Source organism: Lysinibacillus sp. UBA5994, from assembly GCF_002429725.1.
In the GTDB taxonomy this organism is placed as follows: domain Bacteria; phylum Bacillota; class Bacilli; order Bacillales_A; family Planococcaceae; genus Lysinibacillus; species Lysinibacillus capsici.
In genome coordinates, this window is the sequence record NZ_DJAU01000020.1 from 1 (window position 1) to 42,794 (window position 42,794).

Sequence of the window (42,794 nt, forward strand, 5' to 3'; positions counted from 1 at the left end):
GGGGTTTTCAAAAGATACAAATAAAACGGATTTGGAAAATAATTTTTCCAAATCCGTTTTGTATTAGCGCATATCCAATACCCTTTATTCCTGCTCATTCTCTCCAATTTTTTCTTCCGTAATCGCTGGTAAAATTGGCTGTTTTACATTGCTATCAGTTACTTTTTCAGCTTGATATTTTGCTTTTAATTCAAAATACTTATCTAAAGAACGTCTAGCAATGACATTATTTTGATAGTAGTGTGGCGCTAAATTTGTATTAACCCATGGGATCACAACTGCATAGGCAATTTCAGGATTTTCATATGGGGCAAAGCCAACATGCGTTAAATTAATCGTATTTGTGCCGTAGTGCTCACGTAACGGACCATAATACACTACCTCTGCTGTCCCTGTTTTCCCTGCAGCTGTATATGGAGTATCGGCAAATTGTGCTCGTGCTGTACCATGTGAACCAGTATATACACGACGTAGCCCTTGCTTTACATAATCGATCTCTTCTTTAGGATTATCAATTTGATTCAAAATAGTTGGACCTACTTCTGTTACTAACTGCCCTAATTGCTTCCCATCCTGTGATGGGTCTCGAACCTCTTTCACAACATGTGGCTGAATACGATAGCCACCATTGGCAACTGTTGAAATATATTGTGCAAGTTGAAGTGGTGTATACGTATCATACTGACCAATCGCCAAGTCAAGTGTTTTACCACCCATTGTTGGACCTGATGGACCACGCACTCCGCTAAATTCATTTGGTAAATCAATGCCTGTTTTCACACCTAAACCAAATTGCGCATAATTATTACGCATTTTTGAGAACGTATCGTCCTTTAAGCGTAATGGCATACCATAACTATAAGGGGTTCCATTAAGCAGCATCGCAATTTTAAACATATAGGAGTTGGAAGAACGTTCTAATGCTAACAAGTCATTCATCGGGATATATCCAGCCCTGTTAAAAATAGACGTTTTCGGGTCCGTGCCAGCTAATATAATCGGCTCGTCTCCCATTGAAGTACCCATCGAAATAACATCCTGATTGTAGCCAGTGAGGACTGTTGCTGCTTTAACAGATGAACCTGCCTCATAGGCTGTTGTAAACGATCCATATGCATAGTCAATGACTTCATTTTGCCCTGTCTCGGGATTTTTTTCTATTTTCTTACCTACCATCGATAAAATGTCGCCTGTATTTGGATCCATCATAATAAGGAAGGCACGGTCTAATAAATAGGAGCCTGGAAGTGCCTTTAAGTTAAGCAGTTCTTCTTCTACAATCTTATCCGTTTCAGCCTGCAGCTCACTATCCAATGAAAGGATTAAGTCTTTACCTGGCTCCCCTTCATAGGTTGTGACTGTATCGACTACTTGACCTTTTTTATTGGTAATATTTTTGACGACTGTTTTTTGACCTTGTAATAATTCTTCATATTGTGCTTCAATGTAACTTTCTCCCACACGGTCATTACGTGAGTAGTCACGTGCTAAATAGTAATTGAGCTTCTCTTTTGGTATCCCTTTTGTTGGGACCGTTGTACGCCCAAGAATAGATAAAGATGATAATTTGACACGTTTCCAGTCTGTTGTTGTATTAACACCTGGTAGTTCAGTTAAACGCTCAGATACACGAGCAAATTCATCAGCTGATACATTTTCACTTTTAATAATTTGAGGAGATAGATTATAGCCAGATACCATCTCACGATAAATCGCTAATACCTCTAAATCTGCCTCTGTTAATTGTAAAAGTTCTTCGTTTGTGATACGTTCCCGTACCAGTTTATCAATCTCTGCATTAATCTGACTTGTTGTAATATTTTCTTGTGCATTAATTTTTGTTTTTTCTGCCTCTGTGACTTTTTCATAGGCAGCATCGTGATTTTGTAATATCCAAAAATCCTGTTTATCACGCAATGTGACACGCTTTGTTGGCTGTTCAATTAACTGTGCCAGCTTTTTCGCGATATCAAGCATCTCCTCTGTTGTGGTCGTTTGCATTTTCGTATACGTAATGGCATTTTCCGGGTGATTATCCACTAAAATACGACCGTAACGATCATACATGCGTCCCCTTGGTACACTTGTGTTGACAGGAACTTCTTCTGTACGCTCTAAAATACGTACATAATCTTCCCCTTTGACGATTTGCATATAGCCAAGTCTAAAAATTAACATTGAAAATACGATAAATATTGCAAAGAAAAGGATATTCATACGAAATGTTAAGTTAGAATGATGTTTTGCTTTAACACTCGCCGCGCGATTTTTTCCAGGTGCTTTGCGCATATGTATTCCCCTCCTCATCTTCTGATCATTTCAATACACGATACCTAGTATACCATTCGAAGGTATGACAGAAAAGCACGCACTTTCGATTTCTTATGTAAAACATCATTTATTTGACGGTACTTTATGGAGAAAGGTTGCCCTATTTCACGCTCTCCTTATATTTCGTCTTCATTATCCTGATATTTTCAGATTCTATCCCTTAATTTGCTGTTTTATCCAACAAAAAAAGGCTATGCCTCCGTGATTGCTCACTTTAGGCACAGCCAATTATTCGTTATTATTTTGCAGCTTGGAATTTAGCTTCTACTACATCCCAGTTTACTACGTTCCAGAAAGCACCGATGTAATCTGGACGACGGTTTTGGTAGTTTAGGTAGTATGCATGTTCCCATACATCTAAGCCTAAAACTGGAGTTTTCCCTTCCATTACTGGAGAGTCTTGGTTTGGAGTAGACGTAACAGCAACTGAGTCACCATCAACGATTAACCAAGCCCAACCTGAACCAAAGCGAGTTGTAGCAGCTTTAGCAAATTCTTCTTTGAAAGCGTCGAAAGAACCGAATTTAGCATCGATTGCTTTTGCTACTTCACCAACTGGTGTATTTGAACCGCCTGGAGCGATTACTTCCCAGAATAATGTATGGTTAGCATGTCCGCCACCGTTGTTGCGTACAGCAGTTTGTTTGTCAGCTGGAAGAGCATCTAGGTTTGCGATTAAGTCGTTAATGTCTTTTTCTGCAAATTCAGTACCTTCTACTGCTGCGTTTAAGTTTGTTACATAAGTATTGTGGTGTTTAGAATGGTGAATTTCCATTGTTTTTGCATCGATATGTGGTTCTAATGCGTCATAAGCGTAAGTTAATTGTGGTAATTCGTAAGCCATTGTTAAGTTCCTCCCTAAAATAAGAAATAATTAGTACATCCTTAGATTATCAAAATTGGTCAAACCATTCAACGAAAAATACTTCAATTTGAAGATTTCAGCCTTTTGACCGAAATACCGATATGTTTACTATCTTACCCTTTTCTCTCACACACTAAACCTTAAAAGAAAGGCATTAAATGGCGATAAAAAATACAATAATCATAACAATTTGAATAACAGCCTTGACAACAGTAGATGTCAAAAAGCCAATTAAAGAACCTACACCACTTTTCACTGCCTCACTAAATGTACGTTTCTCAACGATTAGTTCCGCAATCACAGCCCCTAAAAATGGTCCAATTAAAATCCCTGCCACAGGGATCACAAATGGACCAATTAATAACCCAATGGTGCTCCCCCACATACCAGCATTGGAACCACCAAACTTTTTGATACCAAACGCATTTGCCACAGTATCTGCCCCAAATAACAACACGACAAATAGTATTTCAATGACCCAAAACCACCAGCTTAGCTCTGCGAATGAGAAAAATAAGCCATAGAGCAAAAACCCACCGACTAAAAATAGTACTCCGGGAATAATTGGATATACTAAACCAATAAATGAAATAATAAAGCAGGCAATCACTAAGATCCAGCCAACAACTTCCATAAAGATTCTCTCCTTTTAACGTGCATTGCCTTTCATACGAAATAACAAAGTGAAAAGTTTCATTAATGACGAATGCCTAAAATAGAATCTGCAATATTTACTGCATGGTCTCCTATACGCTCTAGGTTGCTAACGATATCCATATAAACAATTCCTGCAGCCCCACTACACTCATTTGTGTTTAATCGGGCAATATGCTTTTGACGTAGTTTATCTTCCATATCATCAATCAGGCTTTCTAGCTCTGTTACTTCTTGAGCTAAACTTAAGCTAGCGGTATCTAATGCTTCTATACTTTTGCGCACTGCCTCTATGGCTAAACTAAACATACCTATTAAGTCCTGTCGCGCTGATTTACTTAAGCTTACCTCGTGGTGATCCTTGTACTGTAAAAGCTCTAATATATTTTCAAAATGATCCCCAATTCGTTCAAAATCCCTTACATTTGTCAATAAAGTATGATGTCTTACAGAGTCTGCACGGGAAAGAGGCTGCTTAGACACCATTACTAAATAATCAGTAATTTCATTGTCTAGATGATTAAGCCCGACTTCTAGCTGTAGCACCGTCGGAATATGCTCTGTCTCTCCAGATTTCATATATAAAAACGTTTCTTCTAACCCACGCAATGCATGTTCACCCATGCGTAATACCTCTTCTTTAGCTTGACCTAGCGCAATAGCAGGAGAGGAATCAATGAATGAAGGATCTAAATGCTTAGTTGTTACATTGATATGGCCATCATGTCCCGGCAATAGCTTTGTAACTAAGGCTGCGAGTCCAGCAATAAATGGTAGTTGGATCATCATATTAAAGACATTGAATGAGCCATGAGCAATGGCAATCTGCATGCGAGGCTCTAAATGAAATACGCCACTGATCCACTGTACATATTGCATAAACGGTGTGAACAATAACATGAAAATAATCGTCCCAATCACATTAAATAATACATGAGCCGCTGCTGCACGCTTAGCGTAAATAGAAGCACCAAGAGAAGCTAAAACAGCTGTAATGGTCGTGCCAATATTTTCCCCAAACAATATCGGTAAGGCACTATTTAAACCAATTAATTGTTCTGCATATAAACCTTGCAATACCCCCACCGTTGCGGTAGAGCTTTGCACAAGTAATGTGAAAATGGTTCCTAAAAATATGCCTAATATCGGTTGATTGCTTAAATGAAGCGTTAACGATGCAAAATCTGCAAGCTGATGTAATGCCTGCATACTAGCACTCATCAACTCTAGCCCTAAAAATAAACCGCCAAAGCCAAATAGAATCTGACCAATATGTTGATACGTTGCTTTCTTTAAGAAAAATAAACAGGCTGCTCCAATTGCCAATAAAGGGTAAAAATAGAGTCCAATATTAATACCAATAATAAATGCAGTAATAGTTGTACCAATATTTGCCCCCATAATGACACCGATTGCTTGACGCAGTGTTAAAAAACCAGCACTCACTAATCCTACAGTGATGACTGTTGTGGCAGAACTTGATTGTATGCAAATTGTTACAAATATACCAACCAGGACACCCATAATAGGGTTTGTGGTAAAGCGATTTAACCATTCACGTAACCGATCATCCGCTGATTTTTGAAGCCCATCCCCCATGAATTTAATGGAAAATAAAAAGACCCCTAGCCCGCCTAAAAACTGAAAGAGAATGCTTTGCCAATCTATTGTCAATTGTTTTCGCTCCAATTCCTACATCTCTACTACCCTCGTTCTAATCATTAAATGATTCCAAACAAAAAGTAAAGAAATCCTTTAACTTCTTTACATAATGTTAACATTTTAACATCAAGACCCTCCTCATTTATACTTCTTTCATATCTTGTCCTCATTGAACATGTTAAAATATCGATTGGAGGAGATATAGCATGAAACACTCACAGCTTTTTATTGATAGTCTTATACATCCTAAAAAACTAGCAGCCTATCGTTTATTACCTATTGGAAAGGTTATTCAATATACTTTTCTACTGATTACCATTGTGTCCGTATTCTCTTTAGGTCGTTTTGCAGCAGGTATGTCCGTTGATACATTCGATATGGATAGTTTAACTGGTTTAACAGATTACATAGAGGGCATTAAATGGCTCTTATATCCATTCACCTTCCTAATGCTTTTCGTCGTGACAACAATGCTTATTTTTGCACAAATTGCCCTTTATGCTTTAGCAGGTTTATTTATCTTGAAAGCGATGAAGCGTCGGGGTGAGTATCGCCATATCTGGAGAACAACTACCTTTGCGATCACTTGGGCTACGTTACTTTCGATGTTAGCAGACTATCTGCCCGTTAGCAGTACTGTTATCACTGTACTATCTTTATTTTTAACCATCTCTCTATTAATTGTGGCCTTTACAAAATATCCAAAACAACCAAATATAAAATAATGTGCATGAATCCCCTCTCTTCTCAATATAGTGTAGAAAAGGAGGGGATTTTTTGCGAGCATTCATCTTAACAACTATCATCATCGTAATTGCCTTTGTCGTCAAAGTAGATTTAACAGAAGGGTCCATCCCACTTGCGGCTTTATCCACAAAGAGCTCAGAAAATGGACTTTGTGAACAACAGCGTGAGCCAAATTATATTACTGTACAAACGATTGAAGGAGATACCATTCATAGTTTATTTGCTCTACACCCTGCTAAAGTTCCCATGACCTTTCCAGAACGCTTACAACTTTTTTACAACTTAAACCCACACTTACAATTACAAGCACTAGTTCCAGGTGAAAATATCAAGCTTCCTCTCTCATTTGAGCTTGAAAACAAATGCGGAAAATGAAAAGTTAGCGTTTCTTCCTTGTCCTTATTTTCTTACACTGCTAAAATAAATGACAGTGACGGCTGAAAATAGTGGCCCGAAAAGGAGAGAAAGTTAATGAGTGAAATTTGTCACCGTTCAAATACACGTCCTGTGCGTGTCGGTAACTTAACAATTGGTGGTAGTAATGAATTATTCATTCAAAGTATGTGTACAACCAAAACACATGATGTAGAAGCAACAGTTGCAGAAATTCTTCGTCTTGAGGAAGCAGGCTGTCAAGTTGTTCGTGTTGCAGTACCAGATGAACGTGCAGCGGACGCGATTGCCGAAATCAAAAAACGTATTCATATTCCATTAGTAGCTGATATTCATTTTGATTATAGATTAGCATTAAAAGCCATTGAAAATGGTATTGATAAAGTACGTATTAATCCAGGTAATATTGGTCGTAAAGAAAAAGTGGAAGCTGTTGTTAATGCAGCCAAAGCAAAAGGTATACCAATTCGTATTGGTGTAAATGCCGGTTCATTAGAGCGTCATATTTTAGAAAAATACGGTTATCCTACGGCTGATGGTATGGTAGAATCTGCTCTACACCATATTAAAATTTTGGAAGACTTGGACTTCCACGATATTATCGTATCAATGAAGGCATCTGACGTTAACCTTGCCATTGAAGCCTATGAAAAGGCGTCTAAAGCCTTTAATTATCCGCTACATTTAGGGATTACAGAATCAGGGACATTATTTGCCGGTACTGTAAAATCAGCAGCAGGTCTTGGAGCCATCCTATCAAAAGGTATAGGAAACACATTACGTATCTCCCTTTCCGCTGACCCTGTAGAAGAGGTTAAAGTAGCACGGGAACTATTAAAATCCTTTGGCCTCGCTTCTAATATGGCAACTTTGATTTCTTGCCCAACATGCGGACGCATTGAAATTGATTTAATTTCTATTGCAAATGAAGTAGAAGAATATATTTCAAAATTAAATGTACCGTTAAAAGTAGCTGTTCTAGGCTGTGCGGTAAACGGTCCTGGAGAAGCGCGTGAGGCAGATATCGGTATTGCTGGTGCCCGTGGTGAAGGCTTGTTATTCATGAAGGGGAAAACAGTCCGTAAAGTGCCAGAAGAAACAATGGTGGAAGAACTGAAGAAAGAAATTGATAAATTAGCAGCAGAAATGGAAGAAAAACGTGCAGCGGAAGAAGCTCAAAAAGCGAATGCCTAAGGAGGTGCTAGCATGAAAAAGCCCCGCTTTGGTATTGATATTGATGGGACTGTGACATGTCCAAGTACACTCATTCCACATATTAATAAACAGTACAATGTAAATATTACGCTAGATGATGTTTGTGAATATGATTTTTTATCTGCCTTCCCACACCCTATTGACCGAAGTGCCTTTAATACTTGGTTTAAGGAAAATGAACCTTATATGTACGAAGTCTCTGAAGTGGCAAAAGATGCAAAAAATATTCTAAGCGCTTGGAAAAATAATTTTGAGCTGTATTATATTTCTGCACGTGGTGAAAATGTAGCAGACATCACTGTCAATTGGTTTAAATCGCAAGCTATACCTTACGACCATATCGAGCTTCTCGGCAGCCATGATAAACTAGCCGCTGCAAAAAAACATCGTGTAGAAGCTTTCTTTGAGGATAAGCATGATAATGCGGTGATGCTGGCAGAGGAATTAAAAATACCTGTTGTGTTATTTGATACACCTTATAATCGTCTTGCCGTTCCTAATAATGTTGTAAGGGTTTATAACTGGCAGGAAGCGAATCAATTTATTACACAATTTTTCAAATAAGTATTAAGAGCTGTAGGCAAGGTTGGATGAAAATTTCACCTTGCCTACAGCTCTTTTAATTTAATATTGAAATTTAGCTAGTGCTGCCTGTAAAGAGTCCGTCATAGCTGTTAATTGTTTGGCTTTGCTATTGATGTCATGAACCGCTAAATTCTGCTGTTCCATCGTTGCCAATAACTCCTCTGTTCCTGCTGAGGATTGCTGGCTAACAGCTGTCATATTTTCCACTGCACGTACAACCTCCTGCGTCTCCCTTTGAATGACACTGGAGGCAGCTGTCACATTATCGATTTGCGCTACTGTATCGACAATATGGCGTAAAATCGCATCAAGTGCCTGCTTATTGGCATCAATATATTGCGTATTGTTTTCCACAGCTAAGACAACACTTTGCATAGCATCACTAGCCTTTGCTGCTTCCCTCACAACCATATCAATAATGGAGGCGATTTGGCTTGTTGATTTGGCTGATTCTTCTGCAAGCTTTCGTACTTCCTCTGCCACAATCGAAAAGCCCTTGCCATGCTCACCTGCACGAGCAGCTTCTATCGCCGCATTTAATGCTAATAAATTTGTTTGACCTGCAATAGCATTAATGACTTGTAAAATACGATTAATTTCTGTTGATTGGTCGCTGAGCTGTTGGACGATCATAGCTGTCAGTGACACTTTTTCAGACATCACTTCCATCCCTTGAATAGACTGCTCTGCATGAATTAAACCTTGTTTAGAAGACGCTGTTGTAAGCTGAGAATCCTGAAGCATTTCTTCAATTGCCATTTGAATTGCTTGCAATTTCTGCTCAACCTCTTGTGTAACGCCTAAAGTAGTAGAGGCCTGTTCGGCTTGTACGGTAGCACCTGTCGCCAACTCACTTGTTGTTGTTAGCACCTGTTCGATACTGATGCTCATATCATTGGTAGAAGCACGTAAATCTCCGCTGTATACATTCACCTGATTGGAAATATGTGTAGCCGCTTGTAACAGCTCACGCATATTGTCTGTCATATGATTCATTGCATGTGCAAGCTCGCCAATTTCATCCTTCGAATGAACCTGTAACGGCTCCACTGCTAAATTTCCACCAGCAATGGTTTTGACCTGTTCCACTGTCTGAACCACTGGTTTGACGATCCGTTGAGCTATCCAAGTAATGGCACCAACTAATACAATAATACCAATAATAGCTAGTAGTATTGATAACCACATTGCCTCACTTGCGGCTGCCATTACCTCATCAGATGGAATAATTACCTGCAATGCCCACGGTGTCGACGTTTGACCAATTTGGATAGGTGAGACAGCAATAAAAGAAGCTTCCTGTAAATAGGATGAATAATCCTCTACTAGATAGGGTTTGCCCTGTTCAACAGCAGACAGAATTTTATCCGTATTTTTATATTTTTCCATTTCAGTCACTGGTCTATTGACATAATCAGGAGATGGGTGGGAAACAAATGTCCCCTTATGAGACACAATGGCACTATACCCTGTATCATAGAGTACAATTTCATTATTAATGGCAACCAATGTCTCTAAGCTTATATCAATTCCAACAAGACCAACGACTTTTCCATCTATTTGAATAGGTATAGCTGTGGAAGTCATCAATACATCCTGACCGTCAACTGGGTAAGTTAACGGCTCTAAAATAACCTCTTGTTTCAACGTTTTAGGTAATACATAATAATCACTAGTTTCATAGTCTTCTAGAGGAGCAAGCGTCACATCGTTGTTGCTGCGTGCCCAATATGGAAGGAAACGACCTGATGCATCATGCCCTTTCAAATTGGCAAAATGAGCATCTTGTCCATCAAAGGCATTTGGCTCCCAAATCGTCCAAACCCCTAGAAAGGTGTCATTGTGTTCGAGTAATTGTTTGAGCATCTCGTTTGCTAAATCACGATCTCCCTTATGATTGGCTACCATTGCTTGGAGATTAGAGGCTACTGTCCTTGCTGTATCCATCGCATAATCAAGTTCCATTTGCATTTTATATGCACTTTCGGACGCCCGCGATTGAGCAAGCTGTCGTGCATCCTCCACTGCTAATGAATTAGTTTTTACAATATTGACACTTAAAATAATGATGAACACAATCATCATTGTAGATAACGTTGTCAGTAATATTTTATGTAGTAATTTCATATGTACCAGCTCCTGCCTATAGCAACTAAATAAATAATAGCATTTATGCGTCAATAAATAACTAAATATTCAGAAAAAATATTTTTGGTGGTAATTAACTTACAAATAGCCGTATGTCATCCCGTTGTACAGAAGATGACATGCAGTCTTAGTTCTCTACTAAAAATAGAATTTTGCTAGTGTTTGTTGTAAGGAGTTCGTCATACCTGATAAGCTTTATGCCATATTTTTTGAACCGCGGGATTTTGCTGCTCCATCGTTGCTAATAGCTCCCTTGTTTCTGCTGAGGATTGCTGGCTGACAGCCGTCATATTTTTCCACTGCCCGCACTACCTCTACCATTTCCTTTTAAATTAAAAGAGAGGCAGTTGTCACTTCCTCAATTTGCGCCAAGTAACAACGATATGTTGTAAGAAGACATCAAGTGCTTGTTTATTAAATTTTGAATCTGGTACGCGATATTAGATGTTTCTGCTTGTGCCATTTTTTGAGCTGTTTCTATCGTTAAATTTTTTGTTTGATAAATATTCACAGCTGTTAGAATTACGAATACCTACTGTTCCAATGACAGTTGTGAGAATTTTCCCCAATAAATTCATATGCATCATCCCCTTTAGATAGAAAGTAATAGATACGTAACCAATTAAGCTAATTATAGCATCATTAGACATGATTAAAGTATCTCATTTAAGAGTAAATATGTATTTTTTATAGATAAAAACTCCTGTTTCCAGGAGTTTTTCAAAGTACAGCTCATTATATGTCAAGTATGCCTCGTAGCCAACGCTCCACAAAGTTTTCAAACGTAATCCCATAAGTATCATAAACAGCATGATAAACAAAATATGTTCCTAATCGATCAAGCATTTCATCATTAATTTTCATCACAAACCGCTCCCATTCTTTTGTTTTTTTACTAAATATTCAGACTTATATAATTCTCAAATGCCGAACAATCAAGTGGAGGTCGCATCGTTGCAAAACCGTCACAAACTACCGCCTTCATGCCCTTTCTTCATATTTTTCTTTTCGTTAAGATAGTTATAACAACTTACTAGACTGGAGGGACTACTTGTGAAATGGATGACAAAAGTTGCTTGTATCACATGCATCTGCGCACTACTTTCTGGATGTGGTGGTCGATTTTCAGAAATTAAAGATGCTGCCTCAGGCATCAATTCAGCTGCTAATTCCGCAGCTAGTGCAGTTAGCCGAGATGTCCATGCAATACGTGCTCTAGACATTAACTATAAAGATACATCGTTTACGGTTAATGACCTATTTAAAACTATTTTACGTGACATACGCTGGGATTATGACCTTGAAAAAAATGAGCTACATGTGAGAGGTACTTGGCAGCCTCCACTATTTTCTGATCAGGTGTGGAGTGACGATATGAAAGAAAAGCTTACTGAATCAGGCTTTGTGACTGTTACCTGTCAAATAATTGATGACAAAATTGATAGCCAACAAACGAGCATAACACTTACATATAATGATGAAATTCTCTTACAAAAAAATGGTGAGGAAGCACTCCATCACCTATACGATACTTATTTACTTCCGTAAACCTAGGAACGTCTCTACCATTTAATCATGGTAGAAACGTTCTTTTTTTGTAAAAAATCTTATAATTTCGAAATATCAAAGGCTATCATTTGAATAAACTAAAACCATCACGTTATAATCAAAGTATCACGTGATGGTTTGGAGGTGTTTGCATTGGGACAGAAAAATTAAAGATTGGCGAGCTTGCAGAAAAAACAGGCATTACTAAACGAACAATTGATTACTATACAAATATTGGTTTGCTAGATGCAGAACGTTCTGCAGCAAATTATCGCTACTATGACCAAGCCATGATTAAACGGCTTCAATTTATTGAACAGCGCAAACAACAGGGGCTTTCACTTGTACAAATCCAACATGAGTTAAACATCACACCCTATGAAGAAATCGATGTACAGGTGCTTCGTTTAAAAATGCAAGATTTAGAGCATGATGTTACATCTCTGCTCGCACAAATGAACAAGCAAGATGATAAAAAAATTGAAACGATTAAGAAAAATGTTTCACCCGAAAGTATTGCATTAATGCAATCTTTATTATTACTCATTCATAATTAGGAGGTGACGTTCTGTTTTTACAGAACGACTATTTGGAGACCATAATAAACCTATCGATTTTTACCATTCTATTAGCTTTAACAGGCTTTTTCGTGGCAACAGAATTTGCCATTGTAAAAGTACGTTCCTCAAGACTCGATCAGCTGGTTGCAGAAGGCAATAAAAAAGCAGTTGCTGCTAAACATGTTGTTCAACACTTAGATGAATACTTATCGGCGTGTCAATTAGGGATTACTGTAACCGCTCTTGGTATCGGGATGGTTGGTGAAAAAACTTTTGAATTTATGCTTCACCCGCTATTTGAAATAATCGGTATTTCTGATAAATATATGACGATCTTTACAATTGGAACAGCCTTTGCCATTGCTACATTTTTACATGTAGTGGTCGGCGAATTAGCCCCAAAAACAGCTGCCATTCAAAAAGCTGAATCCATTACACTTCTTTTTGCAAAACCCATTATGTTTTTCTATAAGATCATGTATCCATTTATTTGGTTCTTGAACGGTTCTGCACGCGTGTTAGTTGGCTTATTCGGAATGAAACCTGCTAGCGAACATGAGCTATCTCATACAGAGGAAGAATTGCGATTATTACTGTCTGAAAGCTTTAAGAGTGGTGAAATCAATAAATCTGAGCTCAAATATGTCAATAACGTCTTTGAATTTGATGAACGTATTGCTCGTGAAATCATGGTTCCCCGAACAGAAATTATTGGAATTGAACAAAATGAATCTTTTACAAACATTATTCATTACATCGCTTCTGAAAAATATACGCGTTACCCGATCTATGATGGGGACCGAGATAATATATTAGGTTTCATCAATGCGAAAGAACTATTAACACAGGGTCTACTTGAACAACTTACAGACGACTCCTTAGTTCTAGAAGATTTCATAAATCCTGTCATTCGCGTAATTGAAACAATGCCCATTCAAGAATTACTTGTACGTATGCAAAAGGAACGAATCCATATGGCTATCCTAATGGATGAATATGGTGGTACATCTGGTCTTGTAACGGTTGAAGATATTTTAGAAGAAATTGTTGGTGAAATTCGAGATGAGTTTGATGATGATGAAATTGCGGATATTCGAAAAATTACAGATCATCACTATTTATTAAATGCAAAAATGCTTGTGGAAGATGTAGAAAATCTATTAAACATTACCCTGGATGCTGAAGAAGTGGAAACATTAGGTGGTTGGTTCTTAACTGTGAATAACGGCATTAAAGCATCAAAAAATATTGAGCTAGGCTCCTATATTTTTAGCATCTATGAGCAACAAGGTCATCAAATTCATTATATAGAGGTTCGTCCTCTTCGAAAAAGTCCACCTCTTAAAACAGAGGTTCAATCGTAACAGTAGGAAACAGTATTCCTTATTCCATTATTAGCCATTTCACTATATAATGAATAGAGAAAATGATTTTAGTTGCAGGGGGCCATACACATGACATTATTTAAGCTATATCATTCAGATGGTATTCACATTATTACTGATGTAAAAAAACACAAAACAAATATTGAGTTAAAAACAATCACGGGAGAAGTTCTATTTATTATCGTGGTAACAGATGAAAATTACACAGTCTACGATGATCGGTTTGCAGGAGCTTCCAAGCAATTAAATTCAGTTGAAGCTTTCGATATTGATGGGAGTTTTCGTAGTTTAGATTTCGATAATATGCGCTCTCTATTTAAAGAATCTTTTACAAAGCTTTTACAAGAGATTGCTGTGTGTGTCAAAAATAAAGAGGAGCTTGTGGATATTGATACACTCCGCCATAAAGTCAGCGCACAGATTAAAGGCATCCACTTCAGGGTGATCTCGGATACGAAAAAATATGAAATCTAACATCCAACAGACTGTCCATTAGGGGCAGTCTGTTTTAATTTTACGCGACCTCTGCCACTTCCCAAGGTGAAAGAAAAACACGCTTCTTTACTTTCATGTATAATGGAACTTAACAATCTGAAAATAAGGGGTGTTAGGATGAATCGTGAACAATTAATCACACTCGTTTCAGAAAAACTGAAATTAATCCGTACAGAAAAAGCTTTCACACAGGATCAAATGAGTGATTTACTAGGATTATCAAAAAAAACACTTGTCCAAATTGAAAAGGGCCGTATACTAGCTGGTTGGACAACTACTGTTACAGTTTGCACATTGTGTAGAGACAGTACGATTTTACAGCATGAGCTTGGTGGTGATCCATTAGAGGTTGTAGATTTAATCGCAAATAATGGAACATTGCAGCCAAAAGAGAAAACAATGGGTGGATACATATGGTGGAAAAACATTCAGGAGTATGGTGGTTTTCGACTACAGCAAAACGTCATCAGTCAGCATTATCGTATTTTAGACAGCAATAATTTTCGCCTCATTTCAACATTTGATGAACAAATAGCTAAGCAAGCATGGGAAAAACTACAGATATAATTTTTAAGTCAAACAGTAGGAGCATAGCAATTTGCTTCTGCTGTTACGTTTCAAGCATTTCCCTCCTCTCATCACCCATCTTCTCTAGACAAATGAATAAAGCTATAAAAACATCCTTCATATGATAAACATAGTAGTAAGAGAATTGTTTCTTTAAAAATTCTATGAAAAAAGCTAGGAGAAGCTAGAAAAGTCGAAACTTGTAGAATAATTCTCTATACTTAAGGGTAAAGCTGTACTATTAGAAAGGATGCTCGTAAATGAACCGTATACTAGCAATTAGTGACATACATGGAGAATTAGGGCTACTGGAAGAATTATTATTAAAAGCAAACTATGACCCAATGAACGACCAGCTTTTTCTTCTTGGTGATTATATTGATAGAGGGCCCTCTTCTAGTGGTGTGTTAAATTTAGTGAGTGAATTACAGACAAAAGGTGCACGAGTTTTACTAGGCAATCATGAGGCGATCATGCTCAATGCATGCCGTTCAGGTCTTGCTAAGCCATGGAACCATTGGGTAGGGCTTTGTGGTGGTGAGGCAACATTAGCAAGCTATGGCTATCAGTTGGCAGACTTTGAGGAAGCCATCCAATGTAATACTCTGCCTAGCTTTATTAAAACGCTCCCTAAGCTTGAAGAACATTTACAGTTAATCGAGACATTTGAAATATATATTGAGTTAGAAGATGCTATTTTCGTCCACGGTGGCGTTGTGCCAGGTGCTGCAATAGCCGAAACTGACCCCATGCGCTTACTTTGGATTCGTGAGGAATTCCACGCAGGCTATCAAGGGGAAAAAACAGTAATCTTTGGCCATACCCCTACGTATAACCTGCATCATGATCCAACTGATTATCGTGTTTATTTCGGAGAAAATAATATTATTGGCATTGATGGTGGAGCTGTGTTTGGCGGACAGTTACATGCATTCGAGTGGCCTAGCCGCCAAATCATTTCTGTCGACAATAAAAAACCAACAAGTGACGAGTAAACTTGTTGGTTTTTATTTTCGTAATTGTTTTCGCACAACTTTATTTTTTTCAGGGCAATTTTTGAAAAATTAATATAACTTAAAAATAACTCCTACTAGCGAGTACACAATAACAGTTGTGAATAGTATAGTCATATGGAATAGGGAAAAAACAAACATTTTGGTAGCCCATTTCACTTGATCTGTATTACTATGATAACCGTAAATACTCATCACTAGCCAAGCAACACTTAAGATCAATGCCACAAGCATGATGCCTACACTTAGCGAGCCAAATAAAAAGCTTGATAGAATCAATAGTATTAAATAGAAATTGGTTTGATAATACGTTCGACGCATCCCTTTGATAACTGGTAGCATGGGTACACTGGCTGCTTCATAGTCTACACGTTTGCGAATGGCAATAGCATAAAAGTGAGGCATTTGCCAAATGACCATAACAAAAAATAAACCAAGTATCGCTGGGTGTGTAATATCTGTAGATACAGCAGACCAACCTATTAATGGTGGCACCGCACCACTAATACTACCGATTTCTGTATTATATATCGTACGACGCTTTGTCCACATTGTATAAGGGACTACATATAGGAATACACCTAATAATCCAAATGCCGCTGCTAAAGGTGAAGCAAGTGCCAACACAGCTACGCCAATAATTAACATTACAACAGCTAATGATAAAGTAGATTTTGCTGACATTTCACCCGTTACAGTTGGTCTGCTTTGTGTACGAGGCATAATTGCATCAATATCACGATCATAGACATTATTAAAGGCCCCCGCAGCTCCAATGACAAGGGCGGAACCGATTGTTGAAAAAATAATTTCTGGTATATTGTCTACAAATGTCATTTTATTTTTGTACATGCCTAGCGTTAAACCAGCCCACATAGGTATTAAATTGGATTTGATAATCCCTGTCTTGACGGTTTGCGCTAAAATAGAAGAACGTGATGACTTCCCTCTTGTTTTTTCGGAGGATAGTGGTTTATGCTCCGTTTTCAGATTTTGTTCCATTCAGCTTAATTCCTTTTCTCCATAATTTCTACACGCTTTCATCGATAGAAAGCGACAAAATTTGCATCTAGCACATCAAATTATTATTTTACCCCTTTTAGTTCTGTTCTGTCTCTCTTTTCACATAAAGTACATGTTTTTCATCTAACAAAGCACGTTCATTCACAACATCTACTATGATACCACCGACTGACGTGAATTTGAACCTTCTTGCCTCGATTCTTCCAAACACTATTGGAGAAAAATAATTTGAATTACGATAGCCAAAAAAACCGAGACAAATTTTTGCCTCGGATTTCCTTTTATTGAATTTCTTCCTGTAGTTGCTGCGCTAAAAATGCTACTAGATCACGTAGATTATCAGGTGTTACACCATGTCCATCTGGGTATTGTTTAAATGTCACTTTGGCACCAAATTGTTCAAAGATCTCCTTGCTTTCCATTCCCCATTGAGAAGGTATTACATAATCATAATCACCGTGCGAAATAAAAGCATGTAAATGTTCTACAGAACGAATAGCGTATTCCTCCGTCACAAACTTTGGCGTATAGCCACTTAATGCAACAATACCCGTCACTAAATTCCCCATCACAAAGGCAAGTGATTGTGCTAAAACCGCACCTTGGCTAAAGCCTAAAACAAATACTTTATGAGGATCGATTTGATATTCTTCGATGGCCTCTAATATAAATCGTTGCAATGCAATCAACACTTTATCGAAGATTGCACGATCCGGTTGCCCCACCTCTTGAATGGTAAAAAAAGCATAGCCGGGATGTTGCGTAATTGGCCCTCGTAAGCTAAATATATGACATTGCTCTTGAAAATCCTGCACTAATTGTGGTAAATCATCTTCATGGCTGCCCATGCCATGAAGCAAAAAAATAGCAGGGTATTTCTTCGTAGGGTCCATATTTGTTGGTTGTGTATGGTTAAAAGTAAATGGTGTATTCATTTAATTAAATTCCTTTCGCGTGAAGCTTTGTAACAAATTAGTGTAATTTTGTTTTATTAATTAATCCATCTGTATGGTAGGCAATATAGCCATTGACAATTCGTATCGTTTCTTGTGGATCTGCATCAAAGAGTATTTTTGATTGCTCTGGCGTGGATACAAGCACGGTTAATAAATCCATACGCATGGAATGCCCAGCAGAGCTATAGGCATAGTCATAAATAATCGCTTCCTCTGTCATGCCTTCTGTCTCATATTGCTTATGGAATAAATTCTTTGCAGCATCCAATTGCTCTGCCACTTGTTGACGAATTCGCATCTGATGCATTAATAATTCCTCTTCAAGAGCTGATGGCTTTAGCCACTCCTTAGCTTGAAGCATATTTAGAAATTCCTGCTCCCAAGCCTGTTCATTCTCAGTAAAATAAAGCATATTAATCATCAACATGTCCCAAAAGTCCATAGATGTTGCGGCTGATTGTCGCTGCATAGTAATTGTTTCTTTAAAATGCTCTTCCACTTTTGTAATATTCATATTGCGAACTAAATGATTACATACGTTTTCTATAAACTTATTTGCCGCTTCTTGTGCCATAAAAAATCAGTCCTTTATATCTACAAATCATTTTCTTTCTTATCATACCATGATTGTGAAATATGGCAACGAACCCCGCTCACTTGATTTTTAAGTAAAAAGGATGACTCCATATACTTTGGAGACATCCAATTATCTTATGAGAAAACATAGCTATCCATATTGTCGATTGTATTTTGAATAGCAGCTTTCAACGATTTTTGCTCTTCACCACAAGAAGCTAGCGCATCCTCCAATGTCAGTGCAGCATTCGCTATAAATAGAGCCATTTGCAAATCTTTTGCCAATTGAATAAGTACGAGGGCTCTATTCCATTTCCATCGAGGATTTGTTGGATCTAGCTGAATCGCTTGCTCCAAATAACCGAGGGCATCAAATGGCATCCAGCCAAAGCGGTGCATCGTCTGCCCTGTGATCCCCCAGTAGACAGCCTTATTTGGGTTTTCCTTTACTGCTTGCTGAAAACAGTGAACACTTTCATTGTAATGATGTGCGAATAAGAACAGCTCTCCTTGTGTAAAAAAGGATTGCGCTTTGTCAGCTGATGTTCCAGTTTTTGCGACTTCCTCCAATTGCTGAATACGCTTCGCAAATGCCTCTTCATCTTTTATTGCTCGTATTTCTACAACTAGATCTGATTCTGGATAGCTTTCATCAGCTCGTTCCACATGCTGTACTTCGATATGAGCAGTTGGCTTTGGATAACGATCATATTCATATTCTTCTAATAATCGAATATATTTTTGTGCCAATACTTTGTCCTCTTCGTTTGTCACCTGCTTCGCTAATTCATAGCATTTCATCAGTTCACCATTATAAAAATAATCATCCATTGACATTCAGAATTCCTCCAGTGTACAACTATTCAGTATTTTTAGTATACACTACAAAAACAAAAGAGACCGTATCTAAATAATTATGATACAGTCTCTTCCTTTTCTATTTATTTAACACAACCGTATTTAAGAACGTTCGTAAATCTTCTTCTTTAAGAGCTCCTACAAAGCGATTTACTTCTTTACCATCTTCGAAACGAATGAATGTTGGTGTTGCTTCAATATTATATTTTTCCCATAGATCATCGTATTCATAGACATTCAATTGAGCAATATCAACACCAAGCTCTTCTGCAATTGGCATTAACACTGGCGTGAAAGCTTGACAGTGTATACAAATCGGGCTGAAGAAATAAGCATTGACAGGCTCACCAGCTTTTATTTTTTCCTCTAACTTGTCTGGCAACATAATGTTTTGATAGTTTTTGTCATCTACTTGATCGATTGTTTCTTGTTTAAGCTCTTTATCGCCATAAAGTTTTTTTGCGATTTCTAACTTACTTTGATTTGAGACATTGGTAAGGACAATAATTGCTGCAAATAAAACAACAATCACTGAACCAATAATTAATAATTTTTTCACTAAAGTAGTGACCTCCTTTTTTACACTAAAAGCCCTAGTTTTAGTGCATTCGCGATTGATTATAAATTGTTTTGAAAACCTAGTAAACTAATTCGCCTTTAAATGAAGATATTTCACATTTATAACATAATTTCAAGTATATTTGGGAACATACATAGTGAGAGTTCATGCAAATTTGAATGTGGGGTGATTATGATGAAAAACTCGTTCCAGCATGTTTTTCAAATTTATACAAAAGATATCCGTAATATTGTCACAAACTGGGTCGTAGCTGTCATTATAGGTGGACTAATTTTTCTTCCATCTCTTTATGCCTGGCTAAATATTTATGCCTCCATGGACCCTTACGCTCACACCTCTAATATGAAAATCGCGATTGTCAATGAAGATACGGGAACCACGGTAAGAGATGAAGCAATTAATGTTGGGAATGAAGTAATTGAGACTTTACGTACGAATAAAAGCTTTACTTGGAAGCTCGAAACAGAGAAAAAAGCTAAGGAACAATTAAAAAATGGTGATTACTTTGCAGTCATAATCATTCCAAATGATTTTTCGCAAAAACTAACCTCTATTTTAACCGACCAACCAACGAAGGCCCATATTGATTATTATGTAAATGAAAAAAAGAATCCTATTGCCCCTAAAATTACAAGTAAAGGAGCGAGCGTACTTACACAGCAGGTTTCGAATGAATTTGTATCCACCGTCAATGGGACACTTTTTTCTATTTTTAATACAATTGGAATTGAAATGGAACGTGACATCCCTGATTTCCGCAAATTCGAAAATTATGTTTTTACTATCGAACAGCATTTACCTGATATTAATTCATTTTTAACGCAAGCCTCTACTCAAGGAAAGGAGGCAAATCAATTACTTAATCAGGCGCTGACACAAGTTCCACAGGTGGAACAACTAACGACAGATGGTTTAACTACCATTCAAAGGGGTTTACATTTAGTGAATGAAGCAGATGCTTTATTTAATGAACTATCCCCTATCATCAAAAAGGATGTCACAACTGTTCAAAATATCGCCCAACATTTTACAGAGATCATCAATAAGCTCAATCGTATAAATTTTGACCCTGCCTCCATTACGCAAACGAAAGAGGCACTTAAAAATCAATTGTCAACTTCTAAAGACAACATAAACAAGAGTATTCAAACACTTGAGGCACTGCAAAAATTAATTCAGGCAGATGCTTCTACTCGTAAGCAATTAGAAGACTCTTTAACAACCATTATTGGTTCTTTACAGGAAAGTAATGCAGAAGCGAATCAACCAATCATCGAACAGCTTACAGCCATTCGCGAAGCTTTGGAACATCCACCAAACTTCATTGATTCTACGTCAAATGCGCTTAACTCATTACAACAATTACAGACTCTACATGACGATTTACTAAATAAAGTGGATCAATTAAAGCCAATTGATAAAGATGTTATCAAGCAAGACATTACAGCCATTCAGCAAATCGCACAAAATGCTACAGCTAATTTACAAAAATTCTTATCCTATTATAACGAAAGTCTAGAGCCACAAATTCGATCTACCCTTACCAGTGCGAAGCAAACTTTAACTAACGCTTCTACCATGCTGACAAATGTAAAACAATCCATACCTCAGGCAACAGATAAATTGACACAGGCCAAAAACACGCTAGGAACAGCAAATCAAGCTATTCAAAAAATACAAACTGAATTTCCAACTTTAAGTGCTAAAATCAAAGAATTAGCGAATAAGCTACGAACTTTAGAAGAAGAAGCGGATCTAGCAGAGATTGTGCAATTACTAAAAAATGATGTCAACGCCGAACGTGATTTCTTTGAGGAGCCTATTAAATTAAAGGAACATCGCGTATTCCCTATTGCGAACTATGGAACAGCCATGACACCGTTTTACACAGTACTATCTATTTGGGTAGGCTGTTTACTGTTAATTTCATTATTGTCTGTGAATCTCCATGGAGATACATCTTATAGTATTCGAGAAATTTACTTTGGTCGACTCTTAACATTTGCAACTTTCTCGTTTATTCAAACTCTCATTATTACCATTGGAGATATTTTCTTAGTAGACGGCTCCATTCAAGCACCTGCCTACTTTATCTTATTTGGACTTTTTATTAGTCTCGTATTTGTAACGGTTGTCTATACACTCGTATCCGTCTTCGGTAATGTAGGAAAAGCATTAGCGATTGTGATGCTTGTGTTACAAATTGCAGGCTCTGGTGGAACCTATCCAGTCGAGTTATTGCCGAGGTTCTTCCAAATAATCAACCCCTTTTTACCATTTACGTATGCGATTGAAATGATGCGTGAAGCTGTCGGCGGAATTATTTGGTCAACAGTCTGGATGGACCTCATCTTCCTATTTGGTTTCTGGTTCATTTTTATCCTGTTCGGATTCTTCTTAAAAAAATTATTGAGCGAGAAAATGGAACATTTCATGAACAAAACACGTGGATTAGATATATTTCACTGATTTTCAACGAGGCGTCTGTAAATGTTTATGAAAACGATGTTATAATGGAAGTATTGTAAACATGTAGGAGGCGCTATTTTTGAAGAAATCGATTACTATTTTTGTTGTATTGGCGTTACTGTTATTAAGTGCTTGTGGAGATAAAAACAGTGCTGAAACCTCTCCTAAAGCAAATGACGCTTCACATGAAGGTCATGACCATGCAGAGGCATCTGGTGATATCCAAGAAGAAACGGCTTCTGCTGACGTCCTACCAACCTTTTTAGAGGGCAAACAAGAAAATATACGCTTAGTCTATCAAATCGCTGGACAATCAACAGAGATTCTCGAATGGATGCCATGCTATTGCGGCTGTGGGGAATCTGCTGGCCATAAAAGTAATTTAAATTGCTTTATTCAGGAAAAACGTGAGGATGGTTCGATTGTTTGGGATGATCATGGGACGCGTTGTTTAGTGTGCTTAGAGATTGCTGTCCAATCAGCACAACTGCACAAGGAAGGCAAGAGCTTAAAAGAAATTCGTCAGTTCATTGATGACACGTATAAAGAGGGCTATGCAAAACCAACACCAACGGACATGCCTGCATAAAAAAGCAAAGTCGCGAATGTGCGACTTTGCTTTTATTGTTTCAGTTGATTTTTCTTTCGTTTACGAAGGATGATATACAGGATAACTGCAATGACAAGGATGAGCCCAACAAATTCTGCAATTAAAACATAGGATATTTCACCTTTTTTAGCTACTTTCCCTTCTTCCTTATCAGCATTTTGATTTATGGCTACAACAAATTGCCCTTCTTTTGTTTCAATCGCAGCGTCTGTCTGTGAATTCGTCTCTTTCAAGTGAGCATAAAAGTTACCTTTTACAGAGGCATTTTCTAATGAATGAATCCATAATAAAGGCTCTTTAAGCTGCCAGAAATTTTTCGTTATGAACACATATTGGCCTATTGCCTCAGGTAAAAAGCCTTGTGAGATAAGCTGCTCAGATGTGTGAGGGATTTTTGAGGATTGCTTGGCAAGCCATGTTAGCTGTTCCATTTCCCCCATAAAAATGACTGTTTTTTCATAATCATCATCCTAATTAAAAGTTATTTACCCATAACGAATTCCCGATTTTTAATTATAGTATACAACAAATGGAATGGCTAAGTTTTTATATGAGTAATGTCACACATAATCTAGCCCTAAAATAAAAAAGATGCCCAATAAAGGTCTATAGACCCATTAGACATCTACATTTATTCAATCTAACCCAATTTCTTTGTATATATTTCTCTTGAAAGCAAAATTGTTATTACAATGAATGGAATAAACATACCAATTGTTTCAATTTTAATTTGCGTTATTTAACAAGCTTCAAAATGGTTTTAAAATGTTCATGATCTGCACGTTGAAGTAGCTCATACAAGATCATTTCGGTGCTAGTTGGGTAAATACCCAGCGCATGCATCTTTGTAAGCCCAATTTCTTTATTTGCCTTTGTTCGAGAAGATACTGCATCTACAACAACCTCTACTTCAAATCCTTGTTCTTTCAGGTGTCTAGCCGATTGGTACACACAAATATGTGTTTCAATACCTGTCACAATGAATTGAGTACGTCCATTTTCCTTCATAGCCTCTACAAATGCCTCTTCTTGGCACGCACTAAAGGCCATTTTAGGAATCGGTTGCCCTTCTAAATGCTGAGCAATCTCAAGAGCCGTTCCGCCTAAACGACTTGGATTTTGTTCTAGCCATAAAATAGGTACTTCCAGTGCCTGCATTGCTTGTACGAGCTTTGCCACATTTTCAATTACCATTTCACTGTCATCAACAATTGTTGCTAACTTTCCTTGCACATCTACAACTACTAAACAAGCTTTCTCTACTGTAAACATCCTGAACACCTCTTTTTCTTTTCTTTATAATACTATACAAAAACCTGCTTATCTCTCGTAAAGTAATAAGGAGTTTTCTCTAACAATCGATTTTAATGGTTTTGCTTTAGCCTGTAGGTTTCACACTCCCAATAAGGAAATACCTGTAAATAAAAACACGAACATTATCGTTTTTATGGCAATAAAAAATATTTAATATACGGAAAATATCACTTAATTTCAAAAAAAACTTTCTTTTTGTTCGTTTTTAATGAAAAATACCTGCTTAAATGTGTACATTTTGTTGCGAGTCTGTCTCCATTCTGCTCAAATATTAAGAATTTTATTTTTTCTCTTGAAAATTAGGTTATAATCCAGTAAAGTTCTGTTATTAACCAAACAAGGAGTGTACCACTTTGACACAACGTGCATACAATTTCAACGCAGGTCCATCTGCTCTACCACAAGAAGTATTAGAAAATGCTCAACAGCAATTAGTAAACTTCCGTGATTCAGGTATGTCCATTATGGAAATGAGTCACCGTAGTGCCATTTTTGATGAAGTACATAACGAAGCCATTACTTTATTAAAAAAACTTTATGCTATTCCTGAAAACTATGAGGTACTATTCTTACAGGGTGGAGCAAGCCTTCAGTTTACAATGGTGCCTATGAACTTCTTAACAACTGAGCAAAAAGCTAGCTATGTATTATCAGGCTCATGGTCTGAGAAAGCTTTTAAGGAAGCTAAATTATTTGGGACACCTGTTGAAGCTGCAAGCACAAAAGAAAACCAATACCGCAATATTCCTGCTTTAGAAGATATTCAATTCAATGAAGATGATGCATATGTTCACATCACATCCAATAATACGATCTATGGTACGCAATGGAAAAACTACCCTGATACAGAAAATGTTCCATTAGTGGCAGATATGTCAAGTGACATCCTATCAAAACCAGTTGATATTGAAAAGTTCGGAATCATCTATGCTGGTGCTCAAAAAAACCTTGGTCCTTCAGGTGTAACGGTCGTAATTATTCGCAAAGATTTACTTGAAAAAGCCAATAAAAATATTCCGACGATGCTAAAGTATACAACACATGCTGATAGTAATTCACTTTATAATACACCTCCAACATTTGGGATCTATATGCTAGGCGAGGTGTTAAAATGGGTTGAAGCTAAAGGCGGCGTAGCAGAAATTGAGAAACACAATGAATTAAAGGCAAAAGTCATTTATGATGCCATTGACAATAGTAATGGTTTCTACAAAGGCCATGCCACACCAGAAAGCCGTTCTTTAATGAACATTACATTCCGTGTTGCAGATGAGGAGCTGGAAAAATTATTCCTTGTAGAGGCAAAGGCAGCAGGTTTTGTTGGGCTAAATGGACATCGTTCTGTAGGTGGTTGTCGTGCTTCCACTTATAATGCAGTGCCCCTTGAGGCATGTGAAGCTTTAAGAGATTTCATGGTAGATTTCCAACAAAAACATCAATAAACTTCTATTTAAAAGATGAATCTTTACAGAAATGTAAAGATTCATCTTTTTTTCGCGCTTGTAGAAGGAAATAAGAAATCTATCCCCATACCATTAGCTTGATTAGATGTTTATAGCAATATCTCAGCTTAGGGCTTTACACATTGCAAAAGTTTTTGAGAAAAATATAGATTTTTAAGCAGCCTATCGGACATATCGCCAGCCTCTAGCTATGCACCAAACATAGATTATTACTGTAAGGGTTACCCTTACGAAACTAGAGGAAGGGAGGTCTAGACAATGGAAGATAAAAGATATATGTCACATATGAACTGGCAAGGCTGTAAATGTCCTAAAAAAGAGGAAAAATGCTGTCAACGTAAAGTTGAAAAATGTCATTGCCAAAAAGAGGAAAAATGTCATTGTAAAAAAGAAGAAAAATGTACACCAAGAATGAGCAGCAACTGTAGAGGCTGTATTTGTCACCAATTAAGAAAATTAGAGCTAGCTACTACACTAGATATCTTCTTATCTGGAGGTATTAGCTTCTTAGGTGTGACTTTCATTTCCTTCGATCCAAGAAATTGCTGTGCATACTTCCTTGAGCCAGGTGCAGCAGCTGCTTCTCCTTTAATCGTAGATTGCAATAAAATTGTTGCGATTCGTCGAGTGGCAGTAGCTTAATCCTTTTAGAGGGTAGCCTTCTATTGGCACCCTCTTCTTACATAGAAAAAAACTCTGTCAACATTTAATGTGACAGAGTGTCATGCTTACAATCAGGACATTTACCATATATTTCAAACTTATGATTTTCAATTTCATAATCAGGCAATTTTTCACCTAACATTTCCATTGGACAAAGATTAAGCTCTTTGACGTTGCCACAGTCCATACAGATAAAATGATGGTGATGATGCGCAGATTCACAGTGCATACGGAAATTACGTTCCCCGGATAGCTCTGTTTCTTCTAATATCCCAAGTTTCACAAAAGTAGCAAGGTTACGATAAATAGTATCAAAACTCATTCCCGGAAAATCTTTTTTTAAAACATCCAATAAATCACGGGCTGTTAGATATTTATCTGTTGCTGCAAACATATCTAATATTAACTCCCGTTTATCTGTTTTTTTATAGCCATTTTCCTTTAATATTTCCCACGCTCTTGAAATATTCATTGCGCTACCTCCCCCTGCTTTGCAGCCATTTTAAGTGCTACTTTCTTCCCTAGGATTACAAGTAACAAAATCAGAATAGAAGTGACAACAATCGTGCCTCCTGGCGCTAAATCCATATAAAATGCGCTAATTAGACCAATTAGTACAGCTGTTTCTCCAAAAACAATGGCAAAAATGATGGTTTGTTTAAAGCCCTTTGCCAAGCGCATTGCTGCTGCAACAGGCAATGTCATCAGAGATGATACAAGTAAAATACCAACTATGCGCATACTTGCCGCAATGACAAGTGCTGTTACAATCATAAATAAAAGATGAACCCAACGAGCCGGAAGTCCACTAGCTTTTGCATATTCCTCATCAAAAGACAAAACAAATAATTCTTTAAAAAATAAAAACAAAAAGATAATCACAATGGCAGCAATGCCAATCACTACCCATAAGTCTTGACGAGATACAGCAGAAACCGAGCCGAATAAATAACTCATTAAATCTGTGCTAAAACCACTGGCAAGTGAAATAAAGATGGCGCTAATCCCAATACCACCTGACATGATAATTGGAATGGCAAGCTCCTCATAGTGCTTATACAAACGTCTTAAACGCTCAATCAAGACAGAGCCACTCACAGAGGCTAGTATTCCTAGATAAATAGGATTGAGCATTGCTAAGGCTGTCACTGATTGACTAATGTATAAGCTCCCAGCAATTCCTGCAAGTGTTACATGCGACAAAGCATCCGCAATCAAGGATAGCCTACGTACAACAATAAACACACCCAGCAGGGGCGCAAGTATGCCAATTAATAATCCAGAGAAAAAGGCATTTTGTAAAAATTCATAATGTAAAATTGCTTCAATCATATGCCTGCTCCTTCTAATGAATCTTTCTCACGGAATGGCCATACCAAGCGTCTAGCGCATCCTGAGAAATATTATCAAATTCATTTTTATAGCCGTGGAAGTGAATAGTTTGATTCAAACATGCCACATGGCTGATACGATTCGATACCGTATCGACATCGTGTGTGACAAGAATCATCGTAATTCCTTGTTCCCGATTTAATTTCGCCAGCATATCATAAAATGACTGCACATTCTCATGATCAATGCCGACAGTTGGCTCATCTAAAATGAGCAATTTGGGATTACTGACTAAAGCTCTTGCAATAAAAACACGTTGTTGTTGTCCACCAGATAGTTCTCCAATGTTGCGATTCATATAAGCATCCATGCCAACTGCCTTTAAAGCTTCTTGAACTTTGTCTTTGGCATCTCGGCCAGGTCTTTTAAAAAGCCCTAATTTTTTCGTTAATCCACTTTTCACGACCTCTTGCACGGTTGCCGGGAAGCCAGAATTAAAGGCATTGGATTTTTGCGAGACATAGCCAATCCATTCACGGTGCTTAAAATTTGCACTTGGTTCACCAAATAATTTTATTTCTCCGGATAAAGGTTTCAGCAAACCTAAAATAATTTTTAATAATGTTGATTTTCCCGAACCATTTGGGCCGAGAAGTGCTAAAAAATCTCCCTCTTCTACACGAAAAGAAATGTTTTTTAAAACTTGCGTATAGTCATATTGAAATGACACATTTTCAATGTCAATAAGTGTTGTTTTCATGCATGATCGCTTCTTTCTAATTCAAAATCATTACGATTTACAAATTGTAAGTATAAAGGAAAGTGCAGTTTTTGTAAAGAAAAGAAGATGGATGCTTTTTCGAATAGCTGATTGCAAGTGTATAAATGATTTCGTGAAAATTAATGAGATAAAGGAGGATTGACTTTGAGTATTCAATTTTTACAGCAATTAGCACAAAGCACGGATAAGGAAATTGTCGCGATTGCTCGTGAAGAAGGCTTTAGCATTACGACTTCTGAAGTAAAAAAACTTCGACCTTATTTGGAGCAATTCTCATTTTCTTGGCTATTTTTAGGGATTCCTAAAGATATTCTTGTTGAAGTGGAGGCCGTTTTAGGAAGAAAGCGCTCTCGTCAACTCATCGCCTTGTTTACAAAATAAAAAAAGCCCGAAATCAGAACTAGCCTGATTTCGGGTTATTTCTGTTAGCCTTTTAAAGCTTCAATATGCTCAGGTTTAAAAGTACCACTTCGTAACATATCGATTTCCACTTTATACGGAGCTACCTTAGATTTAGCGTCACTCTTGAGAGGGACAAAGGGTGTTTCTAAAATTTTAGGAACATCCATTAATTGTGGATGGTGTACTACATAGTTAAGGGCATCAAAGCCAATATGACCAAAGCCAATATTTTCGTGACGATCCTTACCTGCACCGCGCACATTTTTGGAGTCATTGATATGCAATACTTTAATGCGTTCCACGCCTATAATTTTATCAAATTCGTTTAATACACCATCAAAATCTTCCACGATATTATAGCCAGCATCATGTGTATGACAGGTATCAAAGCATATAGAAAGTCGCTCGTTATTCGTTACACCATCAATAATTTTAGCAAGTTCTTCAAAGGAACGTCCACATTCCGTCCCCTTCCCTGCCATGGTTTCTAATGCAATTTGAACGGGATAGTCCTGAGATAATACCTCATTTAAACCTTCAATAATTTTAGCAATACCAGCATCAGCACCAGCTCCTACATGGGCACCAGGGTGTAAAACAATTTGCGTTGCCTCCAGTGCAGCAGTACGTTCAATTTCCGATTGTAGAAAATCTACACCGAGACGGAATGTTTCTGGTTTTTCCGTATTGCCAATATTAATAATGTAAGGTGCATGTACAACAATATTGGTCATCCCATGCTCTTTCATATGCAGGAGTCCATTCATAATGTTTAAGTCAGCAATGGCTTTGCGACGTGTATTTTGCGGTGCTCCAGTATAAATCATAAATGTATTGGCTCCGTATGACAGTGCCTCTTTACTAGAGCCAAGTAGCATTTCTTTCCCGCTCATCGAAACATGTGAGCCAAGTAACATGTAAAAGCCCCCTTATTTTTTACCGCGTGCCTTTAAGCGACGTTCACGTTTTTTAATTTTTTCCATTTCCCACTTCATATTACGTTTATAGCCAGGTTTTACCTTTTTAGGCTTACGTACCAACGCTTTTGCTTTCACATCAATTTCATTCTCTTGCTTCACACGATTTTTACGGGCATGACGCTCTTTTAACTCTGACCATTCGCCATCTTTTACATCTTTTTGTACAAAAGGAATGCCCATTTTTTCTACGCGAACTACTGCATCCTCATCTGATGGCTCAAATAAAGTAATGGCTGTCCCTTTATTGCCTGCACGCGCTGTTCGACCAACGCGGTGAATAAAGAATTCTAAGTCTTCTGGAATCTCGTAGTTAATAACATGAGAAATGCCTTGGATATCAATACCACGAGCAGCTAAGTCAGTTGCTACAATGTATTGGTAGTCAAGATCACGGATTTGCTTCATCATTTTTTTACGATCACGTGGACTTAAATCACCGTGAATTTGGCCACAACGGATACCATGCTCATTTAAATAGCCAGCAACGTGTTCTGCTGTCTTACGTGTGTTGGTAAAGATAACAGCTAAAAAGGGATTAATGCCCTCAATGACTTCTAATAAACGTTTATTACGAGATTTTGAGCGCACTGGTACAAGTACAAAATCGATACCTTCTGCCACTGGTCGTTTATCATTCATATGGACATGCACTGGTGCTTCCATGTATTTCTTTAAAAACGGCTGAAGTTTTTCTGGTATTGTTGCAGAGAAAACATACATTTCAAGCTTTTCGGGCATCTGTGAAGCAAATCCATCAATCTCTTCAATGAAGCCCATATCAAAAGCTAGATCCGCTTCATCGACAACTAAAATTGGTGCTGTATGCACAAATAACGCTTGTGCTGAAACAAGGTCACGAATACGTCCTGGTGTTCCAACAACAATTTGTGGCTGTGTTTTTAATTTATCAATGGAGCGTTGTTTGTCCGTACCCCCAATAAATAGTTTTGCTTGAATAGCTGTTCCTTCTATTAATTGATTTAATGCATCAAAAATTTGCTGTGCTAACTCTCGTGTAGGAGAAGTAATAACGGCCTGTACTTCCTGTTTTTCTACATCAATACGTTGAACAATTGGAATTAAAAAACTATGTGTTTTCCCTGTTCCTGTATGTGCCTGTCCAATAGCACTTTTCCCTTTTAATAAAAGCGGAATAATTTCTTTTTGAATTGGTGTCGGTTCTGTAAAGCCAAGATTTGCAATGGCGTCCTGCAAAAATGGCTGAAAATTATAATCAGTATATTTTGACATCATTCGTTCCTCCTAACATCTTTTTCATTGTACCATGATTCGAACTTTAAGGTATATTTACGTCCTATTTCTTACTAGCATAAACATATTTTTAATGTTTTATTATCACCGTAACAAAGCCCTTATCAAAGGTACTTGAAATACGCAGAATATGCAATCATAAAAGCGCTGTAACAATGTTCGAAAACGCTTGTAATATGTAATTTTTATGTCAATTTATAGGGAACTAATGATTAGCAGATTCCCCACATGTTATGATAGAGCTGTAAGATATTATGGGAGGTTGGTAGATTATGAAAGCAGCAAGATGGTATAAAGCAAAAGACATCCGTGTAGAAAACATTGAAGAACCAGTCATCGCACCTGGAAAAGTAAAAATCAAAGTACATTGGACAGGGATTTGTGGCAGTGATTTACATGAATACGCAGCTGGGCCAATCTTTATTCCAGTGGAGCAACCTCACTATGTAAGTAAAGACATAGCACCTATTGTAATGGGACATGAATTTTCAGGTGAAGTAGTTGAAATTGGCGATGGTGTTACATCTGTTAAAATCGGTGATCCTGTAGTAGTAGAACCAATCCTTGCATGTGGCGAATGTGCTGCCTGTAAAAAAGGTAAATATAATATTTGTAAACATTTAGGTTTTCACGGTCTTTCAGGCGGTGGCGGTGGATTCTCCGAATATACAATGGTAGATGAAAAAATGGTTCACAAAATGCCAGAAGGGCTTTCTTATGAGCAAGGAGCACTTGTTGAACCAGCAGCAGTCGCTTTACATGCTGTGCGTCAAAGTAAATTAAAAGCCGGTGACAAAGCTGCCGTCTTTGGAACAGGACCAATCGGGCTACTTGTCATTGAAGCATTACGTGCAGCGGGCGCATCAGAAATCTATGCTGTAGAGCTTTCAGCAGAGCGTGCCGCAAAAGCTTTAGAACTTGGTGCAACAGCCGTCATTAATCCTAAAGAGGAAGATGCCGTTGCGCGTCTACATGAATTAACAAATGGTGGTGTAGATGTTGCCTTTGAAGTAACGGGCGTTCCTGTGGTATTACAACAAGCTATTGACTCAACAACTTTTGAAGGTGAAACAATCATCGTGTCGATTTGGGAGTCTACAGCTGCTATCCAACCGAACAATATCGTTCTATCAGAGCGAACAGTCAAAGGAATTATTGCCTACCGCGATATTTTCCCAGCCGTAATGGAGCTGATGACCCAAGGTTACTTCCCTGCAGACAAGCTTGTTACGAAACGAATTGCTCTTGATGAAGTGGTAACAGAAGGCTTTGAGGCATTAATGAAGGAACGTAATCATATTAAAATTCTTGTAAATTCTCAAGCATAAAATACGATCAGGTAGAGAATAAAGCATTTCTCTACCTGATTTTATAGTTATTATTCTTGTCTATTATCCATTTTTTTCATGATAGTTAAATTCGCCATTAGAACGTTCACTTTATTTTCTCCAAAGATTCCTAGTGTTCGTTTCTCCGTATTTTCTTCAATGATTTTTTCAATCTCTTCTTCTGAAAGACCGCTTGCTAGGGCAATGCGCTTCACTTGAATGTTTGCAGCCTTCACACTAATATGTGGATCCAGCCCTGAGCCAGAAGCTGTCATTAAATCTGCAGGTATATCTTGGCGTTTTACTGTTGGGTTTGCATGTAGAAACTTCTTGATATCTGCTTCAATTCGCTTCTTCAATTCTGGATTAGATGGTGCATAGTTAAAAGTTCCAGAAGTCACACCACTATAATTTAACTGACCATTTTTGTCTGGTACCGTATCATCCTCAGTATAAACATTATAATGAATGGCTGAAACACGTCCCCAGAAATATGATGGTGCTGAAAAGGATTGACCGATCAGTTCTGAACCAACAGCTTTACCATTGATTTCTAGTAAACTACCATTTGCTTGATGATGGAGTAATCCTTGAGCTAAAGCAGTCACCGCAAAAGGGTAGATTAGCCCACACAGTATAAACATTGTTATTGTAATAAGAATTGCTTGCTTTAAGTTCATAAATAGTTTTCGCATGTACCTTCCTCCTATAGCCCAAAACTACGGCATAGTGGACCAACTAGTATGTCAATTAACTTAATCCCAATAAAAGGAGCTATAATACCACCTATACCATAGACTAATAAATTTTTATTCAAAAGTTTTGTAGCACTCATTGGTTTATACGTTACTCCCTTTATTGCAATTGGAATTAACAAGGGAATAATGACTGCATTAAAAATTAAGGCAGAAATAATCGCACTTGTTGAAGAATTAAGTTTCATTATGTTTAATGCGCTCATCTCAGGTACAGCCACCATCAACATAGCAGGTATGATGGCAAAATATTTTGCTATATCGTTAGCGATACTAAATGTTGTTAAAGCGCCACGTGTCATCAGAAGCTGCTTCCCTAACTCTACAATTTCAATAATTTTAGTTGGATTTGAATCTAAATCAACCATATTAGCTGCTTCTTTTGCTGCATTTGTACCTGAATTCATTGCAAGACCAACATTGGCCTGCGCTAACGCTGGTGCATCATTTGTACCATCACCAGTCATTGCTACTACCTTCCCTTGTGCCTGTTCATCCTTAATGACTTGAATCTTATCCTCAGGTTTGCTTTCTGCGATAAAGCTATCTACTCCAGCTTCCTTTGCAATGGCTGCTGCTGTAAGTGGATTATCTCCTGTACACATAATGGTTTTAATCCCCATTTCACGAAGCTGTTCAAAACGTTCCTTTAGTCCAGCCTTGACAATATCCTTTAGATAAATAACGCCTAAAATTTTATCATTCAGTGCTACGACCAGAGGCGTCCCCCCTACTGTAGATACTTGTTGAACCAGCAACTCTAGATTTGAAGGAATACTGTACCCTGCCTTCAAACTCTCTCTTTTTATCGTATCATAGGCACCTTTTCGAATTTTTGTGCCATCCACCCTATCCAAGCCACTCATTCGTGTTTGTGCAGTGAAGGGAATATGTTTACTTGTCTGGATAATGCTTTTTTCACCGTCCGTATTCACCCCTAATTCGCAAGCAAGCGATAAGATAGATTTTCCCTCAGGTGTATCATCTGTTAGAGAACTAAGCCATGCAGCTTGCATTAACTCTTCCCTGGCAATTCCTTTTACTGGTAGAAACTCAGCTGCCATTCGATTGCCATATGTTATCGTGCCAGTCTTATCTAAGATTAATGTATCCACATCTCCACAGGCTTCCACCGCTCTCCCAGACATTGCGATGACGTTAAATTGTGTTACCCTATCCATACCTGCAATACCAATTGCGGATAATAATCCACCAATCGTTGTAGGAATTAAACAAACTGTAAGTGCTATTAATGTTGCGATAGAAATTGGCACATTCAAATACATAGTCATTGGATAGAGGGACACTACCACTAACAGAAAGATAATTGTTAAACTTACTAGAAGTGTATTAAGGGCTATTTCATTTGGTGTTTTCTTACGGCTAGCCCCTTCAATTAGCGTAATCATTTTATCCAGAAATGATTCGCCAGGCAATGAAGTAATTTCAATCATCAACCAATCACTCGTAACCGTCGTACCACCCGTAACGGATGAAAAATCGCCACCTCGTTCTTTTACAACAGGGGCAGATTCACCTGTTATTGCCGATTCATCCACAGTAGCAATGCCATCAATGACTTCCCCATCATTTGGAATTACCTCTCCAGCTTGAACTAATACAATATCTCCTTTTTTAAGGTCATTGGCCTGTTTAAGGATTTCCGTACCATCATGAAGCAACACACGAGCCTGTGTCACTGTCTTTGTTTTTTTTAAAGTTTGAACTTGTGCTTTACCTCTTCCTTCTGCAATTGACTCTGCAAAATTAGCAAATAGAATTGTAACAAAAAGTAGGATAGCAACTATTCCATTGTATAATCGAGCATGTTCTTCTACTACACTCCCAAACATATTTGGAAAAAGAACTAATAGCACCACAAACAAAAATCCTACTTCTACAACAAACATAACAGGATTTTTTAGCATATAAGTGGGACTAAACTTTTTTAAAGCGTCTATCATTGCATTTTTCAGCATCTTACTTGTCAAAAAACTCTTTCTTACTGTTTCCATATGCTCACTCCTCCATTAAGAATAAAGTTGTAAATGCTCTGTAATTGGACCAAGTGCTAAAGCTGGTAAAAATGTTAATGCACCAATCATTAAAACGATAGCCACTAGTAAAAAAGTAAAAGTAGTATTATCCGTTTTTAATGTTCCTATTGAATCACTGTGCCAAAATTTTTTGGCAAGTAGTGACGCAATCGCAAGTTGAATGATAATGGTTAAATATCGTCCAAAGAACATTGCAAGTCCTGTTGTCACGTTCCAAAATGTGGAATTATCTGCTAACCCTTCGAACCCTGAGCCGTTGTTGGCAGAGGCTGAAGCAAATTCATATAAAACCTGTGATAATCCGTGAGCACCTGGATTCGTTATGCCTGCTATTCCTGTTGGTGTTACAACTGCTAGTGCTGAAAATAGCAAAATAATAGCCGGATGAATCAAAATGCATAGAGCAATTAATTTCATTTCTTTCTCTTCAATCTTTTTACCTAAAAACTGAGGAGATCGCCCAATCATTAAACAGGCAATAAAAATTGTTAGTAGAACATACATCATCATGTTCATCAGGCCGACCCCTTTACCACCAAACACAACATTTAGCATCATATTAAACATCGGTACTAGACCCCCAAGAGGCGTCAATGTATCGTGCATATTGTTAACAGATCCTGTTGTAAACGCAGTAGTGACAGTGGTAAATAATGCTGATTGTACTACTCCAAAACGCATTTCTTTTCCTTCCATGCTCCCTAGCTCCTGTGTTATACCGAGTTCACTTATAATTGGATTACCAGCCTTCTCTGCTATGTACACAGTCACTAATCCGAGTAGAAACAATATACTCATTGCTGCAAAAATAGCTAAACCTTGTTTTCCAAAAATAGTTTTCTTTTTTCTATAAGCAATCATCAAACTAAAGGCAACTACACAAGCGCCCGGCAATAGCATCATCGATAACATCTCCACTATATTTGAGAGAACGGTTGGATTTTCAAAAGGTGTTGTTGAATTGGCTCCGTTAAAGCCCCCACCATTCGTACCTATATGCTTAATCGATTCTAGAGAAGCAACAGGTCCAAGTGCAATATCTTGTAATTTTCCTTCGATCGTTTGTACTGTTTTATTTGCACTTAAGGTTTGTGGTGTCCCTTGAGATACTAAAATAATGGCAACAATGATGGAGATAGGCATTAAAATACGCGTAATAACACGAACAAAATCAATAAAGAAATTCCCAATAGTATCTGTTTTCGCAACAAGGCGACGACAAAACGCCATACAAGCTGCATAACCAGTAGCTGCAGATGTAAACATCATGAAGATAATGACTAGCATCTGTGATAAATAACTGAGTCCAGATTCACCGCTATAATGTTGAAGATTTGTATTGGTTATAAAAGAAATAATCGTGTTAAATGAAAGTGTAGCTTCCATATTGCTAATATTATTTGGATTTAAAAACAGGAATGATTGAATGCGCAACAAAAAATATCCAATAAAAACCATAATTGCATTTGTAAGTATTAATGAAAGTACATATTCTTTACCATTCATATCTACTTGTTTAATGCCACACAATTTATAAATTACTGCATCAACTTTGTCTAAAATAGGATCAAGCCATGTTTTTTGATGTAATGTTACCCGATATAGATAATGCCCAGTTAAGATAACGAGCGGTAAATAAATAATTAATACTATGGCTATTTGCCACATAGTGCATTACCTCCTAACAGCCTTTAATAATTTTCAGGACAAAGTAATGCATGCCCTAGATAACCAAACAAGAATACAAGTACAATCCCGATAAAAATCCACATTCCTATCTCCTCCTTATTGCTCATCCACTAGTTTGAAGCACCATGTAGTTAATGACAAAAGACTTCCGAAGCTTATCAGTAACAATACAACCATATAAAAGTCCATCAATAAAATACCCCTCCTTCATTTAGGTTGTTCTCATCATACTGACTTTCAAATTAATGTAGTGTTAGGAAATCTACTTTTCTATTAAGAAAGCATAAAGAGGCAAAATCTTTATACTTTCTTAATGGGAGTTAACGCTATAATACAAATGAGGTGAACGAGGATGGAAAATACACGTCCAACTCCTGAGATGTTTTTAGCAAGACTTCAACAGGAGCAACAAATTTTAGGGAATTTAAAAATCTTTCTCGGTTATGCTGCTGGAGTAGGTAAAACTTACGCAATGTTAGATGCAGCACATCAAGCTCAAAAATTAGGTAAAGATGTGGTGGTTGGCTATGTAGAACAACATCCTCGTCCAGATACGTTAGCTTTACTAGAAGGGCTAGAGCAAATTCCGACGAAAAAAATAACCTATAGAGGAAAAGCTTTTTATGAATTAGATATTGATGCCGTATTGCAGCGCAAGCCAGAAATTGTTCTTATCGATGAATTGGCACATTCCAATGTTCCAACAATGCGGCACAAGAAGCGTTTTGGAGATGTTGAAGAACTACTGTCAAAGGGGATTCATGTTTATACAACTGTAAATATTCAACATATTGAAAGCCTTCATGACTTAGTAGAAGAAATTACTGACATTAAAGTACGAGAGCGTATCCCTGATTACTTAATTGATCAAGCATCTCAAATAAAAGTTGTAGACATTGAACCAGATGAACTAATACAACGCCTACAAGAAGGTAAAGTTTATGCAAAACAACAAGCGGAAAAAGCACTGCATTCTTTTTTCCGCAAACAAAATTTAGTATCATTACGAGAAATTGCATTACGTAGAGCAGCGGATACAATCAACTATAAACAAATAAACAACCATGAATCTGTCAAACACCCTGTACAAATTGAAGAACACCTACTAGTTGGTATCAGTAGTTCTCCTACAAATGCAAAAGTTATTAGAACCACTGCAAGACTTGCACAAGCATTACACGGTAAATTTACTGCTCTTTATGTACAAAACCTGCAGGAGCAAGAAGGAAGTAGTGCAAATTCAGAACGATTACAACAACACATTAAACTTGTGGAACAGCTTGGCGGCCATGTCGTCATCGTTCAAGAAGACGACGTAGCAGCAGCCCTTGCTAATTATGCTCAAATTAGTGGGGTCACGAAACTTGTTATCGGACGAACAAGTATGAGGAAAAAATGGTGGCGACCAAGCACAAAAATAAGTGACCGCCTGAATGAATTTGTTCCGAACTTAGCCCTACACATAGTACCAGATCAAGAAAATGAACCATTTTATTTTCCTATTATAAGTAATAAATTATCATTTGAATGGCTTGATTTGTTCAAAATGTTTATCGTATTTTGCTTCATATCAATTGTCGGCTTGTATCTATATTCAATAGGTATAAGCGAGTCAAACATCATTACAATTTACATTTTAGGGGTCCTCATCCTTGCTATTTGGTCAACTGGATCGATGATGAGTATTATTAACTCCATTATTGCTGTCTTACTTTTTAATTACTTTTTTACAGAGCCTCGATTTTCATTTGATGCTTATCATCGTGACTATCCAATGACATTTTTTATCATGTTTATCTCTGGCGTAATTACGAGTAGCTTAACAAAAAAGATAAAGGAGCAAACCATTATAGCCATTCGTAAATCTTATCGAATGGAGGTGCTCCTTGAAACAAATCGTAGGCTTCAACATGCTAAGTCTATTGAAGAAATAATAGTTGAAGGCATGTCTCAAATTGTTAAATTAGTAGAAAAGCCTGTACAATTTTTCGAAATAAATAACCAGGTAATTGAGAAATCATCTTTCTTTCGTACTGAAACAATGTCTAGTAGTGAAAATCAAAAAATAGCTGTACTTTTCGATAATCCAAATGAATGTGGTGTTGTTAGTTGGGTTACAAATAATAGGCATGTAGCAGGTGTATCTACAGACATCTTTCCTGAAGTGAACGCTTATTATATACCTGTTATTTCTAATGGAGATGTGAAGGGTGTTATAGGTATTGCCCTATCTAAAGTCTCCCCATTGCCTGCATTTGAGCGCAATATTTTGCACGCCATTATTAATGATTTTTCATTCGCTTTGGATAAATGGTATTTACAGAAACTTAATGAGGAAGTAGCGCGAGAAGCTGAAATGGAACAGATGCGAGCTAACCTTTTACGTGCAATCTCTCATGACCTTAGGACACCACTCACTGCTATCTCTGGAAATGCAGATATCTTACTCAACAATGCACCACTAATACCAGAGATTGAAAAAAATAAATTGTATGAAGATATTTATAAAAATTCAAAATGGCTTGTACAAATGGTTGAAAATTTACTAGCTGTATCTAAGTTAGAGGATGGGCAATTTGCGTTAGAAATGCAAATTGAACTAGTAGAAGATATTATTCAAGAGGCACTTTCCCATGTTATTCGTCAAAACAATACACATAAAATATCTTATGAAATTAAACCTGAGTTTTTATTTGCTTTAATGGATGCTCGACTCATCATACAAGTTTTCATTAATATTATCGATAATGCATTGACTTACACCCCACCAGGTAGTGCCATTACGATCATAGTGAAAGAATCAGATGGATTCGTAAGTTTTAGTATTTCTGATAATGGGCCTGGAATCGATGACGCTTTAAAAAGTAGCTTGTTTGAACCATTTACAACTGGAAAAGTACAACGCAGTGATAGTAGACGTGGTCTTGGTTTAGGCTTAGCACTCTGTCAAACAATTTTAAAATTACATGGTAGTAGCATAAACGTTTCAGATAATAAACCACAAGGAACGATTTTTAACTTTTCGCTGAAAAAAGGAGTAATGAAATTTGATGAGTAAAAGAATTCTAGTAGTTGAGGACGATGTAGCAATTGCCAATTTAATTAAAATGACATTAGCGACAAACCATTATGAATTCGACATTGCACGTGATGGTAATAGTGCCCTTCAAAAGGCTCTTACCATAAAACCTGACGTTTTTATTTTAGATTTAGGTCTACCAGACATAGATGGCGTAGAACTAATCACAAAAATTAGAAGTTGGAATCAAACACCAATTATTGTCGTAAGTGCTCGTGGAGAAGAACATGATAAAATTAATGCTTTGGATGTAGGTGCAGATGATTATGTAACAAAGCCATTTAGTGTGGAAGAATTATTAGCAAGAATTCGGGTTGCCTTAAGAAGAATGGCCTATGAACAACCACTTGAAAAAGAGAATCCCATTTTCACAAATGGTTATCTTCAAATTAATTATGTTGATCATACAGTATTTGTAAATGGAAAAGAAATACATGTGACGCCGATTGAATATAAGCTTTTAATTGTTTTATCCAAAAATGTTGGGAAAGTTCTAACACATAATTATATTTTAAAGGAAATCTGGCAAAACGCTCTTCAATCAGATGTTCCAAGTTTACGAGTATTTATGGCTACACTTCGAAAAAAAATAGAAGTTAATCCAGCACAGCCCAAACTTATTCAGACACATGTACGGGTAGGCTACCGAATGCTTCGCTATCATGAAGAGGATGAATGAATATGGAGCCTAAGGTCTAGCTGTATTTGGACTTCTACTTTACAAATTCCATATTACATTTTGCTTTTATGTAGCTTTATTGAACCCTCCTATTAGCCTTTGCATATCATAGCTATAGTCAGGTATGTCATCAATGAAAAACAAGTAGAAAGGAGATCATTATGGTATTTCGACCACCTTATCCATACCCAATGTATCCGGGTGGCATGAGAATGCCCATGCCCATGCAAACACCTCCACAGATGTCGCCACAGTCCTTTTTCCCGCCTGGAGGCTTCCCTGTTCAACCACGAATTCCAGGCGGCTTTCCAATGGCTAATGGAATAGGTTCATTTGGAGGGCAAATGCCGATGCCACCTGTGCAAGAAGCTTCGAAAGTCGGTTCATTTTTACAGCAAGCCAACAGTTTATTTAATACAGCCAAAACCTATACCCCTTATATCCAACAAGCTATGCCGATGGTGAAAAATATTCCATCACTTTTAAAATTGTATAAAGGATTCCAAGGACTTCCTTCCGCTGGCGGTGGAGCAACAGAAGCAGCAGGAAGCGATAGTAAGGCTGCTGGAAGTAGACGGTCATCTAGGCAAAGTGCATCATTTACGCCTCCCGAGCCACTTCCATCTAAACCACGTATTTTCCAGCCACCAATGTAAATGAACGTTTCTTTGTATTCACTGTCACTGTCCGTTATAATGTAGATAGGTAAAGCTTGAAAGGAGTCACAACCACCATGCAAGTATTAAAAATTAATCCACGTGGCTATTGCTACGGTGTTGTGGATGCGATGGTGATCGCTCGTAACGCCGCACTTGATAAAACATTACCAAGACCTATCTACATCTTAGGGATGATTGTGCATAATAAACACGTCACAGATGCGTTTGAAGAGGATGGGATCATCACGTTAGATGGTGATAACCGCCTAGAAATTATTGAACAAGTTGAAACAGGTACTGTCATTTTTACAGCACATGGTGTTTCACCGGAAATTCGTGAGATTGCGAAGCGAAAAGGCTTAGTGTCCATTGATGCTACATGTCCTGATGTAACAGTTACCCACGATTTAATTCGTGAAAAATCAGCAGAAGGCTATGACATTATTTATATTGGTAAAAAAGGACATCCCGAACCAGAGGGTGCTATTGGCGTTGCCCCGGATCATGTCCACTTAGTACAGTCTTCTAACGATATTGATGCTTTACAATTAACGAATGATAAATTACTTGTCACAAATCAAACGACAATGAGCCAATGGGATGTCGCCCATTTAATGGATAGTTTAAAAGAAAAATTCCCACATATTGAGGTACACAAAGAGATCTGTTTAGCTACACAAGTACGTCAAGAGGCTGTTGCACAGCAAGCAGGTGAAGCGGATTTACTTATTGTTGTAGGTGATCCTAAATCCAATAACTCGAACCGCTTAACACAAGTTTCTGTAGAAATTGCAGGAACACCATCCTATCGAATTGCAGATGTTTCAGAGCTAAAAGTAGAATGGTTAAAAGGTATCAACATCGTTGCTGTAACAGCAGGTGCTTCTACGCCAACACCAATTGTAAAAGAGGTTATTAACTTCCTTGATCAATTTGATGAAAATGATCCATCTACACACGAGATTAAGCGTACAGTAACACTAGATAAAATTCTGCCAAAGATTAAGACACCAACACCTGTTGATAAAATCATGCCTTATTAGTTAATCGCAAAAAATCCTGATTGTTATTATGACAATCAGGATTCAGACTGTAGACAAA

At 37.4% G+C, this 42,794-nt stretch carries 41 protein-coding genes; 20 read left to right on the plus strand and 21 right to left on the minus strand.

The features are described 5' to 3' along the window. Positions 1-84: 84 nt before the first annotated feature. The 4 genes from B3D98_RS05620 to B3D98_RS05635 all read right to left on the minus strand — a co-directional run bounded on the left by B3D98_RS05620 (position 85) and on the right by B3D98_RS05635 (position 5,524). Positions 85-2,289 (minus strand): peptidoglycan D,D-transpeptidase FtsI family protein, encoded by a 2,205-nt coding sequence (locus B3D98_RS05620; protein ID WP_048392244.1) that lies wholly within the window; start codon positions 2,287-2,289, stop codon positions 85-87. A gap of 280 nt (positions 2,290-2,569) precedes the next feature. Next, on the minus strand, positions 2,570-3,175 hold the full coding sequence (locus B3D98_RS05625) for a superoxide dismutase (protein WP_016995356.1): 606 nt from the start codon (positions 3,173-3,175) through the stop codon (positions 2,570-2,572). Positions 3,176-3,350: 175 nt separating this feature from the next. Next, positions 3,351-3,830 carry a DUF456 domain-containing protein gene (locus B3D98_RS05630; RefSeq protein WP_004230999.1) on the minus strand — a complete coding sequence of 160 codons (480 nt, stop codon included), beginning with the start codon at positions 3,828-3,830 and terminating at the stop codon, positions 3,351-3,353. A 62-nt stretch (positions 3,831-3,892) separates the two neighbouring features. Continuing rightward, positions 3,893-5,524, minus strand: coding sequence for a Na/Pi cotransporter family protein (locus B3D98_RS05635; RefSeq protein ID WP_054548525.1), 1,632 nt, complete (start codon positions 5,522-5,524; stop codon positions 3,893-3,895). A 194-nt stretch (positions 5,525-5,718) separates the two neighbouring features. On the opposite strand from B3D98_RS05635, the gene B3D98_RS05640 reads away from it, so the two are divergent. The 4 genes from B3D98_RS05640 (at position 5,719) to B3D98_RS05655 (ending at position 8,431) form a co-directional block, all read left to right on the plus strand. After that, the gene (locus B3D98_RS05640; RefSeq protein WP_066036426.1) at positions 5,719-6,237 is read left to right on the plus strand and encodes a DUF1189 family protein; all 519 of its coding nucleotides are present in this window, start codon (positions 5,719-5,721) and stop codon (positions 6,235-6,237) included. 52 nt (positions 6,238-6,289) lie between these two features. Then, positions 6,290-6,634, plus strand: coding sequence for a hypothetical protein (locus B3D98_RS05645; protein ID WP_004230996.1), 345 nt, complete (start codon positions 6,290-6,292; stop codon positions 6,632-6,634). 96 nt (positions 6,635-6,730) lie between these two features. Beyond that, positions 6,731-7,846 (plus strand): flavodoxin-dependent (E)-4-hydroxy-3-methylbut-2-enyl-diphosphate synthase, encoded by a 1,116-nt coding sequence (gene ispG, locus B3D98_RS05650; protein WP_004230987.1) that lies wholly within the window; start codon positions 6,731-6,733, stop codon positions 7,844-7,846. Positions 7,847-7,858: 12 nt separating this feature from the next. Beyond that, entirely contained in the window at positions 7,859-8,431 is a 573-nt protein-coding gene (locus B3D98_RS05655) for a 5' nucleotidase, NT5C type (RefSeq protein WP_048392241.1), read from the plus strand. Between the two features lie 60 nt (positions 8,432-8,491). On the opposite strand, the gene B3D98_RS05660 is transcribed toward B3D98_RS05655, so the two are convergent. Beyond that, positions 8,492-10,579: a methyl-accepting chemotaxis protein gene (locus tag B3D98_RS05660; protein WP_288581578.1), complete on the minus strand. Its 2,088-nt coding sequence runs from the start codon at positions 10,577-10,579 to the stop codon at positions 8,492-8,494. Positions 10,580-11,335: 756 nt separating this feature from the next. After that, on the minus strand, positions 11,336-11,464 hold the full coding sequence (locus tag B3D98_RS05665; RefSeq protein ID WP_255349862.1) for a hypothetical protein: 129 nt from the start codon (positions 11,462-11,464) through the stop codon (positions 11,336-11,338). A 198-nt stretch (positions 11,465-11,662) separates the two neighbouring features. On the opposite strand from B3D98_RS05665, the gene B3D98_RS05670 reads away from it, so the two are divergent. The 6 genes from B3D98_RS05670 (at position 11,663) to B3D98_RS05695 (ending at position 16,150) form a co-directional block, all read left to right on the plus strand. Beyond that, positions 11,663-12,148: a hypothetical protein gene (locus B3D98_RS05670; RefSeq protein WP_288581638.1), complete on the plus strand. Its 486-nt coding sequence runs from the start codon at positions 11,663-11,665 to the stop codon at positions 12,146-12,148. 215 nt (positions 12,149-12,363) lie between these two features. Beyond that, positions 12,364-12,705, plus strand: coding sequence for a MerR family transcriptional regulator (locus B3D98_RS05675; protein ID WP_233732834.1), 342 nt, complete (start codon positions 12,364-12,366; stop codon positions 12,703-12,705). Between the two features lie 32 nt (positions 12,706-12,737). Next, positions 12,738-14,072, plus strand: coding sequence for a hemolysin family protein (locus B3D98_RS05680; protein WP_103118437.1), 1,335 nt, complete (start codon positions 12,738-12,740; stop codon positions 14,070-14,072). A gap of 90 nt (positions 14,073-14,162) precedes the next feature. Then, positions 14,163-14,567, plus strand: coding sequence for a hypothetical protein (locus B3D98_RS05685; RefSeq protein ID WP_004227282.1), 405 nt, complete (start codon positions 14,163-14,165; stop codon positions 14,565-14,567). 138 nt (positions 14,568-14,705) lie between these two features. Beyond that, positions 14,706-15,155 carry a helix-turn-helix transcriptional regulator gene (locus B3D98_RS05690; RefSeq protein ID WP_009370152.1) on the plus strand — a complete coding sequence of 150 codons (450 nt, stop codon included), beginning with the start codon at positions 14,706-14,708 and terminating at the stop codon, positions 15,153-15,155. A 260-nt stretch (positions 15,156-15,415) separates the two neighbouring features. Further along, on the plus strand, positions 15,416-16,150 hold the full coding sequence (locus B3D98_RS05695) for a metallophosphoesterase (RefSeq protein ID WP_048392235.1): 735 nt from the start codon (positions 15,416-15,418) through the stop codon (positions 16,148-16,150). 69 nt (positions 16,151-16,219) lie between these two features. Here B3D98_RS05695 and cyoE read toward each other — a convergent pair whose 3' ends face one another. The 5 genes from cyoE to B3D98_RS05720 all read right to left on the minus strand — a co-directional run bounded on the left by cyoE (position 16,220) and on the right by B3D98_RS05720 (position 20,140). Then, a complete protein-coding gene (gene cyoE, locus B3D98_RS05700) occupies positions 16,220-17,170 on the minus strand; it encodes a heme o synthase (RefSeq protein ID WP_048392234.1) in 951 nt (316 codons plus the stop codon). Between the two features lie 302 nt (positions 17,171-17,472). Beyond that, on the minus strand, positions 17,473-18,126 hold the full coding sequence (locus tag B3D98_RS05705; RefSeq protein WP_112118233.1) for an alpha/beta hydrolase: 654 nt from the start codon (positions 18,124-18,126) through the stop codon (positions 17,473-17,475). A 37-nt stretch (positions 18,127-18,163) separates the two neighbouring features. Beyond that, positions 18,164-18,721 (minus strand): hypothetical protein, encoded by a 558-nt coding sequence (locus B3D98_RS05710; RefSeq protein WP_066036433.1) that lies wholly within the window; start codon positions 18,719-18,721, stop codon positions 18,164-18,166. Positions 18,722-18,858: 137 nt separating this feature from the next. Then, complete coding sequence (locus B3D98_RS05715; RefSeq protein ID WP_288581602.1) at positions 18,859-19,560, minus strand: tetratricopeptide repeat protein; 702 nt, start codon at positions 19,558-19,560, stop codon at positions 18,859-18,861. Positions 19,561-19,660: 100 nt separating this feature from the next. Beyond that, positions 19,661-20,140, minus strand: coding sequence for a thioredoxin family protein (locus tag B3D98_RS05720; RefSeq protein WP_288581604.1), 480 nt, complete (start codon positions 20,138-20,140; stop codon positions 19,661-19,663). A 195-nt stretch (positions 20,141-20,335) separates the two neighbouring features. Here B3D98_RS05720 and B3D98_RS05725 point away from each other — a divergent pair, with 195 nt between their 5' ends. Together B3D98_RS05725 and B3D98_RS05730 are read left to right on the plus strand one after the other, a co-directional pair. Continuing rightward, entirely contained in the window at positions 20,336-22,630 is a 2,295-nt protein-coding gene (locus tag B3D98_RS05725) for a YhgE/Pip domain-containing protein (protein WP_288581606.1), read from the plus strand. Positions 22,631-22,709: 79 nt separating this feature from the next. Beyond that, entirely contained in the window at positions 22,710-23,219 is a 510-nt protein-coding gene (locus tag B3D98_RS05730) for a PCYCGC motif-containing (lipo)protein (protein WP_048392228.1), read from the plus strand. A gap of 32 nt (positions 23,220-23,251) precedes the next feature. On the opposite strand, the gene B3D98_RS05735 is transcribed toward B3D98_RS05730, so the two are convergent. Both B3D98_RS05735 and B3D98_RS05740 read right to left on the minus strand, forming a co-directional pair. Next, on the minus strand, positions 23,252-23,671 hold the full coding sequence (locus B3D98_RS05735) for a hypothetical protein (RefSeq protein WP_288581609.1): 420 nt from the start codon (positions 23,669-23,671) through the stop codon (positions 23,252-23,254). 304 nt (positions 23,672-23,975) lie between these two features. Then, positions 23,976-24,512, minus strand: a complete 537-nt coding sequence (locus B3D98_RS05740) for a hydrolase (RefSeq protein WP_054548538.1) — start codon at positions 24,510-24,512, stop codon at positions 23,976-23,978. 395 nt (positions 24,513-24,907) lie between these two features. Here B3D98_RS05740 and serC point away from each other — a divergent pair, with 395 nt between their 5' ends. Both serC and B3D98_RS05750 read left to right on the plus strand, forming a co-directional pair. Then, a complete protein-coding gene (gene serC / locus B3D98_RS05745; RefSeq protein WP_288581612.1) occupies positions 24,908-25,996 on the plus strand; it encodes a 3-phosphoserine/phosphohydroxythreonine transaminase in 1,089 nt (362 codons plus the stop codon). Between the two features lie 279 nt (positions 25,997-26,275). Then, on the plus strand, positions 26,276-26,659 hold the full coding sequence (locus B3D98_RS05750; protein ID WP_048392221.1) for a hypothetical protein: 384 nt from the start codon (positions 26,276-26,278) through the stop codon (positions 26,657-26,659). A 64-nt stretch (positions 26,660-26,723) separates the two neighbouring features. On the opposite strand, the gene B3D98_RS05755 is transcribed toward B3D98_RS05750, so the two are convergent. The 3 genes from B3D98_RS05755 to B3D98_RS05765 are packed head-to-tail and all read right to left on the minus strand — an operon-like array spanning position 26,724 to position 28,772. Then, the gene (locus B3D98_RS05755) at positions 26,724-27,152 is read right to left on the minus strand and encodes a Fur family transcriptional regulator (protein ID WP_048392220.1); all 429 of its coding nucleotides are present in this window, start codon (positions 27,150-27,152) and stop codon (positions 26,724-26,726) included. Further along, positions 27,149-28,012 (minus strand): metal ABC transporter permease, encoded by an 864-nt coding sequence (locus tag B3D98_RS05760; RefSeq protein WP_048392219.1) that lies wholly within the window; start codon positions 28,010-28,012, stop codon positions 27,149-27,151. Before B3D98_RS05760 ends, B3D98_RS05755 begins: the two co-directional genes overlap by 4 nt. Before the next feature lie 13 nt (positions 28,013-28,025). Then, a complete protein-coding gene (locus B3D98_RS05765) occupies positions 28,026-28,772 on the minus strand; it encodes a metal ABC transporter ATP-binding protein (protein WP_048392218.1) in 747 nt (248 codons plus the stop codon). Positions 28,773-28,937: 165 nt separating this feature from the next. Between B3D98_RS05765 and B3D98_RS05770 the strand changes: the two genes are divergently transcribed. Then, positions 28,938-29,174 (plus strand): Nif11 family protein, encoded by a 237-nt coding sequence (locus B3D98_RS05770; protein ID WP_004227236.1) that lies wholly within the window; start codon positions 28,938-28,940, stop codon positions 29,172-29,174. 44 nt (positions 29,175-29,218) lie between these two features. Here B3D98_RS05770 and B3D98_RS05775 read toward each other — a convergent pair whose 3' ends face one another. Together B3D98_RS05775 and B3D98_RS05780 are read right to left on the minus strand one after the other, a co-directional pair. After that, positions 29,219-30,112: a deoxyribonuclease IV gene (locus tag B3D98_RS05775; protein ID WP_048392217.1), complete on the minus strand. Its 894-nt coding sequence runs from the start codon at positions 30,110-30,112 to the stop codon at positions 29,219-29,221. Between the two features lie 12 nt (positions 30,113-30,124). Next, positions 30,125-31,426, minus strand: coding sequence for a DEAD/DEAH box helicase (locus tag B3D98_RS05780; RefSeq protein WP_048392216.1), 1,302 nt, complete (start codon positions 31,424-31,426; stop codon positions 30,125-30,127). A gap of 293 nt (positions 31,427-31,719) precedes the next feature. Here B3D98_RS05780 and B3D98_RS05785 point away from each other — a divergent pair, with 293 nt between their 5' ends. Further along, positions 31,720-32,775 (plus strand): 2,3-butanediol dehydrogenase, encoded by a 1,056-nt coding sequence (locus B3D98_RS05785; protein ID WP_048392215.1) that lies wholly within the window; start codon positions 31,720-31,722, stop codon positions 32,773-32,775. 50 nt (positions 32,776-32,825) lie between these two features. On the opposite strand, the gene kdpC is transcribed toward B3D98_RS05785, so the two are convergent. From kdpC to kdpA, 3 genes are read right to left on the minus strand one after another with little or no spacing between them, the layout of a single operon-like run. Beyond that, on the minus strand, positions 32,826-33,470 hold the full coding sequence (gene kdpC / locus B3D98_RS05790; RefSeq protein ID WP_048392214.1) for a potassium-transporting ATPase subunit KdpC: 645 nt from the start codon (positions 33,468-33,470) through the stop codon (positions 32,826-32,828). 11 nt (positions 33,471-33,481) lie between these two features. Next, positions 33,482-35,545 (minus strand): potassium-transporting ATPase subunit KdpB, encoded by a 2,064-nt coding sequence (kdpB, locus tag B3D98_RS05795; protein ID WP_288581631.1) that lies wholly within the window; start codon positions 35,543-35,545, stop codon positions 33,482-33,484. A 15-nt stretch (positions 35,546-35,560) separates the two neighbouring features. Beyond that, a complete protein-coding gene (kdpA, locus tag B3D98_RS05800) occupies positions 35,561-37,255 on the minus strand; it encodes a potassium-transporting ATPase subunit KdpA (protein WP_054550105.1) in 1,695 nt (564 codons plus the stop codon). A 373-nt stretch (positions 37,256-37,628) separates the two neighbouring features. On the opposite strand from kdpA, the gene B3D98_RS05805 reads away from it, so the two are divergent. The 4 genes from B3D98_RS05805 to B3D98_RS05820 all read left to right on the plus strand — a co-directional run bounded on the left by B3D98_RS05805 (position 37,629) and on the right by B3D98_RS05820 (position 42,736). Continuing rightward, positions 37,629-40,334 (plus strand): DUF4118 domain-containing protein, encoded by a 2,706-nt coding sequence (locus tag B3D98_RS05805; RefSeq protein WP_054550104.1) that lies wholly within the window; start codon positions 37,629-37,631, stop codon positions 40,332-40,334. Further along, the gene (locus tag B3D98_RS05810; RefSeq protein ID WP_288581634.1) at positions 40,327-41,034 is read left to right on the plus strand and encodes a response regulator transcription factor; all 708 of its coding nucleotides are present in this window, start codon (positions 40,327-40,329) and stop codon (positions 41,032-41,034) included. Before B3D98_RS05805 ends, B3D98_RS05810 begins: the two co-directional genes overlap by 8 nt. A gap of 161 nt (positions 41,035-41,195) precedes the next feature. Then, on the plus strand, positions 41,196-41,690 hold the full coding sequence (gene vrrA / locus B3D98_RS05815) for a VrrA/YqfQ family protein (RefSeq protein ID WP_004227219.1): 495 nt from the start codon (positions 41,196-41,198) through the stop codon (positions 41,688-41,690). A 77-nt stretch (positions 41,691-41,767) separates the two neighbouring features. Next, positions 41,768-42,736: a 4-hydroxy-3-methylbut-2-enyl diphosphate reductase gene (locus B3D98_RS05820; RefSeq protein WP_048392210.1), complete on the plus strand. Its 969-nt coding sequence runs from the start codon at positions 41,768-41,770 to the stop codon at positions 42,734-42,736. Positions 42,737-42,794: the final 58 nt, after the last annotated feature.

Bases quoted from the DNA above. Each gene is read 5' to 3' on its own strand.
- B3D98_RS05620 (WP_048392244.1), bottom strand. From the start codon at position 2,289: ATGCGCAAAGCACCTGGAAAAAATCGCGCGGCGAGTGTTAAAGCAAAA.
- B3D98_RS05685 (WP_004227282.1), top strand. From the start codon at position 14,163: ATGACATTATTTAAGCTATATCATTCAGATGGTATTCACATTATTACT.
- B3D98_RS05640 (WP_066036426.1), top strand. From the start codon at position 5,719: ATGAAACACTCACAGCTTTTTATTGATAGTCTTATACATCCTAAAAAA.
- B3D98_RS05740 (WP_054548538.1), bottom strand. From the start codon at position 24,512: ATGTTTACAGTAGAGAAAGCTTGTTTAGTAGTTGTAGATGTGCAAGGA.
- B3D98_RS05765 (WP_048392218.1), bottom strand. From the start codon at position 28,772: ATGAAAACAACACTTATTGACATTGAAAATGTGTCATTTCAATATGAC.
- B3D98_RS05695 (WP_048392235.1), top strand. From the start codon at position 15,416: ATGAACCGTATACTAGCAATTAGTGACATACATGGAGAATTAGGGCTA.
- B3D98_RS05760 (WP_048392219.1), bottom strand. From the start codon at position 28,012: ATGATTGAAGCAATTTTACATTATGAATTTTTACAAAATGCCTTTTTC.
- B3D98_RS05785 (WP_048392215.1), top strand. From the start codon at position 31,720: ATGAAAGCAGCAAGATGGTATAAAGCAAAAGACATCCGTGTAGAAAAC.
- B3D98_RS05625 (WP_016995356.1), bottom strand. From the start codon at position 3,175: ATGGCTTACGAATTACCACAATTAACTTACGCTTATGACGCATTAGAA.
- B3D98_RS05690 (WP_009370152.1), top strand. From the start codon at position 14,706: ATGAATCGTGAACAATTAATCACACTCGTTTCAGAAAAACTGAAATTA.
- B3D98_RS05705 (WP_112118233.1), bottom strand. From the start codon at position 18,126: ATGAATACACCATTTACTTTTAACCATACACAACCAACAAATATGGAC.
- B3D98_RS05630 (WP_004230999.1), bottom strand. From the start codon at position 3,830: ATGGAAGTTGTTGGCTGGATCTTAGTGATTGCCTGCTTTATTATTTCA.
- B3D98_RS05755 (WP_048392220.1), bottom strand. From the start codon at position 27,152: ATGAATATTTCAAGAGCGTGGGAAATATTAAAGGAAAATGGCTATAAA.
- B3D98_RS05780 (WP_048392216.1), bottom strand. From the start codon at position 31,426: ATGTCAAAATATACTGATTATAATTTTCAGCCATTTTTGCAGGACGCC.
- B3D98_RS05655 (WP_048392241.1), top strand. From the start codon at position 7,859: ATGAAAAAGCCCCGCTTTGGTATTGATATTGATGGGACTGTGACATGT.
- B3D98_RS05750 (WP_048392221.1), top strand. From the start codon at position 26,276: ATGGAAGATAAAAGATATATGTCACATATGAACTGGCAAGGCTGTAAA.
- kdpC (WP_048392214.1), bottom strand. From the start codon at position 33,470: ATGCGAAAACTATTTATGAACTTAAAGCAAGCAATTCTTATTACAATA.
- B3D98_RS05670 (WP_288581638.1), top strand. From the start codon at position 11,663: ATGACAAAAGTTGCTTGTATCACATGCATCTGCGCACTACTTTCTGGA.
- B3D98_RS05820 (WP_048392210.1), top strand. From the start codon at position 41,768: ATGCAAGTATTAAAAATTAATCCACGTGGCTATTGCTACGGTGTTGTG.
- B3D98_RS05725 (WP_288581606.1), top strand. From the start codon at position 20,336: ATGAAAAACTCGTTCCAGCATGTTTTTCAAATTTATACAAAAGATATC.
- kdpA (WP_054550105.1), bottom strand. From the start codon at position 37,255: ATGTGGCAAATAGCCATAGTATTAATTATTTATTTACCGCTCGTTATC.
- B3D98_RS05665 (WP_255349862.1), bottom strand. From the start codon at position 11,464: ATGAAAATTAATGATGAAATGCTTGATCGATTAGGAACATATTTTGTT.
- B3D98_RS05710 (WP_066036433.1), bottom strand. From the start codon at position 18,721: ATGGCACAAGAAGCGGCAAATAAGTTTATAGAAAACGTATGTAATCAT.
- ispG (WP_004230987.1), top strand. From the start codon at position 6,731: ATGAGTGAAATTTGTCACCGTTCAAATACACGTCCTGTGCGTGTCGGT.
- B3D98_RS05810 (WP_288581634.1), top strand. From the start codon at position 40,327: ATGAGTAAAAGAATTCTAGTAGTTGAGGACGATGTAGCAATTGCCAAT.
- B3D98_RS05735 (WP_288581609.1), bottom strand. From the start codon at position 23,671: ATGGAACAGCTAACATGGCTTGCCAAGCAATCCTCAAAAATCCCTCAC.
- cyoE (WP_048392234.1), bottom strand. From the start codon at position 17,170: ATGGAACAAAATCTGAAAACGGAGCATAAACCACTATCCTCCGAAAAA.
- B3D98_RS05715 (WP_288581602.1), bottom strand. From the start codon at position 19,560: ATGTCAATGGATGATTATTTTTATAATGGTGAACTGATGAAATGCTAT.
- kdpB (WP_288581631.1), bottom strand. From the start codon at position 35,545: ATGGAAACAGTAAGAAAGAGTTTTTTGACAAGTAAGATGCTGAAAAAT.
- B3D98_RS05805 (WP_054550104.1), top strand. From the start codon at position 37,629: ATGGAAAATACACGTCCAACTCCTGAGATGTTTTTAGCAAGACTTCAA.
- vrrA (WP_004227219.1), top strand. From the start codon at position 41,196: ATGGTATTTCGACCACCTTATCCATACCCAATGTATCCGGGTGGCATG.
- B3D98_RS05775 (WP_048392217.1), bottom strand. From the start codon at position 30,112: ATGTTACTTGGCTCACATGTTTCGATGAGCGGGAAAGAAATGCTACTT.
- B3D98_RS05660 (WP_288581578.1), bottom strand. From the start codon at position 10,579: ATGAAATTACTACATAAAATATTACTGACAACGTTATCTACAATGATG.